The organism is Streptomyces sp. NPDC028722 (assembly GCF_040637655.1).
GTDB lineage: Bacteria > Actinomycetota > Actinomycetes > Streptomycetales > Streptomycetaceae > Streptomyces.
Genome location: NZ_JBEZWU010000034.1, coordinates 1 through 56810 on the forward strand (window position 1 = coordinate 1; position 56810 = coordinate 56810).

46 protein-coding genes and 10 pseudogenes (1 of these 56 running past the window's edge) are annotated in these 56810 nt (G+C 70.1%); 25 read left to right on the forward strand and 31 right to left on the reverse strand.

Annotated features, from left to right (window positions below; all coding sequences use genetic code 11):
- Nucleotides 1-217 precede the first annotated feature (217 nt).
- Complete coding sequence (locus tag AB0F03_RS33285; RefSeq protein WP_361998993.1) at nt 218-520, forward strand: hypothetical protein; 303 nt, start codon at nt 218-220, stop codon at nt 518-520.
- Between the two features lie 342 nt (nt 521-862).
- Here the strand turns inward: AB0F03_RS33285 and AB0F03_RS33290 are convergent, their stop codons facing one another.
- Together AB0F03_RS33290 and AB0F03_RS33295 are read right to left on the reverse strand one after the other, a co-directional pair.
- Nucleotides 863-1591 carry an NAD(P)H-binding protein gene (locus tag AB0F03_RS33290; protein WP_361998995.1) on the reverse strand — a complete coding sequence of 243 codons (729 nt, stop codon included), beginning with the start codon at nt 1589-1591 and terminating at the stop codon, nt 863-865.
- Nucleotides 1592-1950: 359 nt separating this feature from the next.
- Nucleotides 1951-2172: an SsgA family sporulation/cell division regulator gene (locus AB0F03_RS33295; RefSeq protein ID WP_361998998.1), complete on the reverse strand. Its 222-nt coding sequence runs from the start codon at nt 2170-2172 to the stop codon at nt 1951-1953.
- 268 nt (nt 2173-2440) lie between these two features.
- Between AB0F03_RS33295 and AB0F03_RS33300 the strand changes: the two are divergent.
- The 3 genes and pseudogenes from AB0F03_RS33300 to AB0F03_RS33310 form a co-directional block, all read left to right on the forward strand.
- Nucleotides 2441-2920 (forward strand): annotated as a pseudogene (locus tag AB0F03_RS33300) (FAD:protein FMN transferase); the annotation flags it as partial.
- A gap of 383 nt (nt 2921-3303) precedes the next feature.
- Nucleotides 3304-5139 (forward strand): ABC transporter ATP-binding protein, encoded by a 1836-nt coding sequence (locus AB0F03_RS33305; protein ID WP_361999001.1) that lies wholly within the window; start codon nt 3304-3306, stop codon nt 5137-5139.
- Nucleotides 5136-6080: a serine/threonine-protein kinase gene (locus AB0F03_RS33310; protein ID WP_361999004.1), complete on the forward strand. Its 945-nt coding sequence runs from the start codon at nt 5136-5138 to the stop codon at nt 6078-6080. The genes AB0F03_RS33305 and AB0F03_RS33310 overlap by 4 nt, the downstream gene beginning before the upstream one ends.
- A 24-nt stretch (nt 6081-6104) precedes the next feature.
- On the opposite strand, the gene AB0F03_RS33315 is transcribed toward AB0F03_RS33310, so the two are convergent.
- The 7 genes and pseudogenes from AB0F03_RS33315 to AB0F03_RS33345 form a co-directional block, all read right to left on the reverse strand.
- Nucleotides 6105-6875, reverse strand: a complete 771-nt coding sequence (locus tag AB0F03_RS33315) for a zf-HC2 domain-containing protein (RefSeq protein ID WP_361999007.1) — start codon at nt 6873-6875, stop codon at nt 6105-6107.
- Nucleotides 6865-7452 (reverse strand): RNA polymerase sigma factor, encoded by a 588-nt coding sequence (locus tag AB0F03_RS33320; RefSeq protein WP_356945959.1) that lies wholly within the window; start codon nt 7450-7452, stop codon nt 6865-6867. The genes AB0F03_RS33315 and AB0F03_RS33320 overlap by 11 nt, the downstream gene beginning before the upstream one ends.
- A 97-nt stretch (nt 7453-7549) precedes the next feature.
- Nucleotides 7550-7654 (reverse strand): annotated as a pseudogene (locus tag AB0F03_RS33325) (arginine repressor); the annotation flags it as partial.
- Nucleotides 7655-7883: 229 nt separating this feature from the next.
- A complete protein-coding gene (locus AB0F03_RS33330) occupies nt 7884-9287 on the reverse strand; it encodes a rhamnulokinase family protein (RefSeq protein WP_361999103.1) in 1404 nt (467 codons plus the stop codon).
- 53 nt (nt 9288-9340) lie between these two features.
- Entirely contained in the window at nt 9341-11377 is a 2037-nt protein-coding gene (locus AB0F03_RS33335) for a bifunctional aldolase/short-chain dehydrogenase (RefSeq protein WP_361999011.1), read from the reverse strand.
- Nucleotides 11374-12564 (reverse strand): L-rhamnose isomerase, encoded by a 1191-nt coding sequence (gene rhaI, locus AB0F03_RS33340; protein ID WP_361999014.1) that lies wholly within the window; start codon nt 12562-12564, stop codon nt 11374-11376. The genes AB0F03_RS33335 and rhaI overlap by 4 nt, the downstream gene beginning before the upstream one ends.
- Nucleotides 12565-12591: 27 nt before the next feature.
- On the reverse strand, nt 12592-15780 hold the full coding sequence (locus AB0F03_RS33345; protein WP_361999016.1) for an alpha-L-rhamnosidase: 3189 nt from the start codon (nt 15778-15780) through the stop codon (nt 12592-12594).
- 189 nt (nt 15781-15969) lie between these two features.
- Between AB0F03_RS33345 and AB0F03_RS33350 the strand changes: the two genes are divergently transcribed.
- Genes AB0F03_RS33350 through AB0F03_RS33370 form a run of 5 tightly spaced genes read left to right on the forward strand, consistent with a single transcriptional unit; the run spans nt 15970 to nt 21687 of the window.
- Nucleotides 15970-17466, forward strand: a complete 1497-nt coding sequence (locus AB0F03_RS33350) for a sugar ABC transporter ATP-binding protein (RefSeq protein ID WP_361999019.1) — start codon at nt 15970-15972, stop codon at nt 17464-17466.
- Nucleotides 17463-18521, forward strand: a complete 1059-nt coding sequence (locus tag AB0F03_RS33355) for an ABC transporter permease (RefSeq protein WP_361999022.1) — start codon at nt 17463-17465, stop codon at nt 18519-18521. Before AB0F03_RS33350 ends, AB0F03_RS33355 begins: the two co-directional genes overlap by 4 nt.
- The gene (locus AB0F03_RS33360; protein ID WP_361999025.1) at nt 18514-19509 is read left to right on the forward strand and encodes an ABC transporter permease; all 996 of its coding nucleotides are present in this window, start codon (nt 18514-18516) and stop codon (nt 19507-19509) included. The genes AB0F03_RS33355 and AB0F03_RS33360 overlap by 8 nt, the downstream gene beginning before the upstream one ends.
- 15 nt (nt 19510-19524) lie before the next feature.
- The gene (gene rhaS / locus AB0F03_RS33365) at nt 19525-20610 is read left to right on the forward strand and encodes a rhamnose ABC transporter substrate-binding protein (RefSeq protein WP_361999027.1); all 1086 of its coding nucleotides are present in this window, start codon (nt 19525-19527) and stop codon (nt 20608-20610) included.
- A 54-nt stretch (nt 20611-20664) separates the two neighbouring features.
- Complete coding sequence (locus AB0F03_RS33370; protein WP_361999030.1) at nt 20665-21687, forward strand: LacI family DNA-binding transcriptional regulator; 1023 nt, start codon at nt 20665-20667, stop codon at nt 21685-21687.
- Between the two features lie 290 nt (nt 21688-21977).
- Here AB0F03_RS33370 and AB0F03_RS33375 read toward each other — a convergent pair whose 3' ends face one another.
- On the reverse strand, nt 21978-22220 hold the full coding sequence (locus tag AB0F03_RS33375) for a hypothetical protein (RefSeq protein WP_361999032.1): 243 nt from the start codon (nt 22218-22220) through the stop codon (nt 21978-21980).
- A 711-nt stretch (nt 22221-22931) separates the two neighbouring features.
- Here AB0F03_RS33375 and AB0F03_RS33380 point away from each other — a divergent pair.
- Nucleotides 22932-24218, forward strand: a complete 1287-nt coding sequence (locus tag AB0F03_RS33380; protein ID WP_361999034.1) for a family 16 glycosylhydrolase — start codon at nt 22932-22934, stop codon at nt 24216-24218.
- Nucleotides 24219-24309: 91 nt separating this feature from the next.
- Entirely contained in the window at nt 24310-25512 is a 1203-nt protein-coding gene (locus AB0F03_RS33385; protein ID WP_361999036.1) for a glycoside hydrolase family 64 protein, read from the forward strand.
- A 15-nt stretch (nt 25513-25527) separates the two neighbouring features.
- Here the strand turns inward: AB0F03_RS33385 and AB0F03_RS33390 are convergent.
- A pseudogene (locus tag AB0F03_RS33390) lies at nt 25528-26463 on the reverse strand (IS5 family transposase).
- Nucleotides 26464-26563: 100 nt separating this feature from the next.
- Between AB0F03_RS33390 and AB0F03_RS33395 the strand changes: the two are divergent.
- Nucleotides 26564-26782: pseudogene (locus AB0F03_RS33395) on the forward strand (hypothetical protein).
- Nucleotides 26783-27041: 259 nt separating this feature from the next.
- Here AB0F03_RS33395 and AB0F03_RS33400 read toward each other — a convergent pair.
- Entirely contained in the window at nt 27042-27839 is a 798-nt protein-coding gene (locus tag AB0F03_RS33400; RefSeq protein ID WP_361999039.1) for a hypothetical protein, read from the reverse strand.
- Between the two features lie 629 nt (nt 27840-28468).
- Here AB0F03_RS33400 and AB0F03_RS33405 point away from each other — a divergent pair.
- The 4 genes and pseudogenes from AB0F03_RS33405 to AB0F03_RS33420 all read left to right on the forward strand — a co-directional run.
- Entirely contained in the window at nt 28469-28702 is a 234-nt protein-coding gene (locus tag AB0F03_RS33405; RefSeq protein ID WP_361999041.1) for a hypothetical protein, read from the forward strand.
- Nucleotides 28702-28971, forward strand: a complete 270-nt coding sequence (locus AB0F03_RS33410; protein ID WP_361999043.1) for a hypothetical protein — start codon at nt 28702-28704, stop codon at nt 28969-28971. Before AB0F03_RS33405 ends, AB0F03_RS33410 begins: the two co-directional genes overlap by 1 nt.
- Nucleotides 28972-29128: 157 nt before the next feature.
- A pseudogene (locus AB0F03_RS33415) lies at nt 29129-29524 on the forward strand (DUF6009 family protein); the annotation flags it as partial.
- Nucleotides 29525-29528: 4 nt separating this feature from the next.
- Nucleotides 29529-29768 (forward strand): annotated as a pseudogene (locus AB0F03_RS33420) (IS701 family transposase); the annotation flags it as partial.
- A 173-nt stretch (nt 29769-29941) separates the two neighbouring features.
- On the opposite strand, the gene AB0F03_RS33425 reads toward AB0F03_RS33420, so the two are convergent.
- Entirely contained in the window at nt 29942-30544 is a 603-nt protein-coding gene (locus AB0F03_RS33425; RefSeq protein ID WP_361999046.1) for a hypothetical protein, read from the reverse strand.
- A 506-nt stretch (nt 30545-31050) separates the two neighbouring features.
- Here AB0F03_RS33425 and AB0F03_RS33430 point away from each other — a divergent pair.
- Complete coding sequence (locus AB0F03_RS33430) at nt 31051-31461, forward strand: hypothetical protein (protein WP_361999049.1); 411 nt, start codon at nt 31051-31053, stop codon at nt 31459-31461.
- 30 nt (nt 31462-31491) lie between these two features.
- Here the strand turns inward: AB0F03_RS33430 and AB0F03_RS33435 are convergent, their stop codons facing one another.
- Nucleotides 31492-32280 carry a class I SAM-dependent methyltransferase gene (locus AB0F03_RS33435; RefSeq protein WP_361999052.1) on the reverse strand — a complete coding sequence of 263 codons (789 nt, stop codon included), beginning with the start codon at nt 32278-32280 and terminating at the stop codon, nt 31492-31494.
- 887 nt (nt 32281-33167) lie between these two features.
- Between AB0F03_RS33435 and AB0F03_RS33440 the strand changes: the two genes are divergently transcribed.
- Nucleotides 33168-33371, forward strand: a complete 204-nt coding sequence (locus tag AB0F03_RS33440) for a hypothetical protein (RefSeq protein WP_361999054.1) — start codon at nt 33168-33170, stop codon at nt 33369-33371.
- A 486-nt stretch (nt 33372-33857) separates the two neighbouring features.
- Here AB0F03_RS33440 and AB0F03_RS33445 read toward each other — a convergent pair whose 3' ends face one another.
- Nucleotides 33858-34490 (reverse strand): M15 family metallopeptidase, encoded by a 633-nt coding sequence (locus tag AB0F03_RS33445; RefSeq protein WP_361999056.1) that lies wholly within the window; start codon nt 34488-34490, stop codon nt 33858-33860.
- 242 nt (nt 34491-34732) lie between these two features.
- A complete protein-coding gene (locus AB0F03_RS33450) occupies nt 34733-36013 on the reverse strand; it encodes an MFS transporter (protein ID WP_361999059.1) in 1281 nt (426 codons plus the stop codon).
- Between AB0F03_RS33450 and AB0F03_RS33455 the strand changes: the two genes are divergently transcribed.
- Entirely contained in the window at nt 36008-36208 is a 201-nt protein-coding gene (locus tag AB0F03_RS33455) for a hypothetical protein (RefSeq protein ID WP_361999062.1), read from the forward strand. The genes AB0F03_RS33450 and AB0F03_RS33455 overlap by 6 nt on opposite strands.
- A gap of 25 nt (nt 36209-36233) precedes the next feature.
- Here AB0F03_RS33455 and AB0F03_RS33460 read toward each other — a convergent pair whose 3' ends face one another.
- Entirely contained in the window at nt 36234-36584 is a 351-nt protein-coding gene (locus tag AB0F03_RS33460; protein ID WP_361999064.1) for a hypothetical protein, read from the reverse strand.
- Nucleotides 36585-36900: 316 nt separating this feature from the next.
- Between AB0F03_RS33460 and AB0F03_RS33465 the strand changes: the two genes are divergently transcribed.
- On the forward strand, nt 36901-37218 hold the full coding sequence (locus AB0F03_RS33465; RefSeq protein WP_361999067.1) for a hypothetical protein: 318 nt from the start codon (nt 36901-36903) through the stop codon (nt 37216-37218).
- 309 nt (nt 37219-37527) lie between these two features.
- Here the strand turns inward: AB0F03_RS33465 and AB0F03_RS33470 are convergent, their stop codons facing one another.
- The 5 genes and pseudogenes from AB0F03_RS33470 to AB0F03_RS33490 all read right to left on the reverse strand — a co-directional run.
- Nucleotides 37528-37893, reverse strand: a complete 366-nt coding sequence (locus AB0F03_RS33470; RefSeq protein WP_361999105.1) for a winged helix-turn-helix domain-containing protein — start codon at nt 37891-37893, stop codon at nt 37528-37530.
- Nucleotides 37894-37960: 67 nt separating this feature from the next.
- Nucleotides 37961-38107 (reverse strand): annotated as a pseudogene (locus AB0F03_RS33475) (helix-turn-helix domain-containing protein); the annotation flags it as partial.
- A 252-nt stretch (nt 38108-38359) separates the two neighbouring features.
- Nucleotides 38360-38551 carry a transposase gene (locus AB0F03_RS33480; protein ID WP_361999070.1) on the reverse strand — a complete coding sequence of 64 codons (192 nt, stop codon included), beginning with the start codon at nt 38549-38551 and terminating at the stop codon, nt 38360-38362.
- A 73-nt stretch (nt 38552-38624) separates the two neighbouring features.
- Nucleotides 38625-39371, reverse strand: a complete 747-nt coding sequence (locus AB0F03_RS33485; RefSeq protein ID WP_361999072.1) for an alpha/beta fold hydrolase — start codon at nt 39369-39371, stop codon at nt 38625-38627.
- 1138 nt (nt 39372-40509) lie between these two features.
- A pseudogene (locus AB0F03_RS33490) lies at nt 40510-40732 on the reverse strand (transposase family protein); the annotation flags it as partial.
- A 156-nt stretch (nt 40733-40888) separates the two neighbouring features.
- On the opposite strand from AB0F03_RS33490, the gene AB0F03_RS33495 reads away from it, so the two are divergent.
- Genes AB0F03_RS33495 through AB0F03_RS33510 form a run of 4 tightly spaced genes read left to right on the forward strand, consistent with a single transcriptional unit; the run spans nt 40889 to nt 47324 of the window.
- Nucleotides 40889-41476 carry a hypothetical protein gene (locus tag AB0F03_RS33495; protein WP_361999074.1) on the forward strand — a complete coding sequence of 196 codons (588 nt, stop codon included), beginning with the start codon at nt 40889-40891 and terminating at the stop codon, nt 41474-41476.
- A complete protein-coding gene (locus AB0F03_RS33500; RefSeq protein ID WP_361999077.1) occupies nt 41473-42123 on the forward strand; it encodes a hypothetical protein in 651 nt (216 codons plus the stop codon). Before AB0F03_RS33495 ends, AB0F03_RS33500 begins: the two co-directional genes overlap by 4 nt.
- Nucleotides 42123-46853 (forward strand): putative T7SS-secreted protein, encoded by a 4731-nt coding sequence (locus tag AB0F03_RS33505; protein ID WP_361999078.1) that lies wholly within the window; start codon nt 42123-42125, stop codon nt 46851-46853. The genes AB0F03_RS33500 and AB0F03_RS33505 overlap by 1 nt, the downstream gene beginning before the upstream one ends.
- A 27-nt stretch (nt 46854-46880) precedes the next feature.
- Nucleotides 46881-47324, forward strand: coding sequence for an SMI1/KNR4 family protein (locus tag AB0F03_RS33510; protein WP_361999080.1), 444 nt, complete (start codon nt 46881-46883; stop codon nt 47322-47324).
- Nucleotides 47325-47356: 32 nt separating this feature from the next.
- Here AB0F03_RS33510 and AB0F03_RS33515 read toward each other — a convergent pair.
- The 4 genes and pseudogenes from AB0F03_RS33515 to AB0F03_RS33530 form a co-directional block, all read right to left on the reverse strand.
- Nucleotides 47357-47515 (reverse strand): annotated as a pseudogene (locus tag AB0F03_RS33515) (IS5/IS1182 family transposase); the annotation flags it as partial.
- A gap of 175 nt (nt 47516-47690) precedes the next feature.
- Complete coding sequence (locus AB0F03_RS33520) at nt 47691-48236, reverse strand: hypothetical protein (RefSeq protein ID WP_361999111.1); 546 nt, start codon at nt 48234-48236, stop codon at nt 47691-47693.
- Between the two features lie 154 nt (nt 48237-48390).
- Nucleotides 48391-48564, reverse strand: a pseudogene (locus AB0F03_RS33525) (NUDIX hydrolase); the annotation flags it as partial.
- A 52-nt stretch (nt 48565-48616) separates the two neighbouring features.
- Entirely contained in the window at nt 48617-48784 is a 168-nt protein-coding gene (locus tag AB0F03_RS33530) for a hypothetical protein (protein WP_361999083.1), read from the reverse strand.
- Between the two features lie 156 nt (nt 48785-48940).
- Here AB0F03_RS33530 and AB0F03_RS33535 point away from each other — a divergent pair, with 156 nt between their 5' ends.
- Nucleotides 48941-49183 carry a hypothetical protein gene (locus AB0F03_RS33535; protein WP_361999086.1) on the forward strand — a complete coding sequence of 81 codons (243 nt, stop codon included), beginning with the start codon at nt 48941-48943 and terminating at the stop codon, nt 49181-49183.
- A gap of 217 nt (nt 49184-49400) precedes the next feature.
- Here AB0F03_RS33535 and AB0F03_RS33540 read toward each other — a convergent pair whose 3' ends face one another.
- The 5 genes from AB0F03_RS33540 to AB0F03_RS33560 all read right to left on the reverse strand — a co-directional run.
- Nucleotides 49401-50729, reverse strand: a complete 1329-nt coding sequence (locus tag AB0F03_RS33540; RefSeq protein WP_361999089.1) for a methyltransferase domain-containing protein — start codon at nt 50727-50729, stop codon at nt 49401-49403.
- Complete coding sequence (locus AB0F03_RS33545; RefSeq protein WP_361999092.1) at nt 50719-51888, reverse strand: MFS transporter; 1170 nt, start codon at nt 51886-51888, stop codon at nt 50719-50721. Before AB0F03_RS33545 ends, AB0F03_RS33540 begins: the two co-directional genes overlap by 11 nt.
- A 473-nt stretch (nt 51889-52361) precedes the next feature.
- Complete coding sequence (locus AB0F03_RS33550) at nt 52362-53834, reverse strand: NUDIX domain-containing protein (RefSeq protein ID WP_361999095.1); 1473 nt, start codon at nt 53832-53834, stop codon at nt 52362-52364.
- A 95-nt stretch (nt 53835-53929) separates the two neighbouring features.
- On the reverse strand, nt 53930-55792 hold the full coding sequence (locus AB0F03_RS33555) for an ABC transporter ATP-binding protein (RefSeq protein WP_361999108.1): 1863 nt from the start codon (nt 55790-55792) through the stop codon (nt 53930-53932).
- A 490-nt stretch (nt 55793-56282) separates the two neighbouring features.
- Nucleotides 56283-56810 carry the 3' portion of a DNA alkylation repair protein gene (locus AB0F03_RS33560; RefSeq protein WP_361999098.1) on the reverse strand. The gene runs 480 nt beyond the window's last position, so the window shows 528 of its 1008 coding nt (coding positions 481-1008); its start codon lies off the right edge, out of view; it ends in the stop codon at nt 56283-56285.

The window sequence follows — 56810 nt, forward strand, 5'->3', positions numbered from 1 at the left end:
TCGTTACGACAAGCGGGCCTACGTCTTCCACGGCACCGTCACCGCCGCAGCGATCCGGCTCTGGCTCCGTCAGTGATCCGCCGGACAGAACCTAGAGGCCGCCCGGGACGGGCCATGTGCATTCCCCCCTGAAGCAATATCGGGTCATGTTCTGAAGCAATCCTGGTTCCGCGACGGTGGAGCGCAGATCGCCCAACTGCGGACCCAGGAGCCCACGATGGCGCGCCACACACCTATTGCGCAGGCCAACCGCCGATCCCGTCCCAGCCCCACCACCGCCCTGGCCGGTGCAGGCGTCGGCAGCGCCGCAAGCCTTGCCGCCGCCCTCGCCCACGCCCCGTGGGGCGTGGTGCTCACCGTGGCCTTGGCCGGCCTCCTCGTCACACTCGTGCAGTCGGCAATCACCGGCACGATCCCGCAGGACTCCGCCGACCGGTTGACCTGGTGGCAGACCTACTGGACCCACCGCCGCGAACGCACCCGGCTCGATACGCCCCCCGACACTCGCCCGCCGGCCTGACCGCGACAACGGGCTTTGACTACAGCAACGGACCTGCCGGCAGTCACCGGTCATCACGACGCCGCTTCCTCTGCCTCCGCCCCCGCAGCCCAACTCAGCCCGGGCATGGCCAGTCCCCGCAACTGGTGACACTCGTGGACAGAAAACGGAAAGCCCGGTCCGCCCGCCGGTACCGGCGTGTCCGACGCTGTGCGCCTGCCGTCGAATGATGCGACGTCGACCGGCAGGTCCCACCCGAGAGCCGCGCCGCGCCGCCGATGCGGAAGGCGTCGAGCCCGGCGGCCCGCGAGGCGGGCGCCGGGGTGGCTGTTCGCGGTCTGCGCACCTCAGAGGGCGAGCGGGTCAGGAGAGCCAGTCGGTGTAGCGGGTGGGGGCGAGGTGGGCGTGCTCGTCGGTGAGGACGTCGCCCTTGACGGCGGCGAACATGCCGGCGGTGGGGTCGGTGACGACCGTGCGGTTGTCGCCCTGGTGGGACAGGGTGATGCGGCCCAGCTCGTCCAGGGGGAAGATCTCTGGGCCGGCGATGTTGCGCATGCTGTTCAGCGGGGCGCCTGCGGCGACCTGGGCCACCGCGTCGGCCACGTCCTTGGCGGCGATCGGCTGGATCGGCGTGGCGGGCAGCCGGACGGTGTCGCCGTCGGCGGTCCAGGACATGACGGCGTCCATGAACTCCATGAACTGTGTCGCCCGGACGATCGAGTAGGGGACCGGCCCGGCCGCGAGGATCTGCTCCTGGAGGACCTTGGCCTTGTAGTAGTCCAGCTCCGGCACCTGGTCCGCCCCGACGATCGAGAGGATGACGAAGTGACCGACGCCGCCCTTGTGGGCCGCGGCCAGGAGCTTGTCCATCGAGGTCTGGAAGAAGGCCGGGGAGGCTTCGTCGAAAGTCGGGGAGTTCGTCAGGTTGACGACGACGTCGGCTCCCGCCACCGCCTCGTCCAGTCCCTGGCCGCTGATGACGTCGACCCCGGTGGACTTCGAGTGGGGTACCGCCTCGTGCCCGGCGGCGTTCAGATCAGTGACGACCTGCGATCCGATCAGCCCGGTACCGCCGATGACTGCGATCTTCATAGGGAGCCCTTCCTCGAAACCATGTGGGCAAAATATGACATATAGGCACCGTGGGGGTGCGGCAACATGCACCTCAGTCGACTGAGGAGGGCGGGTCTTCTGATACTCACCGACGTCGGACATTGGCCCGCCCATGTCGCGGTAGATGCAGCAGAACGGGGCGGCGGGCGCGCCGAAACAGTCCCAGTTCGCCGAAGCGGCCCGCTGGCGCGCCTCTATGTCCGCGCGAGCGATACCGAGTGTGCCGTAGCGCTGCTCACCGAAGGCGGCTCGGCGCTACGCACCGTTCCCCGCCTCTGCTGGCCGTGCGATCCGCGGGCCTGAAAGGGACACTGCGGCCGTAGCCGGGTCGGCCACGATCACTGCACCGTCAGCCCCGCCGGACAGTCCAGAAGGCCCGCCACAAGATCACGACCCAGGACCCATTCGACCGGCTGGTCGCTGTGGGGGAAAAAGGCGGCACGGACGACGTAGGGATCAGTGGGCTCGTACCGCAGACGCATACACAGGGGCAGCGAGTAGGCGTGCGAGCCGAGGAGCTGCGCGGTCACCCTCTGGACCACGGTCCTCGAAGACTCCATCGACATTCACTCCTACGCACCCCCTGCCTCGGCTGCGCTCCGGCCGCTGGTTCGCAGCAACAAGGCATCGAAGAAGGAGGCGTCACAGCGGGGCCCGGGTGCCGGACGGTATCCGCGGACCGTGCGATTCGGGGCGGGCGTCGCGGCAGCGGGGCGACGCGTGCCTGCGGCACAGGAGGGTGCCCGCAGGAGGGTTCGGGAGAAACAGGCCCTCACTCGATTCGCCTGGGTGGCGGCCAGGGACCCGCCGATCCTCGAGCAGCGGACCCCGACCGGGATCGTCAAGGGCCGGTCGGCCGAGGTTGCGGCCCGGCTGCTGGCGGCGGTGGACGGCGTGAGCGGGGTCAGCGTGAACGGCGGCGGGGATGTCCAGATGCTCGGCACGCCGGAACTGCACCGGGCCCGTGGTGGGTGGGCGTGTCCGACCTCCCGCGTCTCGGCGGGCCAGGCGGCGCTGATCTCGGCGGCGGGGCTGGACGAACTGTCGGTGGCCACGTCCGGTACGGCGGAGCGGGGCGCGCACATCATGGCTCCGCGTACGGGCGGGTCGACGGTGACCGACCTGGTCCCGGTGACGGTGGTGGGCCCCCGGCCGCTGATCCGGGCGGACTGCTGGGCGACCGCGGCGTTCGCGAGGGGATCGCAGGCCTGGCCAGCGTGGCTGGAGTCACTGCCCGGCGTCGAGGCGCTGCTGATCACGGCGGGCGACGAGGTGCGTGGCACCGGGAGGCCGGCGGGGCGGCTCGGCCGGGACGACAGCCCCGACTTCGCACACTTTTTTTCGCTTTTGTCCCGGAAAGCCATCCAACTTCCGTTCTGGGACGTATCCCAAGTGGTGCAAGTTTCAGGAGGAAAGCCATGGCAATCTTCAGCAATCTCATGCCTGCCAGGCACGGCAACCACGGGAACGACACGTCCGAGAACGACGACCGCAGCGGCCACGGCGGGCGTCACGGACATGGTGACCGTGAGGGCCACGGCGACCACGGCGGCCGTCACGGGCACGGCGACCACAACGACAACAACCGGTACTGACCCACTCGAAGGCTGAGCGGACAGGGGAACCAAGAACCCGGTCCGCTTCGCCGTCGATCCATGTCGATCCATGTCGATCCACGAGGAACACATGCCATGGCGTACGGTCTTCGGCGTCTGCTGACGGTGGGTGAGGCGTCGGACGCCGTGGTCGCGGCCCCGCCGCCGGTGGCGCCGCGCGAGGTGTTCCGGCGGTTCTGGCCGTACACCCGCGGGGGCCGCCGCTGGTTCGTTCCCGTGGTCCTCTTCAGCCTGATCGGCCCCGCCATCGACGCCGGGGAGATATGGCTTTTCAAGATCGTCGTGGACGACGTGCTCGTCCCACGTGACCTCGGGCCACTGCTGTGGCTCGCTCCGACCTACCTGGGCCTCGTCGTCGGCTCCGGCGTTCTCGGCTTCGCCGACGACGTGACGTCCACCTGGGTCAGCGAACGCTTCCTGCTCACCCTGCGCTCCGCCGTCTTCGGACACGTCCAGGGGCTGTCGCTCGGATTCTTCGAACGCCGGCGGCTCGGGGACGTGCTCTCCCGGGTGACGGGCGACGTCGACTCGGTCGAGACGTTCCTGCTCTCGGGCGTGGCGGACGCCCTCTACTACGTGATCCAGCTGGGCGTCTTCCTCGGCCTGCTGTTCTACCTCCAGTGGGACCTGACCCTCCTGGCCCTCGCCATCGTGCCGATGTTCTGGGGTGCGGCCCGGCACTTCTCGCGGCTGATCAAGAAGGCGTCCCGGGAACGCAGGCGGCGCAGCGGTTCGATCAGCGCGATCGCCGAGGAGACGCTGGGCAACGTGGCCCTGGTGCAGGCGTACAACCGGCAGGAATGGGAGCAGCGCCGGTTCGGTGCGGAGAACCTCGGCCGGTTCCACGCGGTGATGGCCTCGGCGCGGATCCACGCCGTATACCGACCCGTCGTGGAGATGATCGAGGTGTCGGGCGGCCTGGCGGTCATGGGCCTGGGCACCTGGAAGCTCGCCCAGGGGCAGCTCACACTGGGCGGGCTGCTGGTCTTCCTCGCGCTGATCGGCAGGCTCTACAGCCCGGTCCGCAACCTCTCGCGCCTCGGCACCACCTTCTACGCCGCCTCCGCCTCCGCCGAACGGATCATCGAACTGCTGGACCAGCGGCCGCAGGTCGTCGAGGCCGCGGGCGCCCGGCCGATCGGCCGCGCGCGGGGCGACGTGGAGTTCGACGGCGTCGGCTTCCGCTATCCCGGCACCTCGTCCTGGGCCCTGTCCGACGTGTCCTTGCAGGTCGCGGCCGGGCAGACGCTGGCGCTGGTCGGGGCGAGCGGCGCGGGCAAGTCCACGGTGGCCAAGCTGCAGTTGCGCTTCTACGACCCCGACCGGGGAGCGGTCCGCCTCGACGGGACCGACCTGCGTGATCTGCGTCTGTCCGACGTGCGGGAGAACGTCGCGGTGGTCCTGCAGGAGACGCTCGTCTTCCAGGGCACCGTACGGGACAACATCGCCTACGGCCGGCCGGAGGCGACGGAGGCGCAGATCGTCGCGGCGGCGCGCGCGGCGGACGCCCACGACTTCATCGAACATCTGCCCCAGGGCTACGACACGATGGTCGGCCAGCGGGGCCGGACGCTCTCCGGCGGACAGTGCCAGCGCCTGGCCATCGCCCGCGCGATGATCAGGGATGCGCCGGTGCTCCTCCTGGACGAACCGACCAGCGGGCTGGACGTCCGGTCGGGGCGGCGGATCATGGACCCGCTGCGGCGGCTCATGGCCGGGCGGACGACCATCGTGATCTCCCACAACCTGCTGACCGTCCGCGACGCCACGAACATCGCGGTGCTCGACCGCGGCCGGGTCGTCGAGTACGGCACCCACGACGACCTGCTGCGGCGGGGCGGGTCGTACGCCCGGCTCCACCGGCTGAACGCCGCGAGCGGGTCCGCGGCCATGCGGCCGGTGCCGTCGTGAGCGCCTGCGCCCCGCGGCGGCCCGCCGCCCTCGCGCCGGGCGCGAAACCGGCTCCGGGCTACGAGGTGCTGGCGCATCTGACGCGCACGGGCTGGCTGGACGTCTACGACGCCTGGAGCGAGGAACGGGCCTGCCGGTGCGTGATCAAGACCGTGCGGCCCGACCGCCGGGACGAGAAGCGGCTGCGCGAGCGGCTGCTGCGGGAGGGCGGGTGGTTGCGGGAGTTCACCCATCCGCATCTGACCCGGGCCTACGAGACCTTCGAGTCGCCCGAACCGCTCGTCGTGCTGGAGACGCTGACCGGTGAGACCCTGTCCCACCTCGTGCACCGGTTGCGGCGCCGGCCGGGTGCCGCCGACGTGGCGCTGCTCGGGGTGCAGCTGTGCTCCGCGATCCACTACCTGCACGGCCGGGGCCTGCTGCACCTGGACGTCAAGCCGTCCAACGTGGTGGTGGACTGCGGTCACGCGAAGGTGCTGGACCTGAGTGTCGCGCGGCCCCCCGGGCCCGCGCCCGCCGGGGTGGGCACGCGGGGCTACCTCGCTCCGGAGCAGGCCAGGGGAGGGCCGCTGACGGCCGCGGCCGACGTGTGGGGCATCGGCATCACCTTGTTCGAAGTCGCGTGCGGTGACGTGCCGTTCGCCCGCGACGACGACCACGCGAGGGCCGCGAGCGCCGAGAACGGCGAGAACGGCGACGGGCCGGGTACCGGGCACGAGCGGCGTGAGCGGGGTGACGGGGCCTGCGAGAGCACCGGCAGCACCGGCGAGTGGTATCCGCAGCTGGAGCGGAGCGCCCCGCCGATCGGCTCCCGGCGGCGCCTGCCGTCCGCTGTCGCCGGCGCCGTCGACGCCTGCCTGCGGGCCGATCCTTCGTCCCGGCCCGCCGTCGACGAACTGGCCGCCGCTCTGCGGTCGGCACTGCCCGCGCCGCCCTGCTGAGGCCGTGGCGTACGGCGCCGGGCCTCAGTCCACCGGCGTCTCGACGTGGCCGACCTGTAGCCGGGACGTAGCGATGACGGTGCCGTCGGAGGAGGTCAGGCGGGCACCGGAGACCGCCGCGGTGTCGACGGCGGCCGACGCACCCCAGTCGCCGCGACCGTCCCGCACGGGGAAGTCACCGACCCGGACGGTCGTGCCGTCCGCGTGCTCCAGGAGACAGATGACCCTGCCGCTGTACCGGGCGCCCCGGCCGTCGAGATCGACGGACACGAAGAGCCAGCCGGAGGTACCGGGATGGGCGTACACCTCGCCCACGGGCCGCCCGCGGTCCGCGGCCGAGGTCAGGTCTCCGACCAGCATCGGCTCGCTCACGGAGGCGGGGGGTGATGCGGTGACCTCCTGCACGGCGGTGCTGATCCCCCAGCCGGCGAGCCCGCAGGCGACCGCCGCAGCGGCCCCGATCGATGCGAGCCGCAGCCGGGCCCGGTGGCCGCGGCCGCGCCGGCCGGTGGGCAGGTGGCCGGATGCGCGCGCGGGATGGCGCGGCTCCTGTGCCGCGGCGTCCCGGATCAGCGCGCGCCCCACCCGGGTCTCGAAGCCCAGGGGCGGCTCGCGGTCGGGCAGCAGCCCGATCAGCCCGTCGCCGACCAATGTCAGGTGCTCGACGTACTCCCGGCAGTCCGCGCACCGGTCCAGATGGGCGAACGCCTCGGCCCGCTCGCGGCCGGAGAGCACGCCCAGGGCCAGCTCTGCGCCGTGTTCCCGCAGCTTCTCGCAATTCGCGTCACTGGGCATGGTCGCCTCGGTTCGGAGACCCGAGTGTGGTCCGCAGCTTTGCCATCGCTGCCCGGATCCGTGTCTTGGCGGTGCCCAGCGGGATCTGCTCCAGGTCGGCGATCTGCTGGGCCGTCATTCCGTAGATGCCCGCCATCACCAGGGCACGGGCCTGCCCCCGTGGCAGCCGTGCCACGGCGGCCCGCAACTGGGACGAGGCCTCGTCGGCCAGCGCCCACCGCTCTGGGGTCTCGGTGACGGCGCCGACCAGCGCGTCGAGATCTTCGGGTGCCACCGGCTCCGTCCGCCGCGCGCGGACGGCGTCGACGGCGAGGTTGTGCGCGATGGTCGTCAGCCAGGTCGTGACCGAGCCGCGGCGCGAGTCGTAGATCTGCGCATGACGCCATGCGCGTTCGAATGTCTGCTGTGCGATGTCCTCGGCGATCTGCCGGTCGCCGATGACCGTCATGGCGACGCCGAAAACCCTGTGCTGGAACCTCCGTACGAAGGCGACGGCGAGTTCCGGGTCGCCGGTGGCCAGCCCGGACAAAAGAGCCTCGTCCGGGAGGCGGCCCACGGGGAACCGGAAGCCCGACACACCTCTGTATACGGCCGGCCGCCGCCCGGAGATTGCTCGCCGGCTGCGGAAGATCACCTTCTCATTGTCCGCCGCATGCTCCGGGCCCGCACGCGGGTCAGTGCCCGTTCTGCGTCAGCCGCAGCAGCTGGTCCGCCGGCGCCTGCCCGCCGTCCGGGTTCCGGCTGATCAGCATCAGGGTGCCGTCACCCGCGATGGTGCCCGCAGGACCACTGTGACGGAGCAGTGATCTTCGGGGCGCTGGACTGCTTGGTCTGGTGTTTCGGCTTTGAAGGGGGACTCGGGACGGCTGAAGCGGCTGCGTTCGGGCGTGATGGGCGTGGCTAGGCAGCGTGTTCGGTTTGGTTGGTCGGGCGCTTGGCCTGCGGTTCAGTAGCTGTGTGGGATTGCTTGGTCTGCTCCCCGGCCGTGACCGCGAGCGGAGTCCGACCTCAGCCCGTACCCAGCCGCTTTCCAGCCGACCGCCACGCACTCGTCGTGCCCCGCGGCTCGTACCGTCTCAGCGGCTGGGTGCGGGCCACGAGGGCGCGCAGGTCGGCCAGGGAGCCGCCGGTGTCGCCGTGTGCGCGGGCCTGGACCAGTACGTTGCCCAGGGCCGCCGCCTCGGTGGGGCCCGCCACGACCGGCAGTCCGCAGGCGTCGGCGGTGAGCTGGCACAGCAGGGAGTTGCGCGCGCCGCCGCCGACGACGCGCACCACGTCCACCGAGTGTCCCGACAGGCGCTGGGCGTCCGCGATCGCCCGGTGGTGGGCCAGGGCTAGGGAGTCCAGGACGCAGCGGACCGTGCTCGCGTGGTCGCCGGGCGCGGGCTGTCCGGTGGCGAGGCAGGCAGCGGCGATGCGCTCCGGCATCCGGCCGGGTGCCAGGAACCCCGGGTCACCCGCGTCCACGACCGACCGGAGCGGTGCGCACGCCGCCGCCGCGTCGAGGAGCGGGCCGAGGTCCGGTCCGCCCCAGGAGCGCAGGCACTCCTGGAGGAGCCACAGGCCCATGATGTTGCGCAGATAGCGCACGGTGGAGTCGAGACCCAGTTCATTGGTGAAGTTGGCCAGCCTGCTTGCCTCGGTGAGCACGGGGGCGTCGAGTTCCAGCCCTGCCAGGGACCAGGTGCCGGTGCAGACGTACGCGAACCGTTCCCCGGCGGCGGCCGGGACCGCGGCGACGGCGGACGCCGTGTCGTGGGAGGCGACCGTGGTCACGGGCAGCGGGCCGGTCAGCCCCGTCTCCTCCAGCACGGCGGGCAGCAGCCGCCCGGCGGGGGCGCCCGGCAGGCGCAGCGGGGGAAAGAGCGTCAGGTCGATGCCGAGCCGGTCCGCCACTTCCTGCGACCAGGTACGGATGCCCGGGTCGATCAACTGGGTGGTCGAGGCGTTGGTCAACTCGGTGACCCGCTCGCCCGTCAGCCAGTACGTCAGCAGGTCCGGGATGAGCAACACCTGCCTCGCGGCCTGGAATCGGGCGCTGTTCCGGGCAGCGACCAGCTGGTAGAGCGTGTTGAACGGGGCGTACTGGAGCCCCGTGCGCGCATAGAGCTCCGGCGCCGGGACCTTCGCCCACACCTGCCCGGCGACGTCCTCGGTACGGGTGTCCCGGTAGTGCACCGGGTTGCCGAGCAGGGCACCGTCGGCGTCCAGCAGGCCGTGGTCGACGGCCCAGGAGTCGATACCGACCGAGGTCAGCCGGGCCTCGCGTCCCGCCGCGCGCAGGCCGTCGAGGACACCGGCGTACAGGCCGAGCACGTCCCAGTGCAGCCCGTCGGGCAGCCGTACCGGGCGGTTGGGGAAGCGGTGGGTTTCCGTGAGCCGGAGCGTGCCCGGTCCGACCCGGCCGACCATGACACGGCCGCTGGAGGCACCGAGGTCGACGGCGGCGTACGCGTTCGGGGCGTTCACCGCAGGAACGCGGCCGCCACACCCGCGTCGACCGGGATGTGCGTACCCGTGGTGTGCGTCAGGTCCCCGCCCGTCAGGGCGAACACCGCGTTGGCCACATGCTCGGGCAGCACCTCGCGCCCCAGCAGGGTGCGCCGGGCGTAGAACGCGCCCAGCTCCTCCTCCGCGATGCCGTACGTCGCCGCCCGCTGCGCACCCCAGCCGCCGGCGAAAATCCCGGAACCGCGCACCACGCCGTCCGGGTTGACCCCGTTCACCCGGATGCCGTGTTCACCCAGCTCCGCCGCCAGCAGCCGCACCTGATGGGCCTGGTCGGCCTTGGCGGCGGAGTAGGCGATGTTGTCCGGGCCCGCGAACACCGCGTTCTTGGACGCGACGTAGACGATGTCACCGCCCAGGCCCTGCTCGGTCATCACCCGTGCCGCCTCGCGGGACACCAGGAAGGACCCGCGGGCCATGATGGCGTGCTGGAGGTCCCAGTCCCGCGCCGTCGTCTCCAGCAGCGGCCTGGACAAGGAGATCCCGGCGCAGTTGACGACCAGGTCCACCCCGCCGAAGGCCAGCACCGCGGCGCGGAAGGCGCCGGCGATCTGCTCCTCGCTCCTCACGTCCACCGAGACCGGCACCGCCCGGTCGGGGCCGCCTAGTTCCTCGGCCACCGCCTCAGCGCCCTTGACGTCCGCCACCACGACGCAGGCGCCCTCGGCGGCCAGCCGGTGCGCGATCGCCCGGCCGATGCCGGAGCCCGCGCCCGTCACGAGCGCGATCCGGGTGGCCAGCGGGCGCGGTTTCGGCATCCGCCGCAGCTTGGCCTCCTCCAGTTCCCAGTACTCGATCCGGAACTTCTCCCGCTCCTCGATGGGCGCGTACGACGAGACGGACTCGGCCCCGCGCATCACCGTCACGGCGTTGCGGTAGAACTCGCCCGCTACCCGTGCGGTCTGCTTGTCCCGGCCGAAGGAGAACATGCCGACCCCCGGAATCAGCACGATCGCCGGGTCCGCGCCGCGCATCGTGGGGGAGCCGGGGCCCGCATGGCGCGCGTAGTAGGCCGCGTACTCCTCGCGGTACGCGGCATGCAGTTCCCGCAGGCGTGCCCGTACCTCGTCGAGCGGGGCGGCCGGCGGCAGGTCGAGGACGAGGGGCCGCACCTTCGTGCGCAGGAAGTGGTCCGGGCAGGAGGTGCCGAGCGCGGCGAGCCTCGGGTGTCCGGCGCGGGACAGGAACTCCAGGATCTCGGGGGAGTCGTCGAAGTGGCCCACCTGCGGCCGGTCCTGGGAGGCGAGCGCGCGGACGGCGGGGGCCAGCGCGGCCGCCCGCTCCCGGCGCGCACCCTCTTCCAGCGCGGCGTACTCCGCCAGGAGGCGTCCGAAGGGCTCCGCCTTTCCGCGCGCGGCCAGGAAGGCTTCGGCGGTGCGGATGATGTGCAGGCTGTTGCGCTCGCACTCGGCGGAGGTGTCACCCCAGGCGGTGATGCCGTGCCCGCCCAGGATCACCCCGATCGCCCGCGGGTTGGCCTCCTTGACCCGGGCGACGTCGAGCCCCAGTCGGAAACCGGGTCGCCGCCACGGCACCCACACCACCTGCTCGCCGAAGCACTCGGCGGTCAGCTTCTCGCCGTCCGCCGCGCAGGCGAGCGCGATGCCGGAATCCGGATGCAGATGGTCCACATGGGGGGCGTCCACCAGCGCGTGCATCGCGGTGTCGATGGACGGCGCCGCACCGCCCCTGCCGTGCAGGCAGTGGTCGAAGGCCGCGACCGTCCCGTCCTCACCCGCCACCCTCGGATACACGTCGGCGAGGGCCCGCAACCGGTCCAGACGCAGCACGGCGAGGCCGTCGGCCGTGAGGGTGCCGAGGTCGCCGCCCGAGCCCTTGACCCACAGCAGGCCGACGTCGTCGCCGGTCACCGGGTCGACGGCCGTGCCCTTCACGGAGGCGTTGCCGCCCGCGTAGTTGGTGTTGCGCGGGTCGGCTCCCAGACGGTGCGCCCGCTCCAGGAGTTCGCCCACGACGGGGGACTGCCGCGTCATGCGCCCCACCCCGCCTGCTCGCCGCCGACCCGTTCCTTCACGATCCGCTCCGGCCAGCCCGAGCGCCGGTACGCGGCCATCGGATCGGGGTCCAGGCCCGCCTCCTCGCGCATCTCGGCCAGCAGCGGCCGTACGTCCGTGTCGAACGCGTCCATCAGGACGCCGTTGGCCGCGAGCACGTCACCGGCGCGCTGGGCGTCGGCGAGGGCCCCGGTGTCGACGAGGAGGGCCTTGGCGGTGGCCTCCTGGACGTTCATCACCGAGCGGATGATCGCGGGGATCTTCGGCTCGATGTTGTGGCACTGGTCGAGCATGAAGGCCACGTCCGCGCTCAGGCCGCCGCCGCGCACCACCTCGTACATGATGCGGAACAACTGGAAGGGGTCGGCGGCGCCCGCCATCAGGTCGTCGTCCGCGTAGAAGCGGGAGTTGAAGTCGAAGCCGCCGAGCCGTTCCTCCCGCAGCAGCGTGGCGACGATGAACTCGATGTTGGTGCCGGGCGCGTGGTGCCCGGTGTCCACCACGACCCGTGCCTTCGGGCCGAGTTTGAGACAGTGGGCGTAGGCCGTGCCCCAGTCCGGCACGTCGGTGGCGTAGAAGGCGGGCTCGAAGAGCTTGTACTCCAGCAGCATCCGGTGGCCGTCGCCCAGCCGCTCGTAGACCGTACGGAGGGCCTCGGCGAGCCGGTCCTGCCGGGTGCGCAGATCGTCCTGGCCGGGGTAGTTGGTGCCGTCGGAGAACCAGAGCTTCAGGTCCCGCGACCCGGTCGCCTCCATGATCTCCACGCAGTCGAGCAGATGCCGGACCGCCTTGCGGCGCACCGCCGGGTCCGGGTTGGTGACCGAGCCCAGTTTGTAGTCGTCGTCCTGGAACACGTTCGCGTTGATCGCGCCGATCCGCACGCCGAGCTTCGATGCGTGGGCGGCCAGTGCGCCGTAGTCGTCCACGCGGTCCCACGGGATGTGCAGGGCGACGGCCGGCGCCACTCCCGTGTGCGCGTGCACGCGGGCGGCGTCGTCCAGCTTCTCGAAGGGGGTGCGGGGTACGCCGGGCTGCGCGAAGACCTTGAAGCGCGTGCCGGAGTTGCCGTACGCCCAGGACGGGGTCTCGACTGCCTGGGTGCTCAGCGCCGCCTTCACGGCGTCCCGGGAGGGAGGTTCGCCCCCGGCGGCTTCCTTGGTGGTCATCGCGTCAGCCCTTCTGGAGGATGGTGGTCAGCCGGCGAAGCGGTGGGTGCCCGAACCCACGGCGAAGACGGCGCAGTTGTCCTCGCGGCGGAGGAACGCGGCGGTGCCGCCGACGACCTGCCCCTTGTCGCGGGTCTCGGGTATCCACACCTCGGCGGTGGTGTTGGGCGGTACGGACACGGTGAGGCGGAAGCCCTCGGCGCCCGTCGTCCAGTCCGTGGAGACCGGGCCGTACACCGAGTCGAAACGGCCGTGGGCCTCGGTCACACCGCCGCCCGGCCGGGGCCGGATCAGGATCTTCCGGAAGCCGGGCGCGGCGGGGGCGATCCCGGCGATGTGGGCGTACATCCACTCGCCGACCGAGCCGTACGCGTAGTGGTTGAAGGAGTTCATCCCGGCGTCCTGGAAGGTGCCGTCCGGCCGGATGGAGTCCCAGCGCTCCCACATCGTGGTGGCACCCCGGTCGATCTGGTAGCCCCAGCCCGGGTACGAGCGCTGGGCCAGCAGCCGGTGGGCGACATCCGTGTGCCCGGTGTCGGTGAGCACGGGCAGCAGCCTCGGGGTGCCGAGGAAGCCCGTGGACAGGTGCCAGTCCCGCGCCTCGATGAGCTCGACCAGGCGGGCCGCGGCGGGGGCGCGGTCGGCCTCGGCGAGCAGGTCCATGGACAGCGCCAGGACGTACGCCGTCTGCGTGTCCCCCTTCACCCGGCCGCCCCCGGTGACGTACGCGGCCCGGAAGGCGTCCCGGACGTCTCCGAGGAGCCTCCGGTAGGGCTCGGGGTCCTTGCCCAGCGCCTCGGCCGCCCCCGCGACCAGCCCGGCGCTGTGCGCGAAGTACGCGGTGCCGATGACGTCCTTCGGTGTCTCGTCCTGGAGGTTCAGCCAGTCCCCGTAGCCCTCGTCGGGCCGCAGACAGCCGGTGCTGTGCGCTTTCAGATAGTCCAGCCACCTCACCATCGACGCCCAGGCCCGCTCCAGGACCCGTACGTCCCCGTACATCCGGTACAGCGCCCACGGCACGGTCACGCCGGCGTCGCCCCAGCCCGCCGCGCCGACGCCGACGTCCATGGACGGCGCCACGTTCGGGAAGGCGCCGTCCGCCGCTTGGCCGTCCCGCAGGTCGTCCAGCCACTTGGCGAGGAACCGCGCCGACTCCATGGTGTAGGCGGCCGTCGGCGCGAAGACGTTGATGTCACCGGTCCAGCCGAGCCGTTCGTCGCGGGCCGGGGTGTCGGTGGGCACGGAGAGGAAGTTGCCGCGCTGTCCCCAGGTGATGTTGCTGTGCAACTGGTTGAGCATGGGCACGTCGGTCTTGAAGGACATGGTGAACGGTGCCGAGGTGTGCAGCACCCGGCCGGTGACCGCGTCGAGCGGCGGCCTGCCGGGGAAGCCGGTGACCTCGACGTACCGGAAGCCGTGGAAGGTGAAGCGCGGTTCGAAGGTCTCGGTGCCGCCGCCCTTGAGCACACAGGTGTCCGTGGCTCGTGCCGTGCGCAGGTTCGCGGTGTACAGCGTGCCGTCGGGGTTGAGCACCTCCGCGTGCCGCAGCCGCACCGAGGTGCCCGCCGAGCCCCGGACTCGCAGGCGGACCGCGCCCACCATGTTCTGGCCCAGGTCGAACACGAACACACCGGGCTTCGGCTCGGCCACCTTCTTGGCGGCCACCTCGCGTTCCACCCGGACCGGGCCGTCGACCTGGGCGACCAGTTCGGCGGTCACCTGCTCGACCAGGTCCACCGCCGCCCACCCGGCGCCGTCGAAACCGGCCCGCGTCCAGCCCGGCGTCTCCAGGCGGGCGTCATAGTCCTCGCCCGACATCAGATCCGCGCTGGTCACCGGCCCGGTGGCCGCACGCCAGCCGGGGCCGGACAGCACCCGGTCCGTCGAGCCGTCGGTGTAGGTCACCTCCAACTGGCCGATGAAGGCGGGCCGGTCACCGTACTGATGGGGACCGAACCAGGCGACGTTGCCCGCGTACCAGCCCGCCGCGAGAGTCACGGCGAGGGCGTTGGCGCCGGAGGTGAGCCGGTCCGTCACGTCGTACGTCTGGTACTGGACCCGCTCGCGGTAGTCGGTCCAGCCGGGCGCGAGCCGGTCCTCGCCCACCCGGGCGCCGTTGAGGTGGGCGTCGTAGAGGCCGAGGGCCGAGGAGTACAGGCGCGCCCGCGCGACGGTCTTCCCGGCCGGGACGCGGAACTCGCGGCGCAACTGGGCGGCGGGGGACCAGGCGGCCGTCACCTTGCCCCAAGGGCCCTGGCCCCAGGGGGTGACGACCTTGGCCGGTGCCCACGCGCCGTCGTCGTACCCGGCCGAACGCCAGTCGCCCGCAGGCTCCTTGTCCACGGTCTTCCAGGACGCGTCGGTCACGACGGTGCGCACACCGGACGGGGTGGTCAGCTCGACGAGGCCGAGGAGGCCGGCCGGTCCCTCGCTCGCGTTGGTCGCGGCGACGGCGATCACCGCGACTCCGGGCTCCAGCCGGCTCTCCACGACGACCGGGCGCTTCCAGTTCTCCGCCGGCCCGTCCGGCTCGGAGTGGGCGAGAGGTGTGCCGTTCACGTAGGCGGTGAACCCGTCGTCGGCCGTCATGACCAGGCGGGCCCGTGTCACCCCGGCGGGGACCTCCACGCGGGCCCGGAACCAGCGCGTCGCGGCCGGGACGCTGCTCGCGGGGTCGCCCTCGGGGAACCAGATCCAGGAAGCGCCCTCCAGGGAAGGCGCCCCGACCAGTGCCGCCGGGGCGGCGATCCAGCGTGCCGTCCAGTCGGAGGCGGCGGTGAGGCCCGTCTCCCACCAGGCGGGCTCGCTCCAGGCGCCGACGCGGCCCGCGTCGTCCCAGACCCGGACCTGCCAGTGGTAGCGCGTGCGTGCCTTCAACTCCGGTCCCGCGTACGGCACGAGGACCGAATCCGGTGACGTGACCTTCCCGCTGTCCCACACGTCCGGCGCGCTCAGACGGCCAGGCCGGGTGGCCACCCGGACCTGATAGGCGCTCTGCTTCTGGTCGTGGCCCTCGGGCGCCAGCGGCCAACTGAGCCTTGGCCGGGACGTGTCGAGACCCAGGGGGTTGCTCACGTACTCCACGGTGGGCCGGGAGACACGGATGGTGCGATGGTCGGTGCGCGGTGCGGCCTGGGCGCCGGTGGCCCCGGTGGTCATGGTGGTGGCGAGGGCGGTACCGGCGGTGGTGCCCAACAGTCGTCTTCTGCTGATCACGTTCGGCTCCGTAACGACTCGACAGTGAATCGTTTCACGAGAGGTGAAGCTAGAGGTGCCGACAGGCTCCGTCAAGGGCACCGGGCATTCTTCGGCGTATTCAAGTTCCGCCCATTGACTGGGCAGTTGACGCGGGTTTAGCTTCCCTGCACATTGCCTGAAACCTTTCACGACCGATCGGTGTGACCCATGCCAGAGCCCCCCGTCCTGGCCGCGCAGGGCCTGAGCAAGTCCTTCGGCGCCGTGCGCGCACTGCGGAACGTCTCCCTGGAGCTGTACGGCGGTCAGGTCCATGCCCTCGCGGGCGAGAACGGCGCCGGAAAGTCCACCCTGATCAAGACGCTCGCCGGGGTCCACCGCCCCGACTCCGGTGTCCTGAAGCTCCACGGCGAGCCGGTCGTCCTGCACGGCCCGGCCGACGCCCGCGACGCCGGGGTGGCCGTCATCCACCAGGAGCCGACGCTCTTCCCCGACCTGTCCGTGGCCGAGAACATCTTCATGGGCCGTCAGCCCCGCCGGCCCTTGCGGCGCGTCGACCACCGGGCCATGAACGCGGCCACCGGTGACCTCTTCACCCGTCTCGCCGTGGACCTCGACCCCGAGCGGCCCGCGCGCGGCCTCTCCATCGCCGACCAGCAGCTCGTCGAGACGGCCAAGGCGCTCTCCTTCGACGCCCGCGTCCTCATCATGGACGAGCCGACCGCCGCCCTCACCGGCAGCGAGACGGCCCGCATCTTCGGCGTCGTACGCGCCCTGCGCGACCAGGGCTGCGCCATCCTGTTCGTCTCGCACCGGCTGGAGGAGATCTTCGACCTCTGCCAGTACGTCACCACCCTCAGGGATGGCGAGGTCGTCGCGGGCGAGCCGGCCGGGGACCTCACCGAGGACGCCCTGGTGCGCCGCATGGTGGGCCGGGACCTCGGCGAGCTGTACCCGAAGGAACCCGCCGAGCCCGGTGAAGTAGCTCTCGAAGTACGGCGGCTGACCCGCGAAGGCGTCTTCACCGACGTGTCCTTCGAGGTGCGCAGCGGCGAGATCGTGGGCCTCGCCGGTCTGGTCGGGGCCGGGCGCAGCGAGGTCGCACGAGCCGTCTTCGGCGTCGACAAGTGGGACGCCGGGACGGCCGTGGTCTGCGGCAAGGCGCTCACCAACGGCTCCCCGAGCGCCGCCATGGCCGCCGGGCTCGTCCTGGTGCCCGAGGACCGGCGCGCCCAGGGCCTGGTGATGGACATGTCCATCGAGCGCAACATCGGTCTGACCGGGCTGCGGACGACCGTACGGGCCGGGCTGATGGACCGGGGTGCCGAGCGGAGCCGGGCCCTGGACTGGGCGGTGCGGCTGAAGGTCAAGTACGCCCGGATCGCGGACGCCGTGGGCACCCTGTCCGGCGGCAACCAGCAGAAGGTCGTCCTCGCCAAGTGGCTCGCCACCGGGCCCCGGGTGCTGATCGTGGACGAACCCACGCGGGGCATCGACATCGGCACCAAGGCCGAGGTGCACCGGCTGCTGTCCGGGCTCGCCGCCGACGGGGTCGCCGTACTGATGATCTCCTCTGACCTGCCGGAGATCCTCGGCATCGCCGACCGCGTCCTCGTCATGCACGAGGGGCGGTTGACCGCTGAGCTGCCCCGCGCGGACGCCACCGAGGAATCCGTACTCGCGGCGGCCACCGGGAGGGTGCGATGACGGTCACCGGACACACCCCGGCACCCGCCGTCGAGCCGGGCACGGCCGAGGCGACCCGGCTGCTGGACCGCGTCCTCGAGCTCCGAGAACTGGCCATCCTCCTCGTCCTCCTGGTGATGATCGCGGTCACCCAGGCGGGCAACCGGGAGTTCCTCTCCGAGCAGGGCGTCAAGGACCTCCTGCTCAACGCGACGATCCTGGTGCTCGTCGCCTCCGGCCAGGCACTGGTGGTCATCACCCGCAACGTCGACCTGTCCGTCGGCTCCGTGCTGGGCCTGACCGCCTTCACCGCCGGGGACGTGCTGCAAGCGGGCGGCGGCGCCCCGGCCGCAGTACTGCTCGCCGTCACCCTCGGCGTGGGCTGCGGGCTGCTGAACGGCGCCCTCGTCAGCCTCGGCCGGGTCCCGGCCCTCGTCGTCACCCTCGGCACCCTCTACATCGTCCGGGGCATCGACTCCATCTGGGTCGGCTCCCGCCAGATCACCGCGTCCGACCTGCCCTACGGCTTCACCGACTTCGGCTCCGGCGGTCTGTCCGCGGTGCCGTACCTCGCCCTGATCGCCCTCGCCGTGCTCACCGCCACCGCCTACTACCTGCGCAACTTCGGCGGCGGCCGCGAGCTGTACGCGCTCGGCTCCAGCCCGGAGGCGGCACGGCTCGCCGGCATCCCCGTACGACGGCGCGTCCTCGCCGCCTACGTCGCCTGCGGGGCCCTCACCGGACTCGCCGGAGCCCTCTATCTGGCCCGCTTCGGCAACGTCGACAGCTCCACCGGCAGCGGCTACGAACTGACCGTCGTCAGCGCCGTGGTGGTCGGCGGCGTCGCCTTCACCGGCGGCTCCGGCAGCGTGTACGGCGCGGCGCTCGGCGCCCTGCTGCTCACCACCGTGGGCAGTGTGCTGCCCGCCCTCGGCGTCAGCTCCGTGTGGGTCCTGGCCATCAACGGCGTCCTGCTCGTCCTCGCCATCACCGTCGACCGGATCGTGGCGCTGCGCGTGGCCCGCGCCCTCAAGAAAAGGTCCGCACCGAACCGGAGGGACATCCGCCATGACTGACTCGCCCCTCGCTCGCGCCGTCCGCTGGGACACGGTCGTCGGCGCCCTCCTGCTCGTCCTGCTCCTGCTGTCCTTCTCCTTCGTCGACGGCTTCGGCAACGCCCTCAACCTGTCGTTCCTGATCGGCAACACCCTGCCGGTCGCGCTGATCGCCCTGCCGATGACGCTGCTCGTGGTCTCCGGCGAGATCGACCTCTCGGTGGCCTCCACGGCCGGGCTGTCCGGCGCGGTGATGGGCGCGCTGTGGAACGCCGGGACGGCGCTCGAAACCATCATCCCGCTGTGCCTGCTGCTCGGCGTGGTCTGCGGGCTGGTCAACGGCCTCCTGGTGACCCGGCTCGGCCTGCCGTCCCTGGCCGTCACCATCGGCACCATGGCCGCCTACCGGGGCGTCGCGCAGATCGTCCTGGGCTCCGACGCGGTCACCGACTTCCCCGCCCAGTACCTCGACTTCGCCGCGGGCCGCATCGGCGGCACTTTCATCCCGTACGCCCTGCCGCCCTTCCTCGTCCTGCTCGCCGTCGCCGTCCTCGTCCTGCACGCCGCCCCCTTCGGTCGGTCCCTGTTCGCCATCGGCGCGGGCGAGGAGGCGGCCCGGTTCACCGGTATACGGGTCAGGCGGCACAAGCTGTGGCTGTTCACCGCCACCGGCCTGCTGGCGTCCGCCACCGGGATCTTCTGGGCCCTGCACTACGCCAGCGCCCGCTACGACAACGCCACCGGGCTCGAACTCTCCGTCGTCGCCGCCGTGCTGCTCGGCGGGATCAGCTTCGACGGCGGCCGGGGCACCCTGGGCGGCGCCATCGCAGGGGTCTTCCTGCTCGGCGCCCTCCAGAACGTGATGAGCCTGCTCAACGTCTCCGCCCAGTCGCAGATCGTCGTCACCGGCGTCCTGCTCGTCGTCTCCGTGCTCGGCCCTCGCCTCGCCCACCGAATCGCCGCCGCACGGGCCGTCCGCGCCAACTCAGCCCAACCGCACGCCTCCTGAAGGGACCCACCCGCGATGTCCACTCCCGGAATCCGCCAGGCGTGCGCCGCGCTCGCCGCCACCGTCTCGCTCGCCCTCACCCTGACCGCCTGCGGTGGCACCACCAAGAAATCCGTGGCGGACGACGACGCCGGCGCCAAGCACTCCCACGCCAAGGCCGACCCGAACGCCCCCACCAAGAAGGGCCTCACCGTCGCCTTCCTGCCCAAGCAGGTCAACAACCCCTACTTCACCGTCGCCGACAAGGGCGGCCGGCGGGCGCTCGGTGAACTCGGCTCCTCCTACAAGGAGGTCGGCCCGAGCAGCGCCACCGACACCTCCGGCCAGGTCTCCTACGTCAACACCCTCACCCAGCAGCAGGTCGACGGCATCGCCGTGTCCGCCCAGGACCCCGGCGCCCTGTGCACCGCCCTCGAGCAGGCCATGAGGAACGGCATCAAGGTCGTCACCTACGACTCCGACACCAACGCGGGCTGCCGGGACGTCTTCGTCTCCCAGGCGAGCGCCGAGGCCCTCGGCCGCTCCCAGGTCCAGCTCCTCGGCAAGCAGCTCGGCTTCAAGGGCGAGATAGCGATCCTCTCCGCCGCACAGACCGCGACCAACCAGAACACCTGGATCGGCTTCATGAAGGACGAGCTGAAGGAGCCCCGTTACAAGAACATGAAGCTGGTCGAGACGGCCTACGGCAACGACGACGCCCAGCAGTCCTTCCAGCAGACGCAGGGCCTCCTCCAGGAACACCCCCGGTTCGCCGGGATCATCTCCCCGACCACCGTCGGCATCAAGGCCGCCGCCCAGTACCTCTCCGGCTCGAAGTACAAGGGCAAGGTCCGGCTGACCGGCCTCGGCACCCCCAACGACCTGCGCCGGTACGTGAAGAACGGCACCGTCGACGCCTTTGAGCTCTGGGACCCCGCCAAGCTCGGCGCCCTCGCCGCGCACGCCGCCGTCGCCCTCTCCTCCGGGCAGATCACCGGGCAGCGGGGCGAGACTTTCAAGGCCGGCGGCCTCGGCAGCTTCACCATCGGTGACAAGGGCGTCGTCGACCTCGGTGCACCCACCGTCTTCGACAAGGGCAACATCGACCGGTACAGGTTCTGACCCGGCATAGGCTGGGCGCGGGGCGGGGGAAAGCGGAACGGAGCACAGGCGCGCATGGCAGGCAGAGTCGGCATCAAGGACGTGGCCCGGCACGCGGGGGTCTCGGTGGGCACCGTCTCCAACGTCATCAACCGCCCGGAGACGGTCACCGAGGAGACCCGGCTGCGGGTCCAGGCCGTGATCGACCGGCTCGGCTACGTGCGTAGCGAGAGCGCCCGCCAACTGCGGGCCGGGCGCAGCCGCATCATCTCGCTGCTCGTCCTCGACATGGGCAATCCCTTCTTCGTGGACGTCGCGCGCGGTGCCGAACGGGCGGCGCGGGAGGCGGGGATCGGCGTCATGGTCTGCAACAGCGGCCAGAGTCCCGCCGAGGAGGCCGCATACCTCTCCCTCTTCGCCGAACACCGGGTGCGTGGCGTCCTGTTGACCCCGGCCGACGCCACGGGCCGCAACATCGACGCCTTCCGCCGCCACCGCATCCCGTTCGTCCTGGTCGACCGGGTCGCCGAGGGCACCACCGAGTGCTCGGTCTCCGTGGACGACGTGGCGGGCGGCGCCCTGGCCGTGCGTCACCTCGTGGACACCGGGCACCGCTCGATCGCCTACGTCAGCGGACCGTCCCAGCTCAAGCAGGTCAGGGACCGCCGCGAAGGCGCCCACCTCGCCCTCACCCAGGCCGGGCTGGCCCCCGAGATGCTGCGCGAACTGCCCACCGACCGCCTCGACGTGGCCGCCGGCCGTGACGCGGGCGCCCGCCTGCTGGGCCTCGCCGAGCGCCCCACGGCGGTGTTCTGCGCCAACGACCTGCTGGCCCTGGGGGTCCTCCAGACCCTGTACACGGCGGGCGTCAAGGTGCCGGAGGACATGGCGATCGTCGGTTACGACGACATCGAGTTCGCCGCCGCCTCGGCGGTCCCGCTCACCTCGGTACGCCAGCCCGCCGCCACCATGGGCGCGCTGGCCACCGAACTCCTGCTGGAGGAGACGGAGTCCGAGTCCTCCGAGGGCCACACCCACCGCCGGGTCGTGCTCCAACCGGAGCTGGTGGTGCGGGGGTCGAGCCTGGTGGCCCGCTGAGTCCTCCCCCAGCTGGCTGTAATCCGGCACCACCGGACCGGTGTTGGCGGCGCGGCCCTCGCCCCCGGTGAGCGTGGCGGCGTCCTGCGGGCCGCGTTGCGGGCGTCCAGCACCTCATGGGTGGCGTCCAGCACCTCATGGGTGGTGGGGGACACCAAGGTGCCGCCGGTGGTGGCGAGCGCCTGGTTGGTCTCCACGAAGTCGCGCGCGAGGCGCTCGTACGCAGCGAACGTCTCTGTGTGGTCCGCCCGCGCGGCCGGCTCACCGGCCAGCACGTAGGCGCCGACCAGTCAGACGCTGGAGCCCTGGCCCGACAGGAACGAGGTGGCGTGGGCCGCGTCATCCGCGAGTGCCACGCGGCCCGACGCCCAGGTGGGCACGTGGATCTGGCTGACCACGTCGAAGAACAGGTCGTCCGCCTCCCGCATCGCGGCCACCGGCCGGGGGACGTGCCGGCTCCGCCCGGGGAACCGGGAGGCGACCAACTCCCGCCGCGCCTCGGGGTTCCCGAAGGCGTCGTAGACGATGTCCACCCCGTCCTCCCGGTCCAACGGGGTGGAACGCGCGGTGCCGGTCGCCGATGGATGATCCCCCTCGGTTGTTGTCGGGCGAGCCACGGGCGGCCGCCTCTCCGACACCCGCGCACGTACACCGCGGGCCGCGAACTACGCGCCCCGCGTGGTCCCCACCACGCGACGCCCGATCTGTGGCTCGTGTCGGAGTTTCTCCGTGCGCAGTCAGCGTCCGACACACGTGCCGTCACCTACCGGGCCGCGCTCCACCTCGTCGCGGAGCGGCCGGTTTCGTGCAACGAGCCAGGCTGGGAGCGCGGGCCGGCCGAGCCGGTCGCTTCCCCGTACCGGACGAAGCGTCTCCTGTCTCAATTGCACTGTCGGCCCCGTCTGCGGGCTGGCCGCGGCCCTTGTGCGCGAATGCCGTCACATCAACGGAATTGACCATTCCGGCGGGTGGTCCCGGAGAGGCGCTCTCCTTAAGCGAGGCTTAAACACTTCTTAAGCGTTCTTGAGTCTCGGCTCGTTCCTCAAGTAACCGCAGTTCAGCGGGTTTTGATGGCACCCTGCACAAGTTGGCCGAGGCAACGGCCGTGCGTACCATCGGGATCCCCCCACGGCTCACCGCAGCTGAGAGAGCGCTCTCAAGCGGAACGATCTGCCTCCTCGTTCGCGGTCCGCCGTACGGGCGGAACCACCTGCACCCCCCACAGACAAGGTGTCATCCCAGCCATGGCAGCTCATCGCGCTCGGCGGTGGACGCTCGGCGGACTGGTCTCACTGGTCGCCGCCGCACTCGTCACCGTCCTCCTCATCACGACGACCGGCTCCGGGGCGAACCGGGCCAGCGCCGCACCCACCGCGGTGACCTGGTCCGACGACTTCGACGGCAGTGCGGGAAGCGCTCCCGACCCCACCAAGTGGACGCTCGAAACCGGCGGTTCGGGCAATGGCAACCACGAGCTCCAGTACTACACACCGGGCAACCAGAACGCCGCCCTCGACGGCCAGGGCCACCTGGTGATCACAGCGCGCAAGAACACCGACTCCGGGCTGCAGTGCTGGAACGGGACGTGCCAGTACACATCGGCCCGCCTCAACACGGCCCGCGGCTTCACCCAGGCGTACGGCCACTTCGAGTCCCGTATCAAGATTCCCCGCGGCCAGGGGATCTGGCCGGCCTTCTGGATGCTCGGCGACAACCTCCCCAGCGCGGGCTGGCCCGACAGCGGGGAGATCGACGTCATGGAGAACGTCGGCAAGGAGCCCGGCATGGTCCACGGCACCATCCACGGCCCCGGCTACTCCGGCTCCGGCGGGCTCGGTGCCGCGTACACCCTTCCGGACGGCAAAGCGTTCGCCGACGACTTCCACGTCTTCGCCGTCGACTGGAGCCCGGCGGCGATCACCTGGTCGGTGGACGGCCACGCCTACGAGACCCGCACGCCGTCCGACCTCGGTGGCAAGAAGTGGGTCTACGACCATCCGTTCTTCCTCATCCTGAACCTCGCCGTCGGCGGCGACTGGCCCGGCAGCCCCGACTCGGCCACTTCTTTCCCGCAGACGATGACCGTCGACTACGTCCACGTCTCGACCTCCGACGCGGGCGGCTCGACCGGCTCGACCGGCTCTACCGGCGCCGGCGGCGCCATCAAGGGCATCGGCGGAATGTGCGTCGACGTTGCCGGCGCTTCCGCCGCGGACGGGACGCCGATCCAACTGCACGACTGCAACGGCGTCGACGCCCAGAAATGGACGCTGGGCAGTGACGGCACCCTCCGCGCGCTGGGCAGGTGTCTCGACGTACGCGGCGGTTCCACCGAGGACGGCACCCCCGTCCAGCTCTACGGCTGCAACGGCAGCAAGGCCCAGCAGTGGACGTACACCTCCGCCCACGACCTCACCAACACCGGTGCGGGCAAGTGCCTCGACGCCAAGGACAATGCGGCGGCCGACGGCACCCGGCTACAGATCTGGGCCTGCGGCGGCACCGTCAACCAGAAGTGGACCGTGGGCTGACCCCGCACGGCGGACGGCCCACCCCACCCCACCCCACCCCACCCCACACTCGCCTCCACGAGGCACACGCACCAAGGAAAGGCGCAAGAACATGGCACCACGTCACCAGCGCAATCTCAGCCGCCGCAAGCTGCTCGTCGCCCTGGGCGGAGCGGCGATAGCGGCGCCCGCCGCGGCGGCCCTGGCTCCCCACGCCCTCGCCGGTACCTCGGACAACGGCACGAAGGCCGCAGCGGCAGGGGCGCTCCCGCTGACGATCGTCAACAACAGCGGCTCGTTCGACAACGCCTCGGTGCACGTCTACATCGTCGGCAACCAGGACGGCAAGCAGGTCCGGGTCACCCCTGACGGCACACTGGCCCCGATATCGCTGTCCGACAACGGCACGGACGGCTTCACCGACTACGCCCTTTCCCTGCCCGCGAGCGGGGAGGCCGGCCTCACGCTGCCCCGCATGTCCGGCCGCATCTACGTGTCGCTCGGCGAGAAACTGAAGTTCAAGGCCGTCGCGGACGGGAACGGCAATGCGGCACTGCAGTACCCCGCCGGCTGGGTGACCTCCGACCCCAACTACCGCGTCCTGCACGACTGCGCCGAGTTCACCCACAACGCCTCGGGCATGTTCTGCAACACGACCATGGTCGACATGTTCAGCGTGCCGATGAGCATCCGGCTCACGGGAGCCAAGGACCAGACCACGGGCACCCTGCGCGACGGCGGCCGCGCCGCGGTGTTCAGCGCCGTCAAGCAGGTCCCGGAGTTCGCCCCCCTGGTCGTCGACGACCTTCGCGTCATCGCTCCCGGCCACGGGCTCGACGCGGGCCTGTTCGCCAAGGACTACTTCGCCCCGTACATCGACCAGGTGTGGAGCACCTACACCGGTAAGGACCTCACGGTCACCACCAACGCGGGCACCTTCACCGGCCGGGTACGCGCCGACAAGTTCACCTTCGACGGCCCGGCCCCGGTCGCCTTCGGCAAACCGTCCACCCGCGACGTCCTGTTCTGCGACGGCAACCTCGCCGCCCCGAACGACGGCACCACCGGTCCTGTCGCTGCCGTCCTGGGCGCCGGCTTCAACCGCTCCACCCTGCTCAGCAACCCCGCCCAGCCGGTCACCGACGCATCGGCCTTCTACCGGACCGACCTGACGAACCACTACGCGAAGGCCGTTCACGCGGCGACACAGGACGGCAAGGCCTACGGCTTCGCCTTCGACGACGTCGCCGACTTCGCGTCCTACATCCAGGACACCGCACCCACTGGGATCCGGCTGACCCTGACGCAGTTCTAGGACTTGTCCGGCCGATCATGTGCGGAGCCAGATGGCGAGGGCGGCTGCAGTCGCGGTCCCGAGGAAGACGTAGCCGTGCGTGTCGTAGCGGGTGGCCACGGCTCTGGCGTGTTGGAGCCGGTTGATCGCCCGTTCGGCGGTGTTGCGTCTCTTGTACCGCTCTTCGGCGAAGCCGGGTGGCCGTCCGCCGCGTGAGCCTTTGCGCAGGCGGGCGGCCTGGCCCGTCAGTCTTCTCCGAAATCGTGTGCCGGATACCCGCCGCCGCAGGTACTCACGGCAGGGGCCGTTGCTGTACGCCTTGTCCGCCGCGAGGCTGTCGGGCTTCTTGCGTGGCCTGCCCGACCCGGTCCGAGAGACGCGGATCTTCTCCGACACGGGCTCGAACTGCGTGCAGTCCGCTCGCTGCCCTGATGTGACAACCAGGGCAGCGGGCGGCAGCGGTCGTCCGCACTCAGGTGGAGCTTGGTCGTGAACCCGCCCCGTGAGCGCCCCAGGCCCTCGCCTCCAGCACCACCTCCACCAGGCGGGCGACGAGACTCGGCCATGGCGTTTCGCCCTGGTGTTCTGCCGCTGTGTCCCCTTTGAGCCGGGAGCCGGCGGCGGGTCGGTGCGGGCGCCGACCGCGTGCTGGTGCGCGCGAACGATAGTCGAGTCGACCGAGCTGTCCCGGTCGATCCCACCCGCAGCGTCGGCCTCGGCCTGGACCTGCTGGAGCACTCGTTCCCAGGTTCCGTCGGCCGACCACAGGCGGTGGCGTTCATGAACCGTCTTCCGAGGTCCGAACCGTTCGGGCAGATCACGCCACTGAACTCCGGTTCGCACCCGGTGCAGAATCCCGTCGATCACCTGCCGGTGGTTCCGCCACCTGCCACAACGTCTGTTGCTGACCGGCAGGAACGGCCGCAGCCGTTCCCACTCGGCATCACTCAGATCACCCCGCCCCGTGTTCATATCAACGACCCGGACGCGGAGTAGTCACATGATCGGCCGGACAAGTCCTACCTCGAGCCGGCTGTGCTACGCCATCTGACGGCCCTTCTAGCGCCTATTGATGCAGGCGGGTGCGCACGGTCGTGCCGCGTGCTCATCCACGAGGACGCGGTAGGCGTCGACCCGCCCCCGCGACACCACCGCCCTGCGCCGCCGCCTGTTGCGCTTGTCCGTACGGCTGTGGTGGCACCCCTACTGGGAGACCGCCCCCTCGGTGCCGGCGGCGCGCTGCGAGCTACGCCGGATGGTCCGCGCCCCGGGAGCCATCCGGGCCGCGTGACCCGGCGCCTCGGTCGACCAAGAGCACGAGGTTGCGACAGGGGTTGCGCCTACTGTTGCGCGACCCGACGGACCATCTCCGCGTTCGCGCAGGTCACCATGCAATTTCGTCGTGGTCCGATAGCTCACATCCCCGTTGCGGCCGCTCTGCCCATGTCCCCTGGCTGGAGCCCCGACGACTGATCGCTCCAGAGCTACGGATCAAGCTCCCCACATCCACGGCTGACATCAACGACGCCGAACGGGGGCGCCACCAGCGCCTACGGCGCGCCGTTGAAGAAGCCGGACTTCAAGTTTCCGACGACGACGTCGAGTGGATGTCCACTGACGATGAACGGCCCGCTCCAGGGTGCGCTGAGTGCGAAGAGCAGCGCCAGGCTCAGTCCGACCACACTTGCGACACCTACGATCAGCAGTGATGTTCGCAGGCTGCTGCGGAAGACCAGTGCGCCGGAGTTCACGATCAAGGCCACTCCGCTGACCACGAGCGTGACGACGTAGAGCGCGGGAACCTCGCGCGAGGCGGCCGCAACGCGGGCGCGACGACTGCTGGTGACAGCGTCCATGGAAGCCACCAGCTCCGTGCCTGCCGTGGTTCCCACCTCGGGCCGGGCCGCCTCGGCGCGCACACTCTGCTCCAGCTGTGCGATCGCGCGAGCGGTGGTGGGGTCGTCACCGGACGCCGCTGCTGCGGCCTCCCACTCCCTGGCACGCGTGGCCTTCAAGTAGTCCAGCAGTGCCGCATGGATCGGCTCCGACCGGACTCGCGGACTGGTCGCCGCCCATGCCAGGCGGGAGGCCGCGACCGCCTCGTCGCTCACCAACCCCTCGGCTGCGCGCAGGTAGCCGGCCTCGCTGGCCAATGTGAGTGCCGCAAAGATCGCGAAGGCAGCGCCGAGTGTCGGCATCAGGGGCGTGGCGATCTGCGGCACCCGATCCCGTTCCTCGACCGGTACGAGCGCCCGGACGCCGACCCGCGCCACGGCCGCGACCAGTAAGGCAAGCAGGAGCCCGCCCACAACCAGCACCACCGCCGGCAGCGAGGTCAACCAGTCCACCACATCACCTACAGCGCGTTACCGAGAGCACCACATGGCAGCGGCACACTTCGGCCCCTGCGGCCTGGAGTTCCGCGTCGATCGCCCTTGACGAAGGCCCCATGATCACAGGTCGATGACCTGGGCCGCGCGCGACACTCGGTACGGCAAGCTCGTTTCGTTGGTCAAACAGCTGCATACGGCCCAGTGCGAGGCGGTACCGACAACGACCGCCGCGCCCGTCTCTCATTCCGTCTCGTTCAGTTCCGTTCACGGCCGTTCAGGTGGGTCACCGGAGCCCTTCGCACTCCGGTGACTGGCCGTCGGGGGTTGTCGACCCACAGCCGGCCGGTGACCTGGGTGACGCACGGTCCATTGGCCAGGGCAACAGCCCTCGGCCGCAGCGGGCTGCGTGTCCCGCCGCCGTCACCGCCTGGAGCCGCGCCCGAATGTCTTCCATCCGAGCGACCCGGGTCGGTTCCCCCGCTTCGGGCGTGGGGACGGGGGTGGCGGTGCCTTGTACTGCACCAGCCGGTTGTTTTCTGGCAGGGACGCCACCCCTTGCGCTGATTCTGTCGGAGCGGTCCCGGGCTGGCAGGCCCGGCGATACCGTGGTGGCACACGCCAGTTCTTCCATGGGGGAGCCTTCGATGAGCGATCAGCCGGCCTCTGCCGCTGCCGTCCGGCAGCCGCTGGAGCCCGCGGCGGCCGACGCGGTCCTCGCGTACGCGGCCCGCACCCGCGCGAAAGCCGACCAGTTCGCCGCCGTCTTGGAGGACATCGCCACCAACGGCCTGCCCGCGGTGGAGAACTGCACACCCTGGGAGGAACTGCGCGAGACCCACCTCGCCCGGCTCACCGCCCAGCGCCCGGCCGTCGCCTGATGACCTCCCCACGCAGCCGTCGCGCCCGCATCGCCTTCTCCGACGCCGCCGCGAAACAGCTGGAGACCATCACCAGCGAATCCGAGATCCACGCATTGGACCGCGCCCTGGTCGTCATCTCCGTCGACCCGGACATCGGCGAACCGATCCCCGGCAACACCACCGGACCCCAGCTGCGCCAGTACACCGACGACATCGAAGCCGTCCGCGTCCTGTACTTCGTGACCACCCTGCGCACTGTGGTGATCGTGGCGTACATCGAGGTCTAGCTCACGGCCTTTGCCCACGGAACACCCCCCGCGTCGGCGGGAGGACCGCTGCCACATCTGGACCTCGCGCCGGTACTCGGAACGTCCCGGCGTTGGCGGGGAGGACGTACTACCTGGGCATCGGACTGCTCGCCGAACAGGAGAACGAAGCCACCGCATGAGCTCCCTGCTCACCGGGGACGAGATCAGCCACGAGACCGGCCTCCTCTGGCTGGAGGACACCACCGACCTGGACTACGTTCGCCAGAGCCTGGACCGACTACCCACCCGCAAAGGCAAGCCGGCCTACCACCGTGACGGTCGCATGATCGGCTACGCCCTCGTGGGCCCCACCGCCAAACCCTCCCGCGCCACCGGTACCTTCCGCCGCCATGTCTTCAGGCTCCTGCCCCACGACCGCGACAGCGAGCCCGACGGCTTGTACGCCACCGGCGCGCCCGCCGAAGCCGCAGACCCCCGCACCCTGGAGCCACGCGTCAAGGGCTACAAAACCGAAGGCTCTGAAGGCGGCCCGCAATCCACGGCCATGCAAGAACTGGGCATAACTCTGCCTCTATGCGAAGAACGAGTGCGGCCTGGACCAGTACGAAGTCCGCCGCTACGCCGGCTGGATGAGGCACATCACTCTGGCCATGCTCGCGCATGCCTTTCTCACGGCCACGGCTGCACAGGCGGCGGCAAAGGGGGATGCAGAAACGGTTCCACCCTGGTTCCGCTCACCGTGGCGGAAGTCCGCCGGCTCCTGGCAACTGGCCTCGCACACCGGCCCCGCCCGCCACTTCACATCCATACGCTGAGTTGGTCGCGATGGCGGCGAAGGCGTCAGGCCGTGGCCCGGCACTGTCACTACCGACGACGAAGTCATTCGTCGGAGGGGCGCTCCGGCAAGACCGCCCCTGGCATGCCAGCAGCCAACTACACTCCCGACGATGCCTCTGACCAGGCCAGATAGCGAAACGCTGCTGGAGTACTAGGACTCCGGGGCCGTGTAGCCGAGGTCGAACCACTCCGTCGCCGTCCATGTTGTCTCGCTGGTGGAGCGGTTCACCGACTGGAGACGGAAGAGATGGACGTTGGAGGACATCTCGTTGAACTCGCAGAACTGATCGCCTGGCCGGAGGCTGGAGAGCGGCATCTCGTTGACGACGCCGTCGACGCCGGGGCCGTTGCCGTTCTCTCCTGTCACCGCTCGTTCGCAGGCCCGCATGCCCATCTTGCCAGTGACCTTCCTCCCGCCCCAGGCGATGGTCAGGGTGACACCGTCCGGGCAGGAGTGGATGTCGAGGTCGTGGTGGCTCATTGGGCTCCAGCCGTCGTCATGGTTGCGGACGACAGGGCCCTTGTCGTCGAAGCCGACCACGGAGTGGTAGCACTCTTTTTCCGGTGCTCCTTCAACGGTGAACTTGGCGTCCTGCAACCTGGGTTCGGGTCCGCTGCTCTTGATCTCATGTGGGGCGGGGTGTTGGCCGGGCAGCCGGTCGTGGTCGCCGTCACTGGAGGAACAAGCCGTTACCAGCAGGGCGAGGCCGAGGAAGCCGCCGGTTAATAAGCGCTGAGGCAAGCTAGGAAGCATGCCCGCACGATGCCATCGGTACCGGGCATGTTCAACGTCCGCGAGGACTATGCGGACGGTTCAGCCACGGGTGCCGTGGCCGAGGGCGCGGCGGGGAGCCGGTTCGGCGGCCGGAGCGCTGCCAAGGACTCCGCGGGCCCGAAAGCGAGCTGAACACCTCTGTCGGACACCAGGGGACGGGTCCGGCCTGGCGATCGATCTCCGGGCGACGCTGTCCGACAATCGATCGGTTCCTGGACGCCTTACGGCCACCGCTCACATATCCGGGATCCAGAGGCTACGAACCGTGGTACGGAAAAAGCGGGTCAGGACGAGCGCCGCGGGCCGTCAGATCGCAGCCGCAGGGCCCGCCGTGTTCGACGACGCCACCGCCCGGATCGACCGGCTTGACCGCGAGCCGACCGCGCACGTCGATGTGAACCGGCCGGACAAGATCCGAGGGGTACGAGGCCAACTGGGAGGCCTGGCTCGGGTTCTGCGCCGAGGAGGGCCTCCCGTCGGCCGCCGTGCGCACCGGGAACCTGGTGGCGTTCGTCGAATGGTGCTGGACCCAGCCCGGCCGCCGGTGCGGCACCCTCACCGCCCCCACCACCATTGACCGCCGTCTGTCCGGTGTCGTGGTCACCGCCTGCCGCCAGCTCAAAGTGCAGCTGGCCGAGGACATCGCCGAAGAGGCCCGCGCCCTGCTGAAGGCGAAGAAGGTCAAGAAGACGGAGAAGGACGGCGAGCGACGCGGTAACGGGCCCGCCGCCCTGCTCGTGCGGCACATGGAGAAGGTCGCCGCCGCCCTGCCCGCCAACCGATTCGGGGTGCGCGCCCTGTCCCTGATGGCTTGCGCCCACGCAAGGACACTGGCAGCAACGGCCGGACGAACTTCACCATTGGACAGTTCATGGCGACGTATCACCAGACCATGATCCACAATCAAGATCATTTGATGACACAACCTAGTCGGCCTGCAGGACGAAGAACAGGAAGCACAAGAAGCGTGGTTTGGCCGCGATGGAGTCGGGGAACAGCTCGCGGGCGGCTGGATCAGGCTCTGGCTCGCTGATGATCGTGATCCGGAAACCGGCCCCGGTGAAGGCCTCGATCATTGCGTGCAGCGGCCTGTGCCAGATACTCATCAGCGCGGTCTGGCCGCCCATGATCCACTCTTCGGTCCAGTTGGTGGTGTCGAAGTAGTTGTACTCGGCCTCGCGGCCGGCCTGGCGGTGCATGAGGTTGCTGGCAAAGGGATGGTCGACAGATGCGATCAGCCGACCGCCGGGCTTGAGTATGCGCCGCAGCTCAGCCAGCGCCGGCCCCCAGTCCTCCAGGTAGTGCAGCACCAGGGACGCGACGACATCGTCGAACGTGTCATCAGAGTAAGGAAGCGGGCCGCCCAGGTCGGCCACCTGCAGGTCCGCACCGTCGCCGAGCCGCCGGCGGGCGAGCTCCAGCATCCCGGCACTCGCGTCGAAGCCGCTCACGATGGCGCCACGGTCGCGCAGCGCCGCGAACAGGGGCCCGGAGCCGCAGCCGGCATCGAGGATTCGCCGGTCGGCCACGTCTCCGGCGAGGGCCAGCATCGCGGGCCGCTCGTAGTAGGCATTGATGAGGTTGGCTTCATTTTCGGCCGTGTACGCCTCGGCGAAGCTGTTGTAGTCGTTGACCTTCGGCGGATCCCCAGTCACCGCGGACGGCGAGGTGAGCCCGTCGGAGCGGGCATGCTCTTGGCGCTCGTTAGAAATCATGGTGCGGGAGACGTGTGCTGCACCAAATCGGTTCCTAGCAGCCCCCGTTCGCCCTCACAGCCTTGAGCATTTACCGAGCCGTTCGTTCACGCGTGACGATCAGCGTTATGTCATGTCGGCCTCAGGAACAGGCACTCACTACTCCCAGCGGGCCCAGTGCCGGGCCGGTGTGCGAGTCGGCCCGGCACGGTCAGAGAGTGAGGCCGTGCCGGCCGGTGGCACCGTCGGGTTGCGGCCCAAACCCTTAGCTACTGCAGAGCGGCGCTTGGCACACTTCGGTGTGTGACAACGGCACCCCACACATCGCAGCTGCACCTGATCTCCCAGGTCCTACTCAAGCAGCTCACAATGCCCGGACCGAGGGCAGCGGATGGCAGCTCCTCCCGTTCGACCTGCATAGGCCCGGGCGCCTGCACAAGCTGAATAGCACCCGCGCGTGCGGCTGGGCCGAGGACTTCGTCGCGTTCGACTTCGCATCCGCTGAAGAACTGTGGTGCGGTGTGGAGAGACGCGCTCCTGACGCGCTGGCCGCCGTCCATGCCGGCACTCCGTTCGCCGACCCGCTTCGCGTGGCAGCGCTGCGCGACCTGGTCGTACTTCACTTCGTCCGGTCTCACCACTACCGGGAGGTGCACACTGGCGCGTCGAGCGGAGCCGCGCAGGACTGGTCGGCAAGCTGATCGACAAGTTCTCGGAGCAGCTACGCCGCGAGGCACCGCTGGAGACGGGCCTGCATCCGCACCAGCATCCAGGACACCTTCTTCAAGGTGCGAGCCATGGCGTCGACGTGGGGGGTGGAAGTGCTCACTCCCTAAACTGGCCAGTTCCTGCTCGGTGACGACCTTGCGCTGACCGTACGCACGGAAGGAGGCACCACGACGTACGGCATGGCTTTCGGGGGCGCTCACACCCTCATCCTGCCCATCGGACCCAAGCACCTGCTGGTTCTCGGCCCGGAGAACCCCATGGGCACCAGCCCACAAGTCCTCGTCGACCGCCTCAACACCGTGCAGGTCCACGCGGCCGAGCACTATGTGTACATGCACCGCCAATGGCGGCCTGCAGGAGTTCACAAGGCGCGTCGCACCTGATCTCTCGCAGTGAAGGTTGAGCGTTCTTACCGAAGGTTAAGCAGCAACCAGCCGAGACCGGCCGAAGAACGCATCGTGAGTGGGGCAGTACGCCATCCTGAGTGCTATGCAAAGCATCGAGACGGTTCAACGTCGGCTTGCGGCTCGGGAAGCGTCGTTGACCAAAGCCCGGGAGAGGCTGGCACGCAGCAGGCCAGGGACCCCGGCACACCGACGTGCCAGTTTGGACGTTGAGCAGTTGGAGCGCGCGGTGCGCAGCCGGCAGGCGCACTTGGCTGAGCTCACTGCGGCGGCAGACGGCTGAGCGAGCGCCAGGGCAGAGGGCAAGGACACGCACAGCGCTCAGGCTGCGGTGAGAACGCTCAACCTTCGCTGCGACAGGTCAGCCACTGATCTCTCGCCGCGAGAGTTGAGCATCCTCGGCGAAGGCTGGTGACAGCTCGGTCTTCTCATCGAAGATTCAGTGGCCGGTGGGGCCTGACCGGGTCAAATGGGTCCATAGACGGCGGCCGGGGCACCGGTCATGAGCGCCCAGTACCGGTCGCCGTACGACCAGTGCCACCACTCGCTCGGATAGTTGACGAAACCCTCCTCGCGGAGGCACTGGGCCAGCAGGCCGCGGTTGTCGCGCGCGGTCGGCGACAGACCCGGAGCGTCGAAGGGACACCACCTCTCATCGCCCGTGCGGTGTCCGTTCACCGCGCCACCCATGTCCAGTTCCACGCCATCAGCGTCGATGAGTGTCAGGTCCACGGCCGCGCCGGCGCAGTGCGGGGCCACCTCGACCGGGGAGACGAAAGCACTGGCCTGGCGCCGAAGCTCTGTTGGGTCACTGATGCCCGCACGGCGAAGGCGATCCTCATACTGTGCGAACCGGTGAGCCTGCTCGGCCGGGCTGCGATGGCCCTCGATCACAAGGAGCCCAATGCCGGCGGGGAGCCTCTCAGAGGCTGAGCGCAGGCGTTCGAGCGCGCCGGTCCTGATTCGTCCGTATGCTCCGCGCTCGTCCCGTTCTCGCGGATCCAGTGTTACGGCTGGTACGGTGGCGATCTCCGCAAGGGGTTCGCCGCAGTCTGCCACCGGAGTGCCGATCACTCGCGGATCGCTCAGCAAGATCATGCTCAGCGAGCCTACCGTGCACGAGCTCGTTAGCGTCTCCAACCAGCAGCTACCCGGGTAGACAGAGTCGTGCCCTGCACAAAGCCGGGGCGGCGCGGTGCCCGCAGCAACGACAATACGCATGGCCCCCAGTTGAGTCCCAACCGTTCGATCTCGCGCCACTCGGTGCTCAACCTGCGGTGAGAACACTTCAACCTTCGCTGTGACAGGTCGACAAGGGTGCGCGTCTCTCCCGGTGCGCCTCATCGGTCACGCTCTGGCTCAGTCGCTTGTGTATCTCCAGTGCGTCGGCGGACTGTATGAACCCTTGATCCCGTCGAGCCACATGGTGTTGGAGTGTCGTGGCTGGCGGGCCGCATGCTGACCAGGCTTGCGGCGAGCAGCAGAGCGCCCCCGATGTAGAACGGGGCGCGAAGCCCGAAGGAGCCGGCTTCAAGACCCGCGAGAACAGCGCCGAGCGTGATTCCGCCACCGATGACCATCTGATAGGCCATGCCGACGCGCCCCAGTAAGTGAGCGGGGACGAGTGCCTGACGGAGAGACACCGCGGTCACATTCCATGCCAGGTTCGCCGCTCCGTACACAGCGATGCACGCGCCGGCGACGAGGCCCGAGGAGGCCGCGCCAGCAGCCACTGCGGTGCCTGCAGTGACCGCAGCAGTCAGCCGTAGAACTCGAGGTGTTCCGAAACGGGAGCTCAGGCGAGGGGTTGCCATGGCCCCCGCTACGCCTCCGATCGCGAAGGAGGCGACCAACAGGGCGAATCCGAGACTGGTCAGGCCCAGGGTCTGCCGGGCGTAGAGCACCAAAATGGCGATGAGGCCCCCGCCTACAAAGTTGGTGATCCCGGACGTCAGACAGAGGCGACGGAGCAACGGCTGCTGCAAGAGCCAGCGCACCCCCTGAGTCGTGTCGTTGAGCAACCTCCTCCAAGGGTTTGGTCTGGCTTGTGGCAGCGGTCGGAAGTCGCCGCTCAGCGTCAGGGCCAGTACGGCAGCGGCCCCGAACGACACCGCATCGACGGCGAAGGGAAGTGTCGCGCAGACGCCGAAGAGCAACGCGCCCAGCGGGGTGCCGAGGAGGGTGTCGGTGATGAGAGAACCTGACTGCAGACGGGCATTGGCGCGGGTCAGTTCCGGGGAGGCAACCAGCGTCGGCACGATGCCTGACCAGGCTCCGTTGTAGAGAGTCTGTCCAAGCCCCAGAAGGAAGCCGATGCCGGCCAGCAGAAGCACCGTCACCGCGTCGGCTCCTACCGCGGCGGCGAGCGCCCCGACGGTCACGGCTCGGACGGCGTCGACGACCCACAGGATGCGGCGGCGGTCGAAGCGGTCCGCTATGGCGCCCGAGAGGAGGCCGAACAGCAGCAGGGGCAGTTGTTCGGCCACATAGACGAAGGTGACCTGGCGAGGATCGGAGGTGAGCTGAGCCGCGAGCAGCGGCAGAGCGACGAAGCGCATCCCGTCGCCGAGGCTGGAGACGGTCACCGAGGCCCAGATGCGCAGATCGCTGACCGGATGCACCGGGCCCTCGTCCGGGGGTATGCGATGCCGGACACTGACGAATCACGTCGACGGGGTCGGCTGGCTGTCGAGGTCGCAAGTACCCTCCTCGACCTCGCCTTCCGCGATGACCCCATGGGGGACACGGACATTCTTGCCGACGCAGCACTCATCGTGGATCGCTACCTCTTCGCCCCAGCGACCAGCCCGGATTGAGGCCAGCCACTCCAACGACCATTTGTCACCGCAGCGACGTGAGCGAGCCATCGGCCTGGCCGAGGTGCTCGCGCAGAGCGGCATTCTCCGCTTCGAGTTCGGCGTTGCGCAGGCTGAGGGCCTGGATGTGATCGGCGTAGGCGGCAATGGTGGCGCTCATCTCCCGCTGCCCGGCCGCATGCTGGAAGCGTAGGGCGCGGTCGACTCGCTTGGGACGAGTAATCTCGGTGGTGAGGGTGTCGTCCTGAGAGCGAGGCGTGTCCAGTGCCTGCAGAAGGTCGGTGATGGTCTTGGCCAGGGGTGAGCGGTAGTAGGTGGCGCGAGAAATGCCAGCCTCGAAGAAGGCCGCGACTACCGCCGGCCTGGTCGTCTCCACCCGGGCCCGCTTCGGGTTCACCGCCGCGCCGGGCACGACCGACGACGCCCGGAGCAGATCGCGGCCGAAGGCCTCGCCCAGATTGCTTCCGCGCCAACCACTCTCGCGTGCACGGCCTGGGCGTGGAGTTCACCGACGTGGAGCACATGCAGATCGAGCTGTAGCCTCCGCTAAAACGTCTTGGTCCGGCCATCTGTAAATGGCCGGACCAAGACCGGTAAGGCGGTTTGAGTGCTTGAGACGGACGCCGATGGGCGGGGGCGGCCCGGGCGATGGTTGAGGTCATCGCATTCCCGGACAGGCAGGAGTCTCGATCATGATCTCCGCCACCGCTGTCACCGCCGCCCCCGTTTCCGGCCCGGTGGACTCCGCTGCACCCAGCGTGGGCCTCTTCGCGAGGTACCGGACCGGCGAGGGCGAGGCGTGGCGGACACCGGTCGACCAGTGCTGGTCTGTGACCATGCCCACCCTCACCTGCGACGGACGCATGGGGACCCAGACGTTCGCCGTCCACGCGGACACCGCCGACCAGGCCATCGCCCTGGCCGCGGACCGGGCCCGCACCGACGCCGCCGCCCGCCGCCGACGCCTCGCCACCGTGAACGTCCGCGCCGCCACCGTGAGCCGGGCGTGACGGGCCGGCTTGCCCGTCCTGCGTGTCATCGCAGCGGCATTTTGGCGGAGTTGGAGGTGAAGCTACCACTCCACCGACCCCGATCGCGGGGCCCGCCTGTGCTTCCGCCTCAAGCCCGGCAGCTACGACACCGCCGGACTCATCGAGGTCCTGGAGCATGGGCTACGACGAGACGGCCGACCTCTTCCACGTCTCGCACGTCCTGATGGAGGAGGGGGACCATGTCGGCAGCATCCGCACGCTCAAGCAGTCCATCCGCGTCCAGCCCGCCCAGGCCCAAGGCCCGGGCCATCGACGCACGCTTCCAGTTCAGGCGGTGCCGCAGGAGCGGAGTCCGCCCCCCGGGGCGAGTAGGTACGGCGGATCTGAGTGAGCAGGGAGACGCCTGATTCGTCGGGGAAGACGATCCAGGCACGTGTGTTCACGGCCCCTTTTCGATGCGCGGCCACTCGCGCGCGATCCAGCGGGCGATCTCCGATTCGTCCGCTCGACCGCCCGCCGCTCGGGCCGTTGCAGGCTCCATCCGAGCCGGCCGGTCAGCAGCCGCCATACCGACGCCCTCGACAACATCACCCCGGTTGTCCGGGTGACGACCGCGCCAACTCGTTCCAGGGTCCACAGCTCGGTCTCGAAACCGTGAGCCTGGGTACCTTGCTCCAACACGGCCCGGGCCATCTCGACCTGGGTGTCGTCCAGCTTGGGTGGGCATCCGGTGGCTGCCCGTCGCTGCAAGGCCGAAGCACCCGTCTTGCTCCCACACCCGCCGCCAACGCCGCACACTCTCGGCACACACCCCCACTGCCCTCGCGATCTCCGCATTCGAGGCGCCGTCCTCGAACAACTCGACTGCCCGAACACGGCGCGCCTCCGCCAACTGAGGCCGCGACAACTGCTGCTGGCGTCCGGGTTCGTTGACGAGCAGGGTCGGCGGCGTCGGCTGCCGCCGCAGCCGGCAGGGCGTTTCGCCTCTTTCCTGAAGTTCCCTTTTCCTCTGCGGCCACCTTCTCCAGTTCCGCCAGGAGCTTCGGGTCGACGGCCATCCCGGCAGCGTGGTGGTGCGCGCGGGACACCGTAGAGTCCACGCTCACCAGACACAAGTCGACCTGCCCTAGACTCGCCGCCTCGGCGATCATCGTGTCCATCAGTGTCGGGAAGGTCCCGGCGGCGACCCAGATCTGGAACCGACCGTAGACGGCGACCAGGGTCCGTACCGCTCGGGGATGCCCCGCCACGGACTCCCCGTCCTGAACCGCCACATCACCGCATTGAACTGCCGGCGCAGGTCGGGGATCGGCCCGCGCTCGCCTAACGGCAGATGCGGCTCGACCAACACCAGTCGGCTTCGCTCAGATCACCCCGCACACAGCACTTCTACTGGTCGTCCCCGACGTGTTGTCGAGACGGCGTCAGTCGGCGCGGTCGCACGTGACCTCGTGGAGGATCGAGGCCAGTTCGCCCGGGACCGACAGCATCGGCCAGTGCCCGGTAGCCAGGTCAAACCGGCGCCACGGCGACATGTTCAGACCGGTAAGCAGCGGCTCGCCGGCGTCCAGCATCGCGGTGAAGTCATGGCAGGCGACGACCACGCGGTCCACCTCGGGGCCTGGCGTGGCGGACCTGACCAACGGCTGCTCAAAGGTGCGGAAGGGCTGCGGCAAGCCTTGGGCCCGAAACAGCCGGCGTTGTGCGGGTCCGAGCCCGTCGAGGGTGCGCTCGGATCCCAGTTCCTCAAACGGAGGCAGCGGCAGCCGCCAGCCCTCCCCGTCCTCGGCGACCTGTCGTCGGATCCTCGCCACCCGCTCCGGCGGCATCAGTCCGAGCATGCTCATGCCCTCACTGAACGGGGCACTGTCGACGTAGACCAGCCGCCGCAGCCGTCGGCCGAGCCGACCGGCGGCGCCGCTCACCGGCGCTGCCGCGTAGCTGTGTGCCACGAGCGTCACGTCGCACAGGTTCTGCGACTCGACAAAAGCGGTGATGTCTTCGATATGAGTGTCCAAGTCGGTGTTGGGCCCGCCGGGTTGCGCTCGTTCGCCCAGCCCGGTCAGGCTGAGCGGCAGTGCCCGGTGACCGAGCTTCGTCAATGCTTGGGCTGTGTCCTGCCAGGCCCACGCGCCCAGCCAGGCGCCGGGAACCAGTACATACGTCGCCATTCCGTTCATCTTCCAGTCGGGTGCTGCACGGACAGCACCTTCCAACAAGGTCGAACGAAGATAGGTCCGATCTAGGCCACAAGATGTCCTAGATCGGGCGGGAGGCGGGTGAGCCCTACGCCCCACATAGGGCGAATGCCATGGCAGTTGACTGGGCCATCCATCACCTCGGCAGACTCCGGACGGCAGCCGGGGCACCTGCTCCAGCACCCAGCCCGCGTGTCACCAACGTCCCGGGACAGCACACCTAGCCCGCCGGTCCTCTCTCCTCCGATCCGACTCGGCGGGCAGCGCCGCGTCGCCCCGTGCACTGCTCGGTCACGCCCTCACCGCCGCCCTACCGCGGCCGGTCTACCGGACCGGCTGCTCCTTCAACGCCCGGCCTCGCGTTCCTGCGCCGTAAGCGCCGAAGCCCCAGGCCTTGGCGACTGGGGCAGCCAAACGCCCCAGGGGGACGTCGCCGTGGATCGTGTCGGATGAGCTGTGGGATCAGTTGGAGCCGTCGCTGCCGCAGCGTTGAGCGCAAGTTGCGGTATCCCGGCCGCAAGCCGCTGTCGGACCGGGTGACCCCGCCGTCGGCGGTCCGTCGAAGGACGGGCTTCATTGCCTGGTGGATGCCGAGGGCCGCGCCCTGCGGGCCCTCGCCACCCGCCCCGGCTCCGGGCCGGCGGTTCAGTACGAGCACCACCCCTCGGGCCCGTCACGCACTGGCTTTATTCACATCGAGCGACAGCGTGCGTGGGCTGGTTCGAGCAGCGGTGCAGGGCCTGGCGTGCCGGCGGATGTCGACACCGGCTGGCCGCGCTCACCGGCCCGGGCGAGAAGGAGGCTCGGGAACTGGCCGGCTGGGCGGACCCACGAGCGGAGGCATACTTCTTGCGCTCTGGCCCGACCGCGGCCTGGCTGCACGTCCTTCACGAGAGCACGCCCCGCACCTGTCCCTGGCCGACGAGGCGGCCGGCGTCTGAGCAGCCGCCCCGTTCATTGAGCACTCGCCACCGTATCCCCGGACGCCGCCCAGCTCGCCGCCGACCCCTACGTTCTGGGTGCGCTGCTGTGCCTGGCCGACGCCGGCGCCCTCACCCCCGCCGGCGTCCGACGACTGCTCCCGCACGTCCCCGCTGGCCCCCGGCCCAGGCGCCGGCAACGGCGCCAAGTGATCGAGGATGCGGTCGGCCGCAGACTTCGAGACCCCGAACGACGGCGCCACCTGCCGCAACGTCAGGTTCGTGCGCCAGTACGTCGCGACCAGCACCACCCGGTCCACCTGCGGCAGCCGCCAGGGACGGCCGCGCTGAGCATCACCACCACAACACCGCCACCAGGCTGGTGAACTGCGACTCGCTCAACCCGGAGAACAGCTCGATCCACAACGGATCACCGCTGAGATCGCCTCACCGATGCTCAGCCAACGCATCAAGCGCCGCACCGGTTACGGACCAACCTCTAGGGTTCGACGCGCCACTCTCCATGGCTGTGTTTGCTGCTCGCTGTGCGCAGTTGTGATGATGGGTTGCATGTCTGAGCACGGGGAGACGGTCGACGGGCCGCAGCGGATTCCACGGTCACGCATCGCGGACTACGCGGAGATGACGAAGACGCCAGACGCGCGGGAGGCGATGGTGTCTCCTCAGAAGCACGGCGAAGAAAAACAAGGACGAGAACAACGGCCGCCCGTACATAGCCAAGAACCCGGCCGCGAAGCCAGTGCGGTTGCTGCTCGCAAGCGTGAGTTCGCCGTCCTGCTCGGTGAATTCCGCCGTACCCCGGTCCTGGTGCCGCTCGGTGACGGGCCGGGTCCGCCGCGCGAACGAGGCCTGCTGACCGCGGATCTGGGCGGCGTTCGTTTCATCCTGGCCTTTTCCGACGAGGAGGCGCTGGCCCGCTACGCGTCCGCGCGCGGTGGGGCGGCGCGTGAGTGGTCGTACCAGACGATTCTCGGGGCGCGTCTGCTGGATGTGGCGGTGCCGGCGGCCGGGGTGCCGTGCGGGGTGGCGCTGGACTGCGCGGACGGGGAGGAAGGCGTGGTGTTTCCGCCGGTGCGTGGGATCGTGCCGGACGAGGTGGCGGTTGACTTCGGCAGCGGGACGGGGGATGCGGAATGACCGCGGGCGGAAAGGACCTGAAGGCGGACGGGCTCGCCCTGATCGCCAAGGGGCTGACCGAGGCGCTGGGCGAGCTGAAGGAACTCGGCATGGTCGGGGAGGCCGGGGCCGGGCGCGGTTTCGGCGACATCGCCCTGTCCGGACTTGAGTTGGGGCACGAGGGCCTGACGGGGGAGTTCAAGTCGTTCTGTGAGCGATGGGAGTGGGGCGTGCGTTCGCTGATCAACGAGGGTAACGGCTTCGCGGTCAAGACGGGCTTGTCGGCGGGCACGTACTACGAGACCGATAAGTACGTCGAGGGAAGTTTCAAGGTCGTCGCGAACTCGGCCGTCGGCAATCCGTACGCCTCCGAGGAGGACGTGGAGAAGATGGGCTGGGGCGACATCGCCAAGTCGGGCATGAGCGTCGACTACAGCAAGAAGTCCTTCGACCAGGCGCTGGCCAACAGCGAGCAGGGCTGGAAGGACGCCGGCCGGGACGTCGTGACCTCCCACACCATCGGCCCGTTGCCTGGCCTGGATCCCGAGGACCTGCACGGCGCGGTCGGGGTCTCCGACAAGGAGTACAACAAGTTCCTCGACGAGACCTTCGGCCCCTCCCCGGAAGCCCGTGCCAAGGCGGCCGAGCAGCAGGGCGGTGAAGGCTGATGGGCCTCGGAGACATAACCAACTCCCTCCTGGGCGGGGCCGAACACCTCTACGACGAGGGCAAGAAGAAGCTCGGCGAGGCCGTCGACTACGGCACGGACAAGCTCGGCGGGGCCCTGGACCACGTCGGTGCGCACGACTGGGCCGACAGCGTGGAGGACTGGGGCGACGAGGTCGCCTCCGACCTGGGTGCCACTCCGGGCGAGCAGCAGCTCGGCCAGACCGAGGAGCCGAACGAGCTCGTCCACGGCAACCCGCAGAAGATCCGTGAGAGCGCCAAGCACCTGAATGACTTCCACGGCGCCTTCGACAAGGTCGGCCAGGGACTGAGGAAGGTCGACTCCTCGGGCTGGCAGGGTGAGGGCGGTGACGCCTTCCGGGAGAAGTTCGGCGTGCACCCGACCAAGTGGGCGCAGGCAGCCGAAGCGTGCACCGCGGCAGCGGGAGCCCTGGACTCCTACGCGGACACCGTCAAGTGGGCGCAAGCCCAGGCCAAGGAGGCCGTGGAGCTCTACAAGAAGGGCGTGAAGGCGGCCAAGGCCGCGGCCGACGACTACCGGACCAAGGCCGAGGCCTACAACGCCAAGGCCCGTGCGGGTGACGACCCGGGACCGAAGCCGAAGCAGGACATGGAGGCGGGCAAGGCCGATGTCAAGGCCGCCGTCCAGAAGCTTGCCGAGGCCCGCAAGCAGCGCAACACCGCCGCTTCCCAGGCGGAGGGCAAGGTCAGGGCCGCGCTCGCGCACGCCCCCGCCGAGCCGCCGCCGCTGTCCAGGATCGGCAACGATCTCGTCGACGGCTACCAGGCGGCCAACACGGAGCTCACACACGTCGTCGGCGGCGCTCTCAAGGGCACCGCGGGCCTGCTCAACTTCGTCCGCGGCCTTAACCCGACCGACCCCTACAACCTCACCCATCCGGCCGCCTACCTGCAGAACGTCAGCATGACGCTGTCCGGCCTGGTCTCCACGGCCGCGCATCCCGAGCGGGTCGTCCAGACCGCCGTGGACGGCTTCAAGAAGGACCCTTCCGAGTTCATCGGCCGTCTCATCCCCGAGCTCATCGGCACCAAGGGCGCAGGCCTGGCACGCGGCGGACTGCGGCTCGGCCTGAAGACGGCCGCCAAGGAAGGACTGGAGGAAGGCGCCGAGAACGCCGCGCGCCGTGGAGCCCGCCAAGCAGCGGAAGAGCGTCCGCATGCCACCTCACGGCAACCCGGTGAGCTGACGTGCGAAGAGGACCCGGTAGACGTCGCCACCGGCAGCGTGCTGCTCTCCCAAACAGACGTCGAGCTTGCCGCCGGACTCCCACTCGTCTTCAAGCGAGAGTTCTCCTCGGCCTACCGCTCGGGACGCTGGTTCGGACCCACATGGTCCTCGACCATCGACCAGCGCCTGGAGATCGACTCCGAAGGAGTCGTATTCATCGGTGAAGACGGCCTCCTGCTGACCTACCCCCACCCCGCCCCCGGCGTGCCGACCCTGCCACGGCACGGCAGCGCACGCTGGTCACTGGATCGCACCGACGACGGCTACCTGCTCACCGACCCCGAGAGCGGACGACGATGGCACTTCGCCGACGCCGGCGATGACCTCGCTGTGCTGGACCAGATCGACGACCGCAACGGCAACTGGATCCAGTTCGAGTATGACGAGCAGGGTGCTCCCCGTGCCCTGGCACACAGCGGCGGCTACCGCCTTGTGCTCCACAGCTCGGCAGGACGCATCCGCACGCTCGCCCTTGCCGGCGCGGCAGCAGACGGCGGCGACCAGGAGCTGCGGCGCTACGGCTACTCCGCCGACGGGCATCTGACCGACGTCGTCAACTCCAGCGGCATCCCCACACGGTTCGGATACGACGAACGCGGTCGGATCCTGTCCTGGACCGACACCAACGGCCGCACCTTCACCTACGCCTACGACGAGCAAGACCGCTGCACCTACCAGTCCGGAGAAGCCGGACACGAACGCTCGGTCTTCACCTACACCGAGGAGCTGGAAGGGCAGCACACCACCACGATCACCGACTCCTTCGGCCACGACACGCGCTTCGTGATGAACGAACGCGACCAGGTGATCGCCCGCATCGACCCCCTGGGGAACGTCACCCGCTTCGTACGCGACCGTCACAACCGGCTGCTGGAGCACACCGACCCGCTCGGCCACACCATGAGCCTCGAGTACGACGCGGCCGGCCGGCTCATCACCGTGACCCGCCCCGACGGACACGCGGCACGCGCCGAGTACAACCACCTCGGCCTGCCCGTGAAGGTGATCAACCCCGACGGCACCATCATCCGGAGAACCTACGACGAACGCGGCAAGTGCACATCGGACACCAACCCCGCAGGGCAGAGAACCCACTACGCCTATGACGAGGCGGGACACCTCACCGCGGTCACCGACCCGATGGGCAACACCACCACCATCGACACCAACCCCGCCGGCCTGCCCGTCGCAGTGACAGACCCACTCGGCGCCGTGACCCGCTACCAGCACGACGCATTCGGACGTATCACCGCTGTCACTGACCCGGTGGGAGCCGTGGCAGCGATGCAATGGACACCCGAAGGCCACCTCGCCCGCTACACCGCCCCCGACGGCACCGTGGAGTCCTGGACCTACGACGGTGAAGGCAACTGCACCAGCCACACCGACCCCCGGGGCGGCGTCTCACGCTACGAGTACACGCACTTCGACCTCCTCCTGGCACGCACCGGACCGGACGGAAGCCGCTACGAGTTCCTCCACGACACGGAGCTCCGCCTGACCGCCGTCATCAACCCGGTGGGCCTGACATGGAGATACGAGTACGACGCCGCGGGCAATCTGGCAGCCGAGACAGACTTCGACGGTCGCCGCCTCGCCTACACCCACGACGCGGCGGGCAACCTGCAATCGCGGACCGACGCAATGGGACAGGCCATCCGTTACCAACGGAACTTCCTGGGCCAGGTCACCCGCAAGGACGTCCAAGGCCACATCACCGAGTACGCCTACGACCTCACCGACCAACTGGCCGGGGCAACCAGCCCCGACTGCACCCTGACCATGCTGCGCGACCGATTCGGCCGCCTCCGCTCCGAAACCGTCAACGGCCGTACCGTCTCCTACAGCTACGACCAGTGGGGGCGACTGAGCAGGCGCACCACACCGACCGGCGCCGTCACCACCTGGCGCTACGACGCAGCCGGGCGCCCGGCGCAGATGATCGCCGCAAGCCGCACCGTCGAATTCACCTACGACGCCGTGGGCCGGGAAGTCTCCCGCCGCATCGACAATAATCTGCACTGGTCAAACCAGTGGGACCGTGCCGGACGGCTCACAGCCCAGACCATCGCGGCAGACAGCCGACGCCAGCCGATCCAGCAGCGCGGCTACTCCTACCGCGCCGACGGCAACCTCACCCGGATCGACGACCCCTCCACCGGCCCACGCCGAATCACCCTGGACCCTGCCGGCCGCGTCACCGCCATCCAGGCCGCCAACTGGAACGAGACCTACGCCTACGACGAAGCAGGCAACCAGGCCTTCGCCTCCTGGCCATCCAGCCACCCCGGACACGAGGCCACCGGCGCCCGCTCCTACACCGGCACCCGCCTCACCGCCGCCGGCACCGTCCGCTACGAGCACGACACCTTGGGCCGCGTCACCCTGCGGCAAAAGACCCGCCTGTCCCGCAAACCCGACACCTGGCGCTACGAATGGGACACCGAAGACCGCCTGACCTCGATGATCACCCCGGACGGCACCCGCTGGAACTACACCTACGACCCCCTCGGCCGCCGCACCAGCAAACTCCGTCTCGCCACCGACGGCGAAACAGTCATCGAACGCACCGATTTCACCTGGGACGGCACCACCCTGTGCGAACAGACCACCGTCTCAGCACAAGCCCCGAACCCCGTCACCCTCACCTGGGACCACCACGGACTCCACCCGATCACCCAAACTGAACGAATCACCAGCGCCGACGCTCCCCAGGACGAAATCGACGCTCGCTTCTTTGCCATCATCACCGACCTCGTCGGCACCCCCAGCGCCCTCGTCGACGAACGCGGAGACATCGCCTGGCAGACGCGAAACACGCTGTGGGGAGCAACGGCATGGACCGTCGACAGCACGGCCTACACACCCCTGCGCTTCCCGGGCCAGTACTTCGATCCGGAGACCGGCCTCCACTACAACCACTTCCGGTACTACGACCCCGAAACCGCCCGCTACCTCACCCTCGACCCACTCGGCCTCGCGCCCGCCCCCAACCCCGCCTCCTACGTCCCCAACCCGCACCTGTGGGCCGACCCCCTGGGCCTCACCCCCTGCAAGTCGGCAGCGCAAAACGCCGAGGACAACAACACCACCCCACTCGGCAAGGAAATCCCCAAACGAGAAGAAGCGTCCGTCGGCAGCACCACCAACCACAACTACAAGCAAACGTTCTTCAACGCACACCCAGAACTCAAAGGCAAAGTAGTCGTCCATCACGCCATCGAACAACAAGTCCTCAAACGCTACCCGGGCCTGTTCAAGGCGGACGAAATGCACTCCCTCGATAATCTGCGCGGCATCCCCAAAGGCGACATCAACAGCAGGATCCACCTCAGTGAAATACGTGTCTCCTGGAACGAGTTCTACAGAACTCACCCCACCGCCACGCGCCAGCAGATCCTCGATCACGTCACCAAAGTCGATGATATGCTGGGACACTGGTTCAGTCCCCGCATCAGGTAATACCACCAGTATTGGAGAAAACGCCTCATGTGGCGAGAGCTCGCCTCAGAATTCCCCGATGCCGATGCGGAGCTGCAAGACCCCGCAGCTCCCGACGCCCTGGCCGCGATCGAGGAACAGCTCGGCCAGTCGCTCCCCGCTCCTTTGCGAGAACTCCTGACGGAGACTGACGGGATCGAAGCCAATTATGGCACCGAGGTTATCTGGACCGCAGAAAAGATCCTGGAAGAAAACCTGTCATTTCGCAGCAACGAGCAGTTCCGCACCCTGTACATGCCGTTCGACGCCCTCATGTTCTTCGGCGACAACGGCGGCGGAGATCAATTCGCCTTCGTGCGCACACCAGCCCGTGATGAAATCTTCGTCTGGGACCACGAGACAGACAGTCGCACCTGGATCGCACCATCCCTGGAGACCTACCTGCGCAGCACGCTCGCTAGTAACGGTGAAGACTGGTACCGCACTACGTGATCAGTGAGCCCTTCCGCCTTCACTCTCAGCTGGTCAGATGAAAGGGTGAGGACGACCTGGACGAGGCTGGTGATCCGGGTGGTCGAGCACCGCAGTTTGCGGAGGAGCCGCCAGGACTCGAGGGTGGCGGCGGCCTGCTCGACGAGTGCCCGGATCTTCGCGTAAGACCGGTTCACCGCCTTCTGGCCTGCGAAGTAGCCCCCGGCGCCGCGCGGACGAACAGACGCTGACTGACGCGTTCGACAACCCCGACGGCGAGAACCTCTACCGCGACCAGGTCGCCCGCGCCGACGCGGAGGAAGCGCGGCGCCGTGCCGCTGAGCGGGAAGCGGAGCGGCCCGTGTGCAAGCAGTGCGGGCAGAAGTTTCACCGACCAGCGCTGGGAGGAGGCCACCGTGCGGAGGACGACCAAGGGCCGGGCCGGGGCTTCGGCTGGTTCCGCCGGCGGCCACCGCGGTGAGCACGACCGCCCGCAGCTGTGCGTCGGCAGCCACCAGGCGGGGCGCGGCCGAACCGAGAAAAGGCACCCAGCCGCGGAGCGCGGCGACTCCGCTGGTGGAATCGGTCGTTCTGGTGGATCTTGACGTACCACTCGCCGCCCTCGGCGCCGTACGCCCGCCATACGCGGCTCTCCTCACGCGCCCAGGACACGTCCGTCCAGGTGGTGATCCGGCCCACCGCTCGCTCGGCGAAGGCGCGCACCTCCTCCTCGGGGACCGTGCCGGGGCTGCCGGGTTCGGGGACCAGGACCAGCCGGTAGGCGTCCGGGATGTAGGCGATGGGGTCGCCGGGTTTCTGGAAGTGCACGGCCATCCGAGCACCGGCCCGGTAGCCATCCAGTCCGGCCCGGCAGTACGCGACCACCGGCTCCGGAAGCTTGTCGAGCGCGAACCAGTCCATGGCGTCGCACACCTGGGGCTCCCTGACCTTCGGGGTGCCGTCCCAGCGGCGGACCCCCCAGCGGGGCAGCCCCGGCGGGGGAGCGGTGGTGCACGGTGACGGCCGCGCGGACGTCGGCCGGATCGACGACGATGCCAGCCTCTTCCCGTGTTTCGCGCACCAGGGCCGTGACCATGTCCTCCCACGGGCCGTCCAGGTGCCCGCTGACCAGATGCCAGCAGCCCGCCGCGTACACGTCGCCGGCCCGCCGGGACAGCAGCACCTCGGGCCCCGCCGGGGCGTCGCGCAGGGCGATGAGGTGGACGTCGAGCGGTTCGGTGTGCCGCTGGGTGCCGGTCACGCGTCACCGCCGGGGCGGAGGGCGAGCAGCACCGTGAACTCTGCGTCCTCCTTCAGGACGCCGCCGCGCGCATAGGCCGTTCGAGACCGAGCGCCTCGGCCTCGAACTCGCGGTGTCGTCCGGCGAAGAGGGCGGGGCGGACGAAGCTCGTGGTGCGCAGGTAGCCGAGGACGTCCTCGGGTGTCCAGGCGCGGGCGACGAGGAAGAGGTGCTCGGCCACGTCGCTGAACGCTGAGTCGGCGAGGTCGTCCTCGTAGGAGCGGCTGGGCCCAGCGTATGTGCCGCGGGTGCCCGCGCGCCGGTCGTCTCCGTCTGGATCAGTCCCCGAAGGGCGGCGGCCCATTCCGATTCGTGGGTCCACAGGCTGCCGTCGCCCATGATCGCCAAGACCGCGTGCGGCGCGGCCACCCGGTCCGCCATGGCCAGGACTACCAGGCGGGACATCCAGTGGAAGGACCGGCAGCAGGTGATCAAGCTGGGTACTCGGCCGGACGCGGTAGGGGTGAAGGTGTGCGCTTCGCCGGTGAAGGCGTTCACCGTGCAGGCCCCGCGGACCGGTTCGAGCGCGGTGAGGGCCGTCTGGAGCATGCGCTGGTTCACGTCGACTAGATCGATGTGAACCAGTCGGTGCAGGACGGGCAGCAACGCGCGGGGCACCTGTCCGGTGCCGGTGCCGAGGTCCAACAGGACGGGGTCGGGTACACCGTGCTGGGTGGCGGCCAGGAGGTGGACTGCCGCGTCCGGCAGGCCGGGACGGTAGCGGGCGTAGTCGGCGCCCTCGGACCCGAACAGGGCATCGTCCGAAGCTGCCGCAGTGGCCGGCTGGTCGGGGCGGGTCATCGTGAATCTCCGGGAGTGCGCGGAAGCTGCCAGGTCAGGGCGCCGTTCGGGCTGGTGGCCCGCTGGACGTCGTCGGTGTCGAGGTGGAGCCGGTAGGTGGCCGGTTCGCCGGCCGCCCGCCAGCGGGCGGTGGCGTCCTGGATCTCCCCCCAGATGTCCCGGGGGCCGCAGGCCGTCACGTCCCATCGGCGGTGGCCGGCGACTCGCACGCGCATCCACGACCCGCACTCGGGCGCGCCGATCGTCAGGTCCTCGACGCCGAAGTGGCGCACCAGCCCCGGGTGCAGGGCGTCCAGGGCCAGCCACATGCCGCGCGCCGTGTCCGCCGGCGGCGCGATCCGGGTCCGCTGCGTCGGCCCGTCGGCCGTGGTGATCGTGTCGCGGAAGGAGGCAGATAGAAACAGCCGGTCGAAGCCGGCACCGGCGCGGTGCCCGAACTCGACCGCGCGCAACTCCGCCTCCACGGTCCCGTCCGGCCTTTTGTCGATCACGGCAAGGCCCGGCCACGACGGCGACGACGTCCCGAGCGTCAGCAGCGCGCGCCCGCCCGGCGCCAGCTGCTCCACCATGGCTGTCGGTACGCGGCGGACGGCGAAGGAGACGAAGACCCGGTCATACGGCGCCGTCTCGGCCCACCCCGCCGTGCCGTCCCCGGTCACCGCGGTCGGCTGGTAGCCGAGTGCGGGCAGGCGCTCGCGGGCGGCCGCGGTGACGTGCGGGTCGATGTCGAGGGTGACGACGCCTGCGTCGCCGCACAGGAAGCACGCCACCGCCGCGGTTACCCCTGCGCCGGTCCCGATGTCCAGCACGCGCTGCCCGGGCCGCAGGTCCAGGAGCTGGAGCAGGTCCGCGATCATGCCCATCGTGCTCGACATCGCGGTCATCACGCCCTTGCGGCGCGGTCCGGCGGTACGGCCAAGGATCGGCTCCCCGTCGTGCTGGATCGCGACACTGTCCCCGCTGTGCAGCCGCTCCAGCAGCTCGTCGAGGTCGGCCGGGCGGGTCCAGTCCAACAGATCCCAGCGCGGCGGGGTCTCATCCGGGGCGCTGCGCCGTACGTACGCCTGGGGCATCAGGACCTGGCGCGGCAGCGCGAGCAGAGCCTCGCGCACCGGCCCGGGGCGCAGCTCTCCGCTCTCCTCGAGCCGGGCGACCATCGCCGCCCGGGCGTCCGCGGCCCCGGAGGTGTCCCCGGCGGACTGCGGCGGCAGGAAGGGCGCGGCGGACAGGGCGAAGTCACTGCGCCCCTCGCACTCCAGGGCTCGGCTGGGGCGGGCACGGCAGACGCGACGGCTGCGGCGTGCGGCACCTTGTTCACGTGGCATCTCCTCCGGGCGAGCGGTCGGGACGGTCGCCGTCCGTGCGAGCGGGCGTGGGCACGGCCGGAGAGCCCGTCCGCAGTGCGTGCGGCGACGGCACCGGGACCGCTCCTGTCCCCGGCAGGGGCGGCGGGTCCGGCATGTGCCGCAGCGCGCGCAGCGGCGAGCGGGCGAGGACCACGAGTGGGACGAGCAGCAGGAAGGTCCCGGCGGTCAGGGTGGGCCGCACCCCGATCCATGTGCCCAGGCCGCCGGCGAGCAGCGGGGCCACGGGGCGGGCGCCGGCTGTCAGCCACGTGCTCACGGCCTGCATCCGCGCCCGCATCCTGACCGTGGTGATGATTTGACGGATCGATCGCTGGGTGGTCCCTGCGGCACTGGCGCAGGCCAACTGAAGGAACAGCGCCGCTCCGACCGCGACCTCCCAGTGAAGGCCGGGGGAGGCGAGCAGCAGCGGGATCTGGGTCAGCGGGGTGATCGCGAGCGCGGTCAGCATCATCGGCCCCGGGCCCCACCGGCGGGCCAGCGCCGGGGCGGTGAGCGCACCGGCGGCCGCACCCAGGGCGCCCAGGCCGAGAACCACACCGAAGGCGGTCGCGCTCACCGCGAGACTCCGCAACAGGTACAGCGCCCACAGGGTGTTGAGCAGCCCGAGCGCGAAGAAGGTGGTGGCGTTGACCAGCGTCAGGGTCCGCAGCTGCTCATCGCCGTGCACGTAGCGCAAACCCTCGCTGATCTCCTCACGCAGTCGGCGGGCCTTCGGGCGAGCCCGGGCGGGTTCTCGGGCCTGGATGCAGGCGGTGCATCCGGCGCTGATCAGGAAGGAGGTGATGTCGCCGAGCAGGGCCCGGGCGGGGCCGAGCACCGCGGGCAGCGCGGTGCCGAGGTGGCTTCCGGCGGTCGCGGCGATCGCGAACAGGGCGCCCACGCGGCTGTTGCTCCGCTGGATCAAGGACCGGTCGACGAGACTGGGCAGGAGGCTGATGGCCGCCGCGTCGTGCAGTACGCTCGCCGCTCCCTGAACCACCGCGACGATCATGAGCTGCGAAAGGGTCAGCGCGCCCAGCGCGGCCGCCACCGGCACGCTGCCCAGCCCGCTCGACGTCGCACACTGCGCGGGCCGCGACAGGGCGCGGTGGTCCGACGGGGTGACGGGCCAGAGCACGGTGCAGACGGCCCACGGCCTGGCCCACCGCATTCCACCCGCCGCCGGACAGGCCGCCCTCGGCCGTCTCCGCGTCTGCGACGTATTCCGTCACGGACACAAACAGTCCGCCGGCCGACGCGATCAGCCCGCCGGTCACCGTCCGCCGCACGGCTGGCACCGGAACTCCGGCCGCCCTGGCCGACTCACCCAGGGCCAGAGCCTGACGCTCCTGGTCCACGTCGGTCTCACGGGGGTACGCCTTCACGAACCACCGCCCGCACGCGCGGTCCTCGGCCAGGTAGTTACGAGTCGCCGTTCCCGCCGGGCCCTCGCCGACCGCGGTCGGCGAAATCTGGTACAGCAGCGCCAGGATCCCGGCCACGACCATGACGTCGGACTCGGTGCTCATCGCGGCACCGCCGACAGTGCCGGCCTGCGGACGGACGGGGTGCACTGCTCGGGGCCATTGTCGGTAGGTGTGCTCACGCCGTTCACCAGCCCAGCTGGGAGTAGACGCGGCCTTCGGCGATGCCGGCCAGGGCCGTCCGGGTGTAGGAGACGAGCCGTTCTGGGAGCTCGTGGGGCGGCCACCACCGCCAAGTCAGGCACTTGTCCGACTCGAGGACCTTCGGCTCCCCCTTCCAGCGGCGGGCGCGGAACACCAGTTGCATCAACGGCGGTCCGCCCGGGGTGTCGACGACGTGCACGACATGCGCGAGATCCACGTCCGCGGGGTCGATGACCAGCCCGGCTTCCTCCCACGCCTCCCGCACCAGGCACGCAACCGCGGACTCCTGTTCGCACTTGCCGGCCAGGTAGTGCCACGTGTTCCCCGCGAACCCCGAGTCGGGGTGGCGCAGGCCCAGGAGCACCCGCCCCTCGTCGTTCTCCAGGTGGAGGTGGACGCCGATGCCGTTGAGCACAGGCCGGCTGCCCCCGTCCCACAGGGGAGGGGTTGAGCCGGGCTCGTCGCTCGGGGGGTTCTCGGCTGCGTGCCGTTGGATGAGGTCTCGCGTCACGGGGCTCAGGCGGAGCCGGTCCAGTACGTCGGGGGTGAACCACCGCAGCAGCACGCCTTCGTGCAGCCGGAGCTGGTCGGGGTTGCCGCGCCACCGGCCCTGGAAGACCTGGATCGAAACGCTGAGGCCGTCGATGCTGGTGGTCGCCTCCACCGCGTACGGCTCCAGGCGCTCCGGGAGGAGGTCAGGGACCTCCTCGGACAGCTCCCGCAGCAACGTGCTCTCAAGGTCCTGGTCGTCGTGTGTGCGGCCGCCGCCGAGCAGGGCGAACGCCCCAGGCTGCCAGAAGACGCCGGGCTTGTGGCCGCGCAGATGAAGCAGGTAACGGCCCCGGCCGTCGTGGATCATCGCGGAGGCGTTGACGGGCTTCGGCCTCCCGTCGAGACCCCGCTCACAGGCGTCCAGGAGCTTGGCGCGCAAAGCCCTGGAGCGGACGTCGGCGAACTCGAGCCAGCGGGCGCCGGAGACCTCCTCGTCCTGCAAGGTGAGCTTTGGGTGCTGCTCGGGCACGAGGTAGAAGACGAAGCGGAAGTCGAAGTGCTGGTGCGCGACTTCCCGCTTGGCGGGGTTGGCGTCGATGTCGTGGACGTCGATGTCGATAGGGGTGCCGAGGAACTGCGGGGTGAGGAAGAGGTCGCCCGGCCGCAGGCCGGTCTCCTCGCACACTTCCCGCAGCGCCGCGGCCAGCAGCGTTCGGTCCCCCTCAATGTGGCCTCCCGGGTTGAGGAGCAGCCCGCTGCCCCGATGGCCAATATGCAGAACGCGCTGTTCACGGTCGATGACGACCGCGCTGCACGTGACGTGGCCGGGAAGCGTCACCCGGTCGGTCGGGTCGTCGGCGCCCTCCAGGAGGGACATCAGCCCGGCTAGGGAGTCCCGCTCGTGCGGATGCCGGGCCAGGTACGCCTCGGCGGTCTTGTGGATGTGGGAGCGGGTGAGCGGCACGTCATCACCTCGGGACGGCGGAAGAGGGGTGGGGAGGTCCGCGGCGGTGGGGGCGGCCGCTGCGGCGGGGCGCGCGGAGGTGGCGCCGGGGCGGCTCACGCGGGGGCCTCGTACTTGTCGCCGTCCGGCGCGGACGTGATCTGGTAGGACAGCAACTGCTGGAAGAGACCCGACTGTTGGGAGAGCTGGGCGTAGGTGCCCTCTTGGACGATCTTGCCGTCGTCGAGGACCACGATGCGGTCGGCGATGGCGACGTTGGTGATGCGGTGGGTCACCAGCAGTACCGCCCTGTCCTGGGCGAGGGCCCGCAGCCGCTGGAAGATGCGGAATTCGGCGCGGGGGTCGAGGTTGGCCGTCGGCTCGTCGAGGACCAGCAGACCGGCCGGGCGGAAGAACGCCCGGGCCAGGGCGATACGCTGCCACTGGCCGCCGCTGAGTTCCTCCCCGTTGAGCCACTCGCGGGCCAGGAGGGTGTCCAGGCCGGCGCCGAGCTTGTCGACGACCTCGTCGGCGTCGGCCGCCTCGCATGCCTGGCGGACCGCCGCGTCGCCGCGCGCGGTGGGCTGGCCCTGGGTGACGTTCTCGCGCACGGTCAGCGGCCAGTGCGCGTAGTCCTGCGGCACGAGGGCGACGTGCTTCCACAGGGACTGCGGGTCGCAGTCGCCGGTGGGGACGCCGTCCCACAGCACCTGCCCGTCGGTGGGGAGGTAGAGGCCGCTGACCAGCTTCGACAGCGTCGACTTGCCGGAGCCGTTGAAGCCCACGAGCGCGGTGACCTCGCCGCGGCGCAGGGTGAGGGAGACACCGGACAGGGCGTCGCGGTCCTTACCGGCGTAGCGGTGGCTGACCGCTTTGACTTCGATCGTCTCCGGCGGCGCGGGGTGGTGCGGGCCGCGGCGCATGCGGAAGCCGCCGGCCTTGTCGAGGAACCCGGTCCAGTCGTCCATGTACAGCCCGGTCCGTACCGCGCGGGCGCCGACGGCCACCAGGCCGCGGACCGACATGCCCACCGTCTGCAGAGCGAAGACGGCCGTGCCGGCATGTCCGACGGTGATCCGGCCGGTAGCGAGCAGCCACACGACCGCCGCCCACACCACCGCCGACCCCAGCCCTCCGCACATCGCGCCGACCAGGGACATGCGGGCGCCCTGGTCGGCTGCGGCCCGGTCCTCGCGGTTGATCCGGACGACCGTGCTGCGGTAGCGGCCGGAGAGGAAGTCGGCCATGGTGCCGGCGCGGATCTGGTCGGCGGCGTCCTTGGTGTAAATGTGCCAGCGCAGCACCGACAGCATCCGGTTGTCGCCGTTGCTGCGGAGGTTGGCCAGGTAGCGGGCGCGTGCGGCGCTGACCTGGGCGAGGGCCTGCGGCAGGCTGGCGGCGACGAGGAGGGGGAGGAGGACCCAGTGCACGCCGGCCAGGACGATCGCTCCGGCGAGGAAGGCGGCGGCCGAGGCGATCAGGTCCTGGCCTTCGTTGATCAGGTCGCCGGTGACCTGGGCGCCGCGGTCGGCGGCCTCGCGGTCGCGGTTGAAGTCGGGGTCGTCATAGGCGCACAGCTCGACCTCGGCGCAGCCGGTGAGCAGCATGTGCTCGGCCTCGCGGGACATCAGCGGGCCCAGCCGGGAGGAGAGCCAGTTGACGGTGATGCCGAGGAGCGCGCGCACGCCGGCGGCTCCGGCGAGCAGGGCGACGGAGGGCCACGCCTGAAGGAGGCGGTGGTAGACGTTTCCGTCGCGCAGCAGGGCGGTGAGGGTGCCGGCGATGGCGACCAGGCCGAGGGCCTGCATCACGCCGGTGATCAGCTGGCACAGCAGGAGGCCGACGGTCGCCCGCCGGTCGACGCGCCAGGCCAGGGCCAGCGAGCGGCGGACCAGCTGCGGCAGGCGGCGGGCCATGTCGCGCATGCGGATCGAGCGGCCGGCCGCCTCGCGGCTGCCGGTGACGTCGACGTACCGCATCTGCGCCTCGGGCGAGGGTGCGGTGGCGGAGGGGGCGGGGGTCGGCGCGGTGGTGGTGCGCGGTCCCGGAACGCTGTCGGCTGATGCATCGGTGGGCTCACTCATGCCGCCCACCCCGTATCCGGACGTTCTGAGATGCGCGTGCCGTCAGCGCTGTGCGTTCGCAGGCCGGGCCACCGTTCGACTCCGGGAGGCTGCTGCAAGGGGGCAAGGGTGGGGTGCATGGCGTCCTCCGTCTGGGCGTCGGTGTGGCACTGATGCTCTAAAAACGCGGTGGATCTGGTCCCGTCACGGCCCGTTCGGAGGTCATTTGGTGAACGCGAGTTCCAAAGCCGGGTCGGGCCGTGCGGGCTCTGGGGTGTCGCAGCTCAAACTCGTTCGATCAGGTCGGATCACTCCTTCGGGGGTTGCGGACAGCCCGGTCCGGGCCGCGGCGCGCGACGGCGGCGGCCCGGGACAGGTGAACGGGCTGGAAGCGCGGGAGCGCGGGTCAGGTGTCGAGGACGGTGAAGGGGACCGCCGGGAAGCGGCGACCGTTGATCTGGAGGGCGAGGGAGTAGGAGCCGGGGGAGACCTTCCACCATGCGGTCGAGCGCAGCGGGTGCGCCTTGGTAAGCCGCAGCTCCTGGCCCGGCTCGACGGTGGCGCGGCGCACAAAGGTCACCTTCTCCCGCGGCGGCCCGCTCGGCCCCGTGGTGGCGATCACGCTCATCACGTGGACGGGGGCGGTCGCGGTGGCGGTGAGAGAGGCGGAGAAGTTCAATGTGTCGTCGGCGCGGAGTTCGGTGCGCTCCAGGACGAGTGGGGTGAGGGCGATGGGCGCGTCGGGGGTGTAGCCGAGGAGAGCGTAGGCGGGCGGCCAGCCTTCCTTCAGACGGTTGCTCAGGGCGTTGCGGGCGAGGAAGGCGAACTGCTCGCCGGTGACCCGGCCCGAGACCTTCCACCGGTGGAGGGTGGCCAGCACGAGGTCGGGCCGGGTTGCGGCGATGTCCCCCAAGTGGTTGGCCACGGAGGTGCG

Bases quoted from the DNA above. Each gene is read 5' to 3' on its own strand.
- rhaI (WP_361999014.1), bottom strand. From the start codon at position 12,564: ATGACCACCAAGGAAGCCGCCGGGGGCGAACCTCCCTCCCGGGACGCC.
- AB0F03_RS33500 (WP_361999077.1), top strand. From the start codon at position 41,473: ATGACCGCGGGCGGAAAGGACCTGAAGGCGGACGGGCTCGCCCTGATC.
- AB0F03_RS33455 (WP_361999062.1), top strand. From the start codon at position 36,008: ATGCACCGGGCCCTCGTCCGGGGGTATGCGATGCCGGACACTGACGAA.
- AB0F03_RS33370 (WP_361999030.1), top strand. From the start codon at position 20,665: ATGGCAGGCAGAGTCGGCATCAAGGACGTGGCCCGGCACGCGGGGGTC.
- AB0F03_RS33445 (WP_361999056.1), bottom strand. From the start codon at position 34,490: ATGATCTTGCTGAGCGATCCGCGAGTGATCGGCACTCCGGTGGCAGAC.
- AB0F03_RS33295 (WP_361998998.1), bottom strand. From the start codon at position 2,172: ATGGAGTCTTCGAGGACCGTGGTCCAGAGGGTGACCGCGCAGCTCCTC.
- AB0F03_RS33315 (WP_361999007.1), bottom strand. From the start codon at position 6,875: ATGCCCAGTGACGCGAATTGCGAGAAGCTGCGGGAACACGGCGCAGAG.
- AB0F03_RS33495 (WP_361999074.1), top strand. From the start codon at position 40,889: ATGTCTGAGCACGGGGAGACGGTCGACGGGCCGCAGCGGATTCCACGG.
- AB0F03_RS33465 (WP_361999067.1), top strand. From the start codon at position 36,901: ATGATCTCCGCCACCGCTGTCACCGCCGCCCCCGTTTCCGGCCCGGTG.
- rhaS (WP_361999027.1), top strand. From the start codon at position 19,525: ATGTCCACTCCCGGAATCCGCCAGGCGTGCGCCGCGCTCGCCGCCACC.
- AB0F03_RS33540 (WP_361999089.1), bottom strand. From the start codon at position 50,729: ATGCCACGTGAACAAGGTGCCGCACGCCGCAGCCGTCGCGTCTGCCGT.
- AB0F03_RS33440 (WP_361999054.1), top strand. From the start codon at position 33,168: ATGGCTTTCGGGGGCGCTCACACCCTCATCCTGCCCATCGGACCCAAG.
- AB0F03_RS33355 (WP_361999022.1), top strand. From the start codon at position 17,463: ATGACGGTCACCGGACACACCCCGGCACCCGCCGTCGAGCCGGGCACG.
- AB0F03_RS33485 (WP_361999072.1), bottom strand. From the start codon at position 39,371: ATGGCGACGTATGTACTGGTTCCCGGCGCCTGGCTGGGCGCGTGGGCC.
- AB0F03_RS33435 (WP_361999052.1), bottom strand. From the start codon at position 32,280: ATGATTTCTAACGAGCGCCAAGAGCATGCCCGCTCCGACGGGCTCACC.
- AB0F03_RS33335 (WP_361999011.1), bottom strand. From the start codon at position 11,377: ATGACGCGGCAGTCCCCCGTCGTGGGCGAACTCCTGGAGCGGGCGCAC.
- AB0F03_RS33425 (WP_361999046.1), bottom strand. From the start codon at position 30,544: ATGCTTCCTAGCTTGCCTCAGCGCTTATTAACCGGCGGCTTCCTCGGC.
- AB0F03_RS33360 (WP_361999025.1), top strand. From the start codon at position 18,514: ATGACTGACTCGCCCCTCGCTCGCGCCGTCCGCTGGGACACGGTCGTC.
- AB0F03_RS33285 (WP_361998993.1), top strand. From the start codon at position 218: ATGGCGCGCCACACACCTATTGCGCAGGCCAACCGCCGATCCCGTCCC.
- AB0F03_RS33410 (WP_361999043.1), top strand. From the start codon at position 28,702: ATGACCTCCCCACGCAGCCGTCGCGCCCGCATCGCCTTCTCCGACGCC.
- AB0F03_RS33535 (WP_361999086.1), top strand. From the start codon at position 48,941: ATGATCGCCAAGACCGCGTGCGGCGCGGCCACCCGGTCCGCCATGGCC.
- AB0F03_RS33330 (WP_361999103.1), bottom strand. From the start codon at position 9,287: ATGGTCGGCCGGGTCGGACCGGGCACGCTCCGGCTCACGGAAACCCAC.
- AB0F03_RS33305 (WP_361999001.1), top strand. From the start codon at position 3,304: ATGGCGTACGGTCTTCGGCGTCTGCTGACGGTGGGTGAGGCGTCGGAC.
- AB0F03_RS33385 (WP_361999036.1), top strand. From the start codon at position 24,310: ATGGCACCACGTCACCAGCGCAATCTCAGCCGCCGCAAGCTGCTCGTC.
- AB0F03_RS33290 (WP_361998995.1), bottom strand. From the start codon at position 1,591: ATGAAGATCGCAGTCATCGGCGGTACCGGGCTGATCGGATCGCAGGTC.
- AB0F03_RS33470 (WP_361999105.1), bottom strand. From the start codon at position 37,893: ATGGCCCGGGCCGTGTTGGAGCAAGGTACCCAGGCTCACGGTTTCGAG.
- AB0F03_RS33405 (WP_361999041.1), top strand. From the start codon at position 28,469: ATGAGCGATCAGCCGGCCTCTGCCGCTGCCGTCCGGCAGCCGCTGGAG.
- AB0F03_RS33510 (WP_361999080.1), top strand. From the start codon at position 46,881: ATGTGGCGAGAGCTCGCCTCAGAATTCCCCGATGCCGATGCGGAGCTG.
- AB0F03_RS33555 (WP_361999108.1), bottom strand. From the start codon at position 55,792: ATGCGGTACGTCGACGTCACCGGCAGCCGCGAGGCGGCCGGCCGCTCG.
- AB0F03_RS33380 (WP_361999034.1), top strand. From the start codon at position 22,932: ATGGCAGCTCATCGCGCTCGGCGGTGGACGCTCGGCGGACTGGTCTCA.
- AB0F03_RS33350 (WP_361999019.1), top strand. From the start codon at position 15,970: ATGCCAGAGCCCCCCGTCCTGGCCGCGCAGGGCCTGAGCAAGTCCTTC.
- AB0F03_RS33505 (WP_361999078.1), top strand. From the start codon at position 42,123: ATGGGCCTCGGAGACATAACCAACTCCCTCCTGGGCGGGGCCGAACAC.